We start from the raw sequence: 57671 nt of genomic DNA, 5'->3' as shown, positions 1-57671 counted from the left end.
TCCGGCCGCACGTTGACGCCGCCCGCGAGCGTGCGGGACACCGTCATCGGGCTGACCCCCGCGCGCGTGGCGACCTCTTTGATCGTCGGCTGGCGCGCGCCCCGCGATGTCGACATGCCCGCCCTCCTCTGCGTCGGCGCCAATCCTATGCGAACCCCCGTCCGCCCGCCGGTCTAGAGTCGGGCGCTCCCCTACCGGAAGGCCGAACACCGTGCGCACCCTGAGCTCCTGAGGCGAGGCCGAGGACGACACCTACCGCGGCCGCCTCGTCGTGCGGCTCGGCGACACCGCGCATCTGTCTTCAAGCACCGCAGTATGAAGGGGCACAGCGCTTCGGGAGGGGTCCCGGGGCGTCGCGGATATTTTCGGGCACCGGCCTGCCGATCGGGCAAGCCGTACCTTCACCCCGAAAGGATGCACAGTGGACAGAAAGCGGAAGCACCTCGTCCGCATCGGCGCGGGCGTCGCCGCGGGCCTCGGCGCCGTGGCGCTCGTCTGGACCGGCGTCGCCGCCAACGCCGAGGAACCGGCGGCGGACGACTTCGAGACCAAGATCGTCGGCGGCGAACCCGCCGAAGAAGGCCAGTACCCCTCGCTCGTGGCCCTCGGCCACGCGGGCGCGGGCACCCCGTTCGAGCGCCAGTTCTGCGGCGGCACGGTCATCACCGAGACCGTCGTCCTCACCGCCGCGCACTGCCTCGAGGTCGTCGACTCCCCCGACGACCTCGTGGTCTTCTCCGGCTCGGTGGACCTCGACTCCGAGGACCTCGTCGAGACGACCGTGGCGGACTTCCACCTCGCGCACGACTACAACGAACCGGTCGACCTGGCCAACGACTGGGGGCTCATCCTCCTCGACGAGCCCGTCGACGCCGAGCCGATCGACGTGGGCACCGAGCCCGAGGAGTTCGACGTCCTCGAGACCGCCGGCTGGGGCAACCTGGGCGACGACACCTACCCGTCCGTCGCGCAGCGCCTCGAGGTCCCGTTCGTCGGCGACGACGACTGCGAGGCGGCCTACGGCGACGAGTTCGACGCGCAGACCATGCTCTGCGCGGGCGACCTCGAGAACGGCGGGATCGACTCGTGCGACGGCGACTCCGGCGGCCCGATCATGGCCGACAAGGACGGCGAGCTGATCCTCGTCGGCATCGTCAGCTGGGGCCACGGCTGCGCCGAAGCGGGCAACCCGGGCGTCTACGCCGAGGTCGCCGACTTCAACGGCGCGATCGACGACGTCCTGGAGGACTGGTCCTAACCGCATAGCGCATCGGGGCCGGGAGGGGCGACCTTCCCGGCCTCCCTCGCGCTCAAGCGCTCTCGGGGGACACGGGCGCGACGCAGATGCCCACGATCGCGTCGATGAGCCGCGTGGCCATGCCGTCCCAGTCCGCGCTGGCGGTCGGTTCGCCTTCGGCGAGCTGGCGTTCGCGCTCGGCGGGCATGTGGACGAGGAGGAGGCGCATCATGAGGCTGCGCTCGGCGCGGACCTCGGCGGGCATGTGCGGCATGCAGCGGTCGATCTCGCGGACCGTGCGCTGCAGCGGGGCCCACTCGCGCGCGTCCTTCGAGAGCAGTTCCCGGAAGCCCGGATCGGTCGCGGCCTGCTCCCGGAAGCGCGCGTACCAGGTGGGGTTGCCCAGCGCGGCAAGGTGATCGGTCATGGGCCGGACGAGGCAGCCGATCCAGTCGCGGAAGTCGTCGGAGTCGCCGACGCGCTCGACCGCGGCCTGGCGGCGGCGCTCGACTTCCGCGGAGTGCCGCTGGATCACGGCTTTGACGAGGCCTTCCTTGGACCCGAAGTGGTAGGCGACGGCGGTGTTGTTGCCCTGCCCGGCGGCCTCGCTCACCTTGCGGGCGGAGACCTCCAGTCCGTGCTCGGCGAACAGCCGCTCGGCGGCGTCGAGGAGGGCCTCCCTCGTCGCCTGGAGCTGCTCAGCGCGTCTCGTGCCGGTGGGCATCGCGGCGTCCTCCCTCAAGGTCTGTCTGTTCAACCACTATTCCACCCTACCTCATTTCATAAGTCAGTCACTTGACTTACTATCGACGGCATCGTCAGTTCTACGCAAGGAAACCGATGAACGCTGTCCAAGAAACGCCAGTTGCAGGCGGAAAACCACCGAATCCGAACGCGGTCGTCGCGGTGCTGGCCTTCGCGGGCATCACGGTCGCGCTCATGCAGACGCTGATCATCCCGCTGCTGCCAAGCCTGCCCGGGCTGCTCGGCGCCTCGCCCTCGAACACCTCGTGGGCCGTGACCGCGACGCTCCTCGCGGCGTCCGTGGCCACGCCCGTCATGGGGCGCCTCGGCGACATGTACGGCAAGCGGAAGATGCTCTTGGTGAGCCTCGGCCTGCTGACCGTGGGCTCGGTGGTCGTGGCGATGAGCGAGAGCCTCACCCCGATGATCGTCGGCCGCGCCCTGCAGGGCCTCGCCGCGGGCGTCATCCCGCTCGGCATCAGCATCATGCGCGACGAGCTCCCGAAGGACCGCCTGCCCGGGGCGATGGCGCTCATGAGCGCGTCCCTCGGCGTCGGCGGCGCGCTCGGCCTCCCGGCCGCCGCGTTCATGGCCGACAAGGTCGACTGGCACCTGCTGTTCTGGGCCGCGGCCGGGATCGGCGTCGTGTGCGTCGCGCTCGTGTCGTTCCTCGTCCCCGAGTCGAAGGTCCGCAGCGGCGGGCGCTTCGACCTCGTCGGCGCGCTCGGCCTCTCGGCCGGGCTCGTCGCGCTGCTGCTGGGCGTCTCCAAGGGCGCCGACTGGGGCTGGACCGACCCGCTGGCGATCGGCATGTTCGCCGCCGCCGTCGTGATCCTCCTGGCCTGGGGCCGGTTCGAGCTCAAGACCCGCGAACCGCTCGTGGACCTGCGGACCACCGCGCGCCGCCAGGTGCTGCTCACCGACCTCGCCGGAGTCGTGTTCGGCTTCGCCACGCTCGCGATCTCGCTCCTGCTGCCGCAGCTGCTCCAGCTCCCGGAGGCCACCGGGTACGGCATGGGCCAGTCGATGGTCGTCGTCGGCCTCGTCATGGCGCCCTCGGGCGTCGCGATGATGATCGCCGCGCCGTTCTCAGCCCGGATCACGAAGGCCAAGGGCCCCAAGACGACCCTCATGATCGGCTCGGTCGTCGTGGCCGCCGCGTACGCCCTCGGCATGTTCTTCATGGCCGAGATCTGGCAGCTCGTCCTCGTCGCCGCCCTCATCGGCGTCGGCATCGGCCTCGCCTACGGCGCCATGCCGACCCTGATCATGGACGCGACGCCGCCGTCCGAGACCGCCTCGGCCAACAGCCTGAACACGCTGATGCGCTCGATCGGCACCTCCTTCGCCAGCGCCGTCTCCGGCGTGATCCTGGCGAACATGACGACCGACTTCCACGGCGTGGCGGTGCCTTCGGAGGGCAGCTTCCAGCTGATCTTCGGCATCGCGGCGGCCGCCGCCGTCGGCGCGATGGTCGTGGCCGCGTTCCTGCCGCGCCGCATGCGCGCCCCGGAACCCGAGCCTCTGGTCCCGGTGGGCGCCGCCGCGTAGAAGACGGCGAACCGGCCCGGTCGCTCCGCGCGGCCGGGCCGGTTCGCGCCCTAGCATTGGTCCTGACCGGTTGCCTATGCGCCGCAAGGAGGGCCATGCAGACTTCGGAGGACTCCCGCGCCCGGTACGACGGGATGGCGGGCTGGTACGAGGAGTACAACGCGGCGGCCGCCGAGGCGAACCGGGACGCGCTGGTCGCACTGCTGGGCCCGGGCGAAGGGTGGTGCCTCGACCTGGGCTGCGGGACCGGGCACTACTTCGACGCGATCCGCGCGACCGGCCGCTCCGTGGTCGGCCTGGACAGGTCGGGCGACCAGCTGCGGCTCGCCGCCGGACGCGACCGCCATGTGGTCCAAGGGGACGCGTCCCATCTGCCATTCGCGGACGGGGTGTTCCCAACCGTCGTCTCACTGTTCGCTTCGACCGATGTGGACGACTGGCCGGGCGCGGCACGGGAGGCGGCGCGGGTCCTCATGCCGGGCGGGCTGTTCGTGTTCTTCGGCGTCCACCCCTGCTTCAACGGCCCGCACGTCGAGAACCGCGAGGACGGCGCCCGGATCGTCCACCCGACCTATCGGAAGGCCGGGCGGCACGAGTCGGCGCCGTGGTGGAAACGGGGCGGGGTCCGCGAGCGCGTCGGCATGCGCCACTTGCCGTTGCCTGAGCTGCTCAACGGCGTGCTCGACGCCGGGCTGATCCTGGAGCGGGTCGGCGAACCGCGCGACGAGCCGGTCCCCCACGTCCTGGCGTTGCGGGCCCGGCGCCCGGTCTAGTCCTTGGGGGCCAGCTGGATCTTGAGTGTTCGGGTCCAGCCGATCGTGGCGAGGGCGGCGAACCCGCCGTAGATGAGCATCCCGAGGATCACCGGCAGCGCCGTCCAGGACGAGTTCGCTGCCGCGACCACGAGCGCGTAGCAGGTGAAGGCGATCAGTGCGGCGGCGATGCCGCCGAAGGCGAGCAGGATCTGGATCTTGAAGATCCGGTGCCTGCCGGTGAGCTCGCGGACCGTGACGGCCGCGCGGTGGCCGATCGCAGCGTGCTGTCCGGTGAGGCCCGCGCGGGCGACGACGTGCGTCTCCAGGAGGCTCACCGAGCGGGACCGGACGAGGGCGGCGGCGACGAGGATCTGGTGGTGGGCGTGCATGAACCACAGTGGAGCGGCGCTGAAGGCGGCGACCCATTCGCCGCCGATGGGGCGCTGGCCGCCGAGGGCGATGATGGCGAGGCCGAGGTAGGTGACCTGGACGGCCACGAGCGCGAGGCGTTCGCCCGCGAGCGTGGAGAGCTTGTCGCGGTCGGTGGTGTACAGCGCGAGGAGCGCGTCCAGGTCGGCTGGTGGTTTGGCCGCCATGGGAGGGCCTTTCGGTAGGGGGTCTTCGCACTGTACTGCGCCCCAGCGACTTCGCGGTCCGGCGCTAGTCGAGGACGAGCCACTGGCGGCCGTCTCGGTGTTCGCGGACGATGTCGAGTTGCCCTGCGTGGCAGGCGGTCTCGGTGATGACGTGGAGCATGACCTCGCGCAGGTCGCGGAGGCGCCAGGGGCCGTAGCGGTCAGGCCACCAGGCGGGTCCGCTGGCGAGGGGGCGCTCGGCGACGGCCGCGTCGCCGAGTGCCGCTTCGCGGCGGTAGAGGTCGAAGACCTCGGTCGCGGTGAGTCCGGGCGGGGTGGTCCATGCGCCGCCGTCGACGGCGAACGAGTCGACGGCGGCGGGTTCGCCGCCCATGACGGCGCGGAACCAGAAGCGCTCGACGTCGAGGGCGAGGTGGTGGACGAGGTCGAGGCAGCTCCAGCCGGAGGGCGCGGCGGGCGCGCGGAGCGCTTCCTCGTCGAGGCCTTCGAGGATGCCGAGGATGTGGGTGCGCTGGATCTGCAGGCGGCGGGCGAGGGCCGCGCGGTCGGGTTCGGTGTGCATGGTCGCTCCTGTCTGCTCATGGTGCTGACGAGGCGCGGGGCGCGGATTCATCGGCCGGGCGGGGCCGGACTCCTTTGTTAGTCTTCTAGGCCGAACATTCAGGAGGGGCCATGTCCGCCGCCCGGCTTACGTCACGCGACATCCGCAGCGAATCGCGGCTCGTGGTCATGCGCGCGCTGCTCGCGGCGGGCGAGTCGACCCGCTCGGAGCTCGCCGAGGCCACCGGTTTGAGCCTGGGGACGGTCTCGACGATCGTCCAGGACCTGCTCAAGTACGGGATCGTCGTCGAGACGGGCCTGCTGGCGAAGACCGTGGGGAGGCCGACGACCGGGCTGCGGCTCAACGCCGACCGTGGCCGCGTCGTCGGGTTCTACCTGGAGGACCGGTACCTGGAGACGACCGTGTTCGACGCGTCGCTTGGCAGGCTCGCCACGGTCGAGGTGACCTCGGAGGAGCCGGTCGAGGACGCCGACGCCGTGATCGAGTGGATCCTCGACGCGCTCGACGCCGCGCTCGGCGAGGCGCGGGCGAGCCGCGACGACATCCTCGGGATCGGCATCCTGCTGCCGGGCGGCATGCAGCGCCCGGTGAAGGCCGAGACGGTGCCGAGCGCGATCTGGCTGCACCTCGACCGCCTGCGCGACAGCCTCGGCCTGCCGATCGTGGTCGACAACCCGCTCAAGGCGATCGCGACGGCGGAGCTGTGGCTCGGCGCCGGACGGCGCTCGGCGAACGTGGTCGCCGTGAGCCTAGGCATCGGCGTGGGCGCGGGCATCATCCAGGACGGTGCGGTCGTGCGCGGCGCGACGGACGCGGCGGGCGAGTGGGGCCACAGCCTCCTCGCCTTCGAAGGGCGGCTGTGCCAGTGCGGCCGTAGGGGATGCGTCGAGGCATACGTCGGCGTCCCGGGGGTTCAGCAGACGCTCGCGGATACCGCGCCCGGCCATCCGCTCACCGCGATGCCCCCCGATTTCGACTTCATCGCCGCGCTCAGCGAGGCGTTCACGGCGGGCGACCCGGACGCCGTCGCGGCGGTCGAGCGCACCGCCGAATTCCTCGGCGCCGCGCTCACCGACCTGGTCGCGCTGCTCAACCCCGAGGTCATCGCCCTGACCGGGTGGGACTCGGCGGCGGCCTGGCGCGAACGCGTCCTGTCGATCGTGCGGCGCCGCGTGCTCGACGACGCCCCCGGCGACGCAGCGGTGGACCTCAGCATCGAAGGCTCCGGCACGTGCGGGATGGACGGCATCGCCGCCATCGCGTACGAACGGTTCATGCGCGACATCGGCCTGGTCACCACCCGGGTGCTCCCGGCGCTTTAGACAGTCCTCAGTGGAGGATGCGGTACACGACGTGCGTCACGCCCGTCGCGGCCCGCACACTCACCTGCTCCATGCGCAGCGGCGGAACGCCCTCGAACAGGCGCGTGCCCGCGCCGATCGTGATCGGGACGATGTGGAGCCGCAGCTCGTCGATGAGCCCGGCCGCGAGGTACTGATTCACCGTGGTCGCGCCGCCCATGACCGCGATCTCGCCGTCGCCCGCCGCCTCCCGGGCCTGGGCCAGCGCCGACTCGATCCCGTCGGTGACGAACGTGTAGGTCGTGCCGCCTTCCATCGGCTGCGGCTCGCGCGCGTGGTGGGTCAGGACGAAGACCGGCGCGTGGTAGGGCGGGTTGTCGCCCCACCAGCCGTTCCACTCGCGGTCCCATTCACCCCGGACCGGGCCGAACATGTTGCGGCCCATGATGAACGCCTTCGCTGCGGTCATCTGGGCGATCTCTTCGGGGTTCTCCTGGGGGGTCGCGAACATCCAGGCGTGCAGCCGCTCGCCGGTGCCTTCGCTGCCGTCGTCGCCGAACGGCCGCTCCTCGGTCTGGTTCAGTCCGGCCGAGTACCCGTCGGCGGAGATCGAGATCCCGCAGACCACCTTGCCCATGTGCGCCTCCTCGTCGAGTGCCGCTGTCGCGTGGAGGTCCAGCATCCCATTCAGCGGGGCAGGACGCCGCGCCCGTCGCGGACCTCGAAGACCAGCTGGGTCTCGGTCTGGCGGACCACGGCGTGTGCGGTGACGTGCTCGAGGATGAGGTCCCGCAGGGCCTCGGGACCGGCTACCGCCACGTGGAGCAGGAAGTCGTCGTCGCCGCCGACGTGGAAGACGGTCATCACCCCTGGCAGCTCCACGAGCCGGTCGTAGAGGTTGTGAACATGTTCGCGGCTGTGACTTCCCAAGCGCACCTTGATGATCGCGTGGAGCGGGCGGCCGAAGGCCTCGGGGTCGAGACGCGCGGCGATCCCGGTGAGCACGCCGGACTCGCGCAGTGCGCGGAGGCGGTAGGCGCAGGTGGACTCGGCGACGCCCGCGCGGGCCGCGAGCGCGGCGTTCGTCATGCGGCCGTCCTCGACGAGCGCCGCGAGGATCGCGAGGTCGGTGCCGTCGAGCGGCACCGGTTGCGTTTTCTTCGAACGGTCGTCCGTCATGCCTGCTCTTTTCGGAGAATCTTCACGGATATCCGCGATCGACGCGGGTTTCCGCAGCATGTATTGCTTGTTCTTGTGGTTCAGCCTACATTCTGGGCATGATCTCGTCACGGCTGCAATTCGAATCGCACTTCGACACGGTCGCGGTCCACGCGGGCCGCGAGGACCTGGCGGAGCTCGGGGTGCACGCGCTCCCCATCGACCTGTCCTCGACCAGCCCGCTGCCGGGCATCGAGGAGGGCGGGCTCTCCTACGAGGCCATGGCGAACGGCGGGAGGCCGACGCCCGAGGGCGGGTCGGTGTACGCGCGGCTGTGGAACCCGACTGTGGCACGGTTCGAATCGGCGCTGGCGCGGCTGGAGCACGCGGAGGCGGCGGTGGCGTTCTCCTCGGGCATGGCCGCGATGACCGCCGCGATCCTCGCGGGCGGGACCGGGCGGCACATCGTGGCGGTCCGGCCGCTGTACGGCGGCACCGACCATCTGCTCTCGTCGGGTCTGCTGGGCACGGAGACCACGTTCTGCGAGGCGGGTGCGGTCGCGGGCGCGATACGGTCCGACACGGCGATGGTGGTCCTGGAGACCCCGGCGAACCCGACGCTCGAACTGGTCGACATCCGCGCGGTCGTCGAAGCGGCCCAAGGGGTTCCGGTGCTCGTCGACAACACGTTCGCCACCCCGGTGCTGCAGAACCCGGTCGACTTCGGGGCCGCGATGGTCCTGCACAGCGCCACGAAGTACCTCGGCGGGCACGGCGACGTGGTCGCCGGGGTCATCGCCTGCAGCGAGGAGACGGCGGCCGCGCTGCGGCGGGTGCGGGCCGTGACGGGCGGGCTGCTCCACCCGCTCGGCGCCTACCTGCTCCACAGGGGACTGACCACGCTGCCGATCCGGGTGCGGGCGCAGCAGGAGGGCGCGCAGCGGGTCGCCGCCTGGCTCGAACGCCACCCGGGCGTCGCCCGCGTCCACTACCCAGGCGCGGACGGCGACCCGAAGGGCCTGCTCGGACGGCAGATGCGCGGCCCGGGCGCGATGATCGCGGTCGACCTGCGCGGCGGCTTCGCGCAGGCCGCGCACGTGACGTCCGCGGTGCGGCTGTTCACGCACGCGGTCTCGCTCGGCGGCGTGGACTCGCTCATCCAGCACCCGGCCGCGCTGACGCACCGGCCGGTGACGGCGGAGGCGAAACCGGCCGACAGCCTGGTGCGGCTCTCGATCGGCCTGGAGGCCCCGGAGGACCTGATCGCCGATCTCGACCAGGCCCTCGCCACTCGTTCGGGTGACAATTCCGCGGAGGACCCCCGATTGGCCGATTTCTTGTCGGACCCGGGCGGGACGGTTGCGGCGGCCCCTTCTTTCTTTCCCCTCTAGTGGTGGGTGGGGGTTTGTGGATGGCCGATTGCGGGACTCGTCCCAGCCGTCGGCCACCAGCGATCGGTCGCTGGTCGCCTGATCAGCTGAGGTCGTTCGCGCAGCGCAGCGCCGCCGCGTAGGCGGCCGGGTCGCCGGTGGACGCGTGGACTCGGATTTGCGCCGACTCCCCCGCCCTGAGCGTCAGCATCCCCTGCTCGGCGCGGGCGGCCGGGTCGACCTTGTCCGCGTGGCAGAACAGGTCCCGTACGAGCGAAGTCGCGGTCACGTGCAGCACGCAGCCGCCGTCGACCGCCTCTGCCTCCACGGTGAACGGGCGCGGGTCCAGCTCCTGATCGATCACCTCGGCCCCGAAGTAGAACGCGGCGGCGAAGCCGTCGCCTTCCGCGCGGACGAACTCGGCTGCCGGGTCGCCGAACGCCGCCACCTCGGCCGGGACCGCGACCGAAGCGCCGTCGCGCACGCCGGCCTCCAGCTCGACTACGCCCTTGGCGAGCACCGTCCCGTCGAAGGCCTCGCGCGTCACCGTGAACGAACCCGCGTAAGCCTCGCCGGTGTCGTTGACCAGGATCAGGTTCAGCTCGTCGAACTCGGGCTTCACGCCCTCCCAGGCGCTCTCGCGGCTCGCCGCTGAGGGCCGCTTCTGGAGCGTCGCCAGGCGCGGCGCGTACGCGTCGCGCAGCGCGTGCCACAGCGGCTTGCGGTGCCCCGCGAAGTCGACCGCCGCCCACGACACGACCGGCCAGTTGTCGTTGAGCTGCCACAGGATCGTGCCCGTGTTGTGCGGCGTCAGCGACCGGAAGTGCTCGACACCGAAACGGATCGCGTGCGCCTGGTTGAGCTGCGTCGTCCAGTGCCAGTCCTCGATGGACTGCGGGTCGGGCAGGTGGCCCTGCCAGCCGCGCTCCAGCTTCGCGTTGCCGAGGTTCGCCTTCTGGTGCACCAGCATCTCGTGCCCGAACGGGTCGAGCGGCTCGTCGTGCACGACCGACACGAGTGTCGACCACGCGGGCGGGGCCTGGAACCCGAACTCGGACACGAAGCGCGGCAGGTAGTCCGCGTAGACCTTGTAGTCCACCCGGTTCCACACGTCCCAGACGTGCATCGTCCCGTACCGCTCGTCGTTCGGGTGCCGGTAGTCGCCGTACGAGAACGGGCTCGCGGGCGAGTACGGGCGCGTCGGGTCCAGCTCGGCGCAGATCTCCGGCAGCAGCCCGGAGTAGTACGCGTCGCCCCAGCCGCGCCCGCCGAGGCGGTGCGCCCAGGACCAGTCGACCGACCCCCACGTGTTCTCGTTGTTGCCGTTCCACAGGACGAGCGAGGGGTGCGGGCTCAGCCTGGTCACGTTCTCGCGCACCTCGGCCTCGATCTCGGCCCGAAGCGGGTCCTCCTCGCTGTATGCGGCGCAGGCGAACAGGAAGTCCTGCCACATCAGCAGGCCGTGCTCGTCGGCGAGGTCGTACAGGTCGTCGGACTCGTAGATCCCGCCGCCCCACACCCGCAGCAGGTTGATGTTCGCCTCGAGCGCGTCGGCCACCCGCAGCGCGTACCGGTCGCGGTCGATCTCGGTGAGGAACGCGTGGTCGGGGATCCAGTTCGCGCCCCGCACGAGGACGCGTTCGCCGTTGACCTTCAACAGGAACGGCGCGCCCGCCGCGTCCGGCTCGGTGTCGAGCTCCACGGTGCGGAACCCGACCCGGCCGCTCCAGACCGCGTCGCCGGCGGTCACCTCGACGCCGTACAGCGACTGCCCGCCGTAGCCGACCGGCCACCAGAGTTCGACCTCCGGGACGCGCACTTCGATTGCGGCCGAGTCAGTCCCGACTACAGTGCTCTGCGTCCAGACCTCTCCCCCGGGCCCGAACACGTTGATGCGCACCTCGACCGGCTCGTCAGTGTCGCGCTCTAGGTCCACATGGGCCGTCAGCACGCCTTCATCTCCCGCCACGTCGACGAGCGGGCGCACGGCCGCCACGCGCACGCCCGACCAGGATTCGAGCCCGATCGGCTTCCAGATCCCGGCGCCCGCCACGTCGACGCCCCAGTCCCACCCGAAGGAGCAGGCCATCTTCCGCAGCTGGTTGTAGTCGTGGTGGTTCGTGCGCGGCAGCGCCCCGTCGCGCTCGGCGCGGGCCGCCGCCTCCAGAACCGGTGCCGCGAACTCCACAGTGAGCGTGTTCGTGCCCTCGCGCAGCGCCGACCGGACGTCCCAGCGGTAGGAGCGGTGCTGGTTCTCGGTGCGGCCGATCTCGATCCCGTTGAGCGACACGACCGCGACGGTGTCCAGGCCGTACGCGACCAGGTCGTGGCGATCCGAGCCGTCGTCGCTCCAGTCGAACTCGGTGCCGAACCGCCAGGAGGTGTCGCCGATCCACTGCTGCGCGGCCTCGTTGTCGCCGTCGAACGGGTCCTCGATCAGCCCGGCCCGGACCAGGTCAAGGTGGGCTTCACCGGGGACGACGGCCGGGATGCCCTCAGCGAGCGGCGCGGCCAGCGCCTCGGGTGCGCCGGGTGCGAGGCCGGCGGCGGTGAGCGTCCATCCCTCATGGAGGGCGCGGAAGCGGGGCGGGTGGGTCACGGGGACTCCTCATTGTCGATGGGTCAGGCGTGAGGGATGGGTTCGTCAGTGCGCGTTCGGGGTTCAGTCCACGGCGACGGCCTTCTCGGCCGGGACGCCCGCTTCGCGCCATTCGCCCGCGAAGTGGTCGTAGCAGGTGCTGTTGTCGATGGCGTCGCGGTCGGTCGGCGATTCCGCGGTCACGCGGCCGGGGCGTTCGGGGTCGGGGGCGGCCAGCGCGAGCAGTTTCGTGTAGTCGTGGTGGGGGTCGAGGATGACGGCGTCGGAGGGGCCGCGTTCGACGACGCGGCCGCGGTAGAGGACGACGATCTCGTCGGAGAAGTGGCGGGCGGTCGCGAGGTCGTGGGTGATGTAGAGGACGGCGAGCTGGTCTTCGCGCTGGAGGCGGCCGAGGAGGTTGAGGACGCCGAGGCGGATGGAGACGTCCAGCATGGACACCGGTTCGTCGGCGATGAGGACCTGGGCGCCGGGTGCGAGGGCGCGGGCGATGGCGACGCGCTGGCGCTGGCCGCCGGAGAGTTCGTGGGGGCGGCGGGGCGCGATGGCGTCGGCCGGGGTGAGGTTGACGCGTTCGAGCATGTCGCGGACGCGTTCGCGGGTCTCGTCCGGGGTCTTGGTGCGGCCGTGGATTTTCAGGGGCCGGGCGATGTGGTGCTCGATGGAGTGGAAGGGGTTGAGGGAGGCGAAGGGGTCTTGGAAGACCATCTGGACTTCGCGGCGGTAGTGGCCATTGGCGACGGGGATGCCGTCGTCGTGGCGGACTTCGACCGTGCCCGCGGTGGGGCGTTCCATGCGGGTGAGGATCTTGGCGATGGTGGACTTGCCGGAGCCGGACTCGCCGACGAGGGCGACGGTGCGGCCGGGGGCGAGTTCGAGGCTGACGTGGTCGACGGCGCGCAGGCGGGTGCGTTTGAGTCCTGACCGGAGTGTGTAGTCCTTGACGAGGTCGGTGACTTTGACGCTGGTCATGCCTGCTCCTTCGCCGCTGCTTCGGCGGTCTCGTCGATGCCGGTTCTGATGAACGCGCCGCGTTCTCCGGAGAGGCTCGGGAAGGAGCCGAGGAGTTTGCGCGTGTAGGGGTGGCGGGCTTCGCGGTAGAGGCGGTCGGCCGCTTCGAGTTCGACGATCTCGCCTTCGAGCATGACGGCGATGCGGTCGGAGATCTCGAGGAGGAGCGGCAGGTCGTGGGTGATGAAGACGACCGCGAAGTCGAGTTCGTCGCGGAGGCGGACGATCTCGCGGAGGATGTCGCGCTGCACGACGACGTCGAGGGCGGTGGTGGGCTCGTCCATGATCATGATCTGGGGTTCGAGGAGCATGGCCATGGCGATCATGACGCGCTGGCGCATGCCGCCGGAGAGTTCGTGCGGGTAGGAGCCGAGGCGGCTGGGGTCGACGCCGACGCGGGTGAGGACGTCTTCGGAGCGTTGGCGGATCTCCTTGCGGGACATGCGGGGGCGGTGGGCGAGGAGGGTGTCCTTGAGTTGGGCGCGGACGGTGAGGACGGGGTTGAGGGCGTTCATGGCGCCTTGGAAGACCATGGAGAGGCGTTCCCAGCGGAAGGCGCGGAGTTCGGTGTCGTCGAGGGCGAGGATGTCGGTGTCGCCGTCGTCGCCGTGGAAGGTGATGCGGCCGCCGGCGATGCGGGCGGGCGGGCGGTGGAGGCGGTTGACGGCGTAGGCGAGGGTGGTCTTGCCGCAGCCGGATTCGCCCGCGAGGCCGAGGATCTCTCCTTTGTGGAGTACGAGGTCGGCGTTCTTGACGGCGGTGACGGGCTTCTCGGTCTCGTAGACGACGGTGAGGTCTTCGACGGTGAGCACCGCCTGGCGCTGATCGGCGGTCATCGCTCGGTCTCCTTGGTCGGCTGGGCGGGCACGGCGGCGCGGCGGGTCGCCTGGGCGAGTTCGCGTTCGAGGCGGGCCGCGCGGCGGGCGCGTTTGCGGTGCAGGCGGAGGTTCTTGAGCTTGGGGTTGATGATCTCGTCGATGGAGAAGTTGACGAGGGAGAGCCCCATGCCGAACAGGGCGATGATGAGGCCCGGCGGGACGAACCACCACCACGCGCCCAGGGAGAGCGCGAACCCGTTCTGGGCGTAGAAGAGCATCGTGCCGAGCGTCGAGGAGTTAGAGGCGCCGAGGCCGATGAACGAGAGCCCGGCTTCGCCGAGGATCGCCGCGATGACGGCGAACACGAACTGGGAGGCGATGACGGGGAGCAGGTTGGGGAGGATCTCGACGACGATGACCCGCCAGGGCCGTTCGCCCGAGACCTGTGAGGCGGCCACGTAGTCGCGGTTGCGGACCGAGAGGGTCTGGGCGCGCAGGACGCGGGCGGAGCCGGCCCAGCTGGTGACGGCCAGGACGACGGCGATCGTCCACAGTCCGCGGCTCTCGGCCGGGACGAACCCGGAGATGACGATGACCAGCGGGAGGCCGGGGATCACCAGGAACACGTTGGTGAACAAGGAGAACGCCTCGTCGACGACGCGGCCGCGGTAGGCCCCGTAGATGCCGAAGAACGCCGAGAGCGCGGTGGCGAGGAGGCCGACGATGACGCCGATCTGGAGTGACCCGCGGGTGGCGTGGGCGAGCTGCGCGAGGACGTCCTGGCCGGTCTGGGTGGTGCCGAGCCAGAATTCGGCCGAGGGCGGGGTGAGGCCCATGTCGCGGATCGCGCGCGGGTCGCCGACGAGGAGCGGCCCGATGAGGCCGAACAGGGTGATGGCGGCGATGAGGCCGAGGCCGATCGCGAGCCAGGGGGTCATGGTGGGCAGGAGCATCCGCCAGCCCGCGCGGGGCTTGCGTCCGGCCTCGGCGGAGGTCTCGGCGAGCAGTTCGGCGCTGTCGGCGACCGAGGGCTCGCCGGTGGGTTTCAGGTTCGTCATGGTGCGTCTCCCGTCAGGACCGGGCGCGGGTGCGCGGGTCGATCAGGCCGTACAGCAGGTCGACCACGAGGTTGGCGCCGAGCACGGCGAGGGTGATGAAGAGGAAGAGGCCCTGCATGAGCGCGTAGTCGTTGTTGGACACCGCGCCGAGGAGGCGCCCGCCGATGCCGGGGTAGGAGAACACCTGCTCGGTGATGACCGAGCCGGAGACGACGAAGCCGAGCGAGATCGCGAAGCCCGCGACGGATGGCAGGACGGCGTTGCGGGAGGCGTAGGAGCGCAGGATCTTCTTCGGCGAGAGGCCCTTGGCCTCGGCGGTGAGGATGTAGTCCTCGGAGAGGGTGGAGACCATCATGTTGCGCATGCCCAGGAGCCAGCCGCCGATGGAGGCGAGCACGATGGTGAGCGCGGGCAGGAACCCGTACTGGATCGCTGATCCGATGAACTCCCAGTTCCAGCCGGGGGTGAGGACCACGTCGTAGCCGCCTTGCAGCGGGAACCAGCCGAGGACGCGGGCGAGCAGGTAGGTGAGCAGCAGCGCCAGCCAGAAGTACGGGACGGCGGCGAGCAGCGTGGTCGCGGGGATGAGCGAGTCGAGCCAGGTGCCCGGCTTCCAGCCGACGAGCGCGCCGAGCGCGACGCCGAGGACGGCGGCGATCACGGTCGCGAGCCCCACGAGGATCACCGTCCAGGGCAGGGACTGGCCGATCACCTCGCTCACGGGCGCCGGGTAGTAGCTGACCGAGACGCCCAGGTCGCCCTGGACGAGGTTGCCGAGGTAGTCGAGGTACTGCCGCCACAGCGGCTGGGTGTCGTCGCCCCCGAGGAGGAGCGCATACGCCTTCCTGGTCTCGGGCGTGATCTGGCCGCCGCGCTGCTGGAGCTTGGCCAGCAGGATGTCGACCGGGTTGCCCGGGAGCATGCGGGGGATCGCGAAGTTCAGCGTCAGCGCGGCCCACAGGGCGACGGCGTAGAAGCCGATTTTGCGCAGGAAGTAGCTCATGCGGTTCTCCTTCGGGGGCGACGGCCCCGCTACCCCTTCGGCTCGACGTGCTTGAAGATCTCGGCGGCGTCCATCGCCGACCAGACCGCCGGGAAGGCGTACAGGTCGTCGTCGGAGGGCCAGCCGGTGAACTTCGCGGTGTTCCAGACGCTCGTCGTGCCGCCGGTGAGGATCGGGATGTACGGCATGTCGCGCACGATCTCGGTCTGGATCGTGTCGAAGTACGGCTGCCTCGCGGCCGCGTCGTCGAGCGGCAGCTGCACCAGCGCCTGCATCGCCTCGTCGACGACCGGGTTGGCGTAGCGCGAGTAGTTGTTGCCCGCCGCTTCACCGACCTTCGCGCCCGAGGAGGAGTCGAAGAAGTAGTTGTAGAGGTAGTACGGGTCCGCGATCGGGCCCTGCCACAGCGAGTCGATGGCGAGCTGGAAGTTGCCCTTGCCCTTCTTGTCGGTCCACTCGTTCCAGGAGGACTGCGCGGCCTTGATCTCGATCCCGGCCGCGGCCGCCTGCGAGGTGATGGTGTCGACGGCGGTGATGTAGTCGGTCCAGCCGGTGACGACCTCGATGGTGAGCGAGAGGCGCTCGCCGTCCTTGGCGTAGACGCCGTCGTCGCCCTTGGCCCACCCGGCGGCCTCGAGGAGCTCGGCGGCCTTGGCGGTGTCGGGCTCCATCGGCACGGTCTTCTCGGCGACGGAGGACGCGACGAAGGAGTCCTGGCTCGGGGTGAGCGCGAACGTCGGCGACATGTCGCTGGCGGTGTCGGTGAACGCGAGGCTGTTGATCTGCCCGCGGTCCATGGCGTAGTAGAGCGCCTGGCGCACGGCCGGGTCGGTCTGCGGCCCTTCGCAGCCCATCTCGGCGCTCGAGCAGGTGGAGAGGACCATCTGGTTCTGCGCCTGCGTGTAGGCGTCGTAGTTCGGGAAGTTCTTGTTCGTGTTCTGGATGTCCGGGATCGGGCCGGTCTGCCAGTCGATGGTGCCCGCGGCGATCGCGTCGGCCCCGGCCTGGTTGCCCGAGAGCGCGAGGAACCGGATCTGCTTCACCTTCGGCTCGCCGCCCCAGTAGTCGGGGTTGGCCTTGTAGGTGAACGCCTGCGGCTTGAAGTCGCCGAGGAGCCACGCGCCGGTGCCGACGGGCTTCTCCATGACGTCCTCGGCCGGGTTGACGTCCTTCCACAGGTGCTCGGGGACGATCGGCGTGTTGAGGAGGTCGGGCCCGCGCACGAACGAGGGCTCGGCGAAGGTGAGCGTGACGTGCGTGTCGTCGACGGCCGCGACCTCGCCGTCGAAGCCGCCGGTGTTGATGGCGGGGTTCTCTTTGATCATGTTGAACGTGAACGCGACGTCGTCGGCGGTGAACGCCTCGCCGTCGCTCCACTGCACGTCCTCGCGGAGGGTCACCGAGAGCACAGTGCCGTCCTCGTTCCAGGACGACTCGGTGCCCAGCAGCGGGACCGGGTCGGAGACCTCGGCCTTGTTGTGGAAGAACAGGGGCTCGTAGATGGTGCCGAGCGCGCCGATCTTGGTGGGCGAGAACGGGTTGAAGTTGATCTGGTAGTCGCCGGCCTGGCCGGTGTAGGCAATGAGCGTCGTGGTGTCGCCGCCGCCGGAGGAGCCGCCCGAGGAGCAGCCGGTGGCGAGCAGGCCGAGCGCGGCGGCGCCCGCGAGCAGCGCCGCGGCACTTCGCCTTCTGAGGTTGAGAGACATCGTTGTCCTTTCAGGACCGTGGAGGGGGATCTCCACGGGACGGGAGGGGTGGCGTCCGCTCCGGGCGCCGCGATTATTATTAACGCGTTAAATTAAACGTGTCAAGAAGAAGTTTCGGGTCGCTGAACGGGTACTGAACTGGAGGACCGCATGGCCGACACCGCGAGTGGCGGCGCCGCCACCGCCGGGCGCGTGCTCGACCTGCTCCGGACCCAGGGCACGCTCAGCCGCGTCGAGCTCGCCGAGCGCACCGGCCTGACGCCCGCGACCATCACCCACACCGTGCGCCGCCTCATCGAAGGCGGCCTCGTCCACGAGATCGGGCGCGGCCACCAGCGCGGCCGCGGCCAGCCCCGGCGGCTTCTCGAACTCGACCCCGCCGCCTGGTACGCCGTCGGCATCCAGGTCGACCGCACCACCGCCACGATCGTCGTCCTCGACTTCGCCGGGACCCGCGTCGCCGACGCGGGCCTGCGCGGCTCCGGTGGCGACGGCCCCGAGGCGACCATCGCCGCGCTCGCAGACCACGTCGACGACCTGCTGCGGCGCAACGGGATCGACCGCGACCGGGTCCTCGGGGCCGGGCTCGTCACGCACGGCCCGCAGGACCGCGAGCGCGGCGTGCTGCTCACCGTCCAGCCCGACCCGGCCTGGCTCGAGTTCCCGCTCACGGCGACGCTCACCGCGCGGCTGGGCCTCCCGGTCCTGCTGGAGAACGACGCCACGGCGGCCGCGTTCGGCGAGCAGTGGGCCGGGGCCGTCCCCACCGACACGTTCGGGCTCGTCTACATGGGATCGGGCATCGGCGGCGGCGTCATCGTCGACGGCGAGAGCTACCGGGGCCGCGCCTCCAACGCCGTCGAGATCGGCCACATCGCCCTCGGCGACACGCCGTGCTTCTGCGGCAACCGGGGCTGCGCGCAGGCCGAGGCCGGGCCGCGCACCGTCGTCGAACAGGCGCTCGCGGATCCCGGTCTCGCCGCGCGCCTGGGCATCGGCGGCGACCCGGACGACACGCTCGCCGACTTCGAGCGGCTCGCCCGCGCCTGGCGGACCGGCGATCGGGACGCCGCCGCGCTCCTGGAGCGGTCCGCGCGCTGGATCGGCCGGGCCGCAGTCACCCTCGTGAACCTCTTCGACCTCGACACGGTCGTGCTCGCCGGCCCGGCCTTCGCGACGGCCGGGCCGCTCTACCGGCGGCACGTGGCCGCCGAACTCGAACGGCACGCGCTCGTCCGGACCCTCAGCAGGCCCGAAGTGCGCCTGTCCGCGAACGCCGCGACCGCGGCGGCGACCGGCGGCGCGCTCCACGTGCTGCGCGCCTGGGCCGGGCGCGCGAACGGGCAGGCCGGGTGACCGGCTCCGAAACCGGATCGGCGCCGTCACGCCCAGCCAGTATGGTGGTGCGGATCGATCGGGGCCCTTCACGGGACGGGCCCTCCACGGCGACAGGCTCAGGAGGCCGCTTTGAGGGCGTTCGGCTCGGACACGCGCATGTCCACGCTGGCCGTGGTGCTCGACCTCGTCCGCGAGCGCACCACCGTCAGCCGCGTGGAGCTCGCCGAGGCCACCGGCCTGACGCAGGCGACCATGACGCACGCCGTCCGGCGGCTCATCGCCCTCGGCATGGTCCACGAGGTCGGCACCGCCCGCTCGACCCGCGGCACCCCGCGGCGGCTGCTCGAACTCCAGCCCGACGCGCGGCACATGGTGGGCCTCCAGTTCGACCGGTACACGGCGGTCGGCGTCGTCGTCGACCTCGCCGGGCGCGTGGTCGCGCAGACGGCGATGCCCGGCTCCGGCGACCGCGACCCCGGCGCGGTCCTCCTCGACTACGCCGCCAGGATCGAAGCGCTGCTCGAGGAGTCGGGCGTCCCCCGCGACGGCGTGCTCGGCATCGGCCTCGCCACGCACGGCCCGCAGGACCGCGAAGCGGGCGTGCTCCTCGCCGACTACCCCGCCCCGGCCTGGCGCGGCTACCCGCTCGCGGCCGAGCTCTCGGCGGCCACCGGCCTGCCGGTGCGGATCGAGAACGACGCGACCGCCGCCGGGCTCGGCGTCCAGGCGCAGGGCAGCGCCTCGTCGAGCTTCGCGGTCGTGTTCATGTCCGGCGGCATCGGCTCCGGCGTCATCCTCGACGGGTTCCCGTACCGGGGCGTGACCTCGAACGGCGTCGAGCTCGGGCACATCTCCGTCGACGCGCTCGGCGACACCTGCGGCTGCGGCAACCGCGGCTGCCTGGAGATCGTGGGCGGCCCGAACGCGGTGCTGCGCCAGGCCAAGGAGAACGCCGGACTCGCGAAGCGGCTCGACCTCGAAGGCGACCAGCTCGACGCGTTCATGCGCGTCGGCCGGGCCGCCCTCGCGGGCGACCCCGAAGCGGCCGCGCTCATCGACGCCTCGGCCCAGATGCTCGCCGTCGGCACCGTCTCGCTGGTGAACATGTTCGACGTCGGCCGCGTCGTCCTCGCCGGGCGCGCCTTCGCCGACCTCGGCCCGCGCTACCGGGACGCGATCCAGGAGGCCCTCGACCGCTCCGTGTTCATGCGACAGGTCCACAGCGTCCGCGTCGAACTCGCCGACGACGTCTCCCAGGCCCCCGCCATCGGCGGCGCGGCCATGGTCCTGCGCAACTTCCTCGAGTCCTCGGGCCTGCGCGACCGCGACGCCGGATAGCGGCCCGGGACCGCAGCCGAGGCGGCGCGGCTGCGACCGGGGAGGGTGTACCGGTACACTTCGGCGCGTCGCGAAACCGAAGGGGGCACCACCATGAGAATCGTCGTCATCGGCGGCTCCGGCCACATCGGCACCTACCTCGTCCCCCGCCTCGTGCGCGGCGGCCACGAGGTCGTCAACATCAGCCGGGGCACCAGCAGCGCCTACACCGAAGCGCCCGAATGGGCAGAGGTCCGGCAGGTCGTCGCCGACCGCGAACGGCAGGACGCCGACGGGACCTTCGGCGACACCGTCCTCGCGCTCGAACCCGACGTGGTGATCGACCTCGTCTGCTTCACCCTCGCATCCGCGACCGCGCTCGTCGAGGCCCTGCGCGGCCGCGTCGCGCACCTCGTCCACTGCGGGTCCATCTGGCGCTACGGCAAGAGCCGCAAGCTGCCCATCGCCGAAGGCTCGGACTCGGCCGAAGCGCCGCTCGACGAGTACGGCGTCGAGAAGGACCGCATCGCGCGGATGATGAAGGCCGAGACCGCTTCCGGCGGCCTCGCCACCACCACGATCCACCCCGGCCACATCGTCGGCCCCGGCTGGCACCCCATCGGCCCGCTCGGCAACCTCGACCCCGCCGTGTGGGCGACCGTCGCGGCCGGGCGGCCGCTCCAGGTCCCCGGCAGCGGCGCGGAGATGATGCACCACGTCCACGCCGACGACCTCGCCCAGGCCTTCGAACTCGCCGTCGAGCACCGCGACGCGGCGGCGGGCGAGGACTTCAACATCGTCGCCCCCACCGCCCTCAGCGTGCGCGGCTACGCCGACATCGCCGCCGCCTGGTTCGGCCAGACCGCGATCCTCGAGACAGTGACCTGGGACGAGTTCCGCACGGCCGTCGGCGACGGCCACGCCGACGCCTCCTGGGGCCACCTCGACCGCAGCCAGTGCTTCACCATCGAGAAGGCCAAGACGCTCCTCGGCTACGCGCCCGCGTACGAACCCGAAGCGGCCGTGCTCGAATCCCTGCGCTGGCTCCTCGACAACGGCCAGCTCGAGACCCCGAACCCGCTGCAGGTCTAGCGGTAGCGGGCGGCGAGCGCGGCGGCCCGTTCGCGCAGCGCGTCGCGAAGCGACTGCGGCGCAAGGGCTTCGGCATCCGCCCCGAGCTGCCAGAGCGCCCACTCGGCGTGCTCGGCGTCCTGGTAGGTGACCTCCAGGCGCAGCCCGCCGCCCGGTTCCGAGGCCTCGGCGCGCACGGCCACCGCCGAGTCCAGGAGGGCTTCACGGCGGGCCGGGTCGACCCTGACGTGCACCGTGAGATGGCCCTCCGCGAGGAACCGCGCGCACCGCTCCTGCCAGATCCGGTCCAGGTCCACCTGGTCGGGCCGCTCGGCGGGCTCGGCCAGCGCCTCGGCGGCCAGGCAGCGCGACAGGCGGTAGGTGCGGTCCTCGTCTTCCTTCGTGGCGAGGAGATAGGCCTTGTCCCGCACGGTGACCAGGCCGATCGGCTCCACTGTGCGCCATGCCGGGTCCTCCCCCGCGGCCGCGTAGTGGAGGCGGATCCGGCGTCCGGCCAGGACCGCGCGGCGGACCTCGTGTATCACGGGCCCGGGGATCCGCTCTGCGCCTGAGCGCCGTGAGAGCAGGTCCGTCTCCGGTTCGACGAGGAACCGGCCGACCGCGTCCCCCACGGTGGCCTGGTGGCTCGCGGGCAGGGCGTCGATGACCTTCCGCATCGCCGAGGCGAGCGCCGATTCGAGGCCGAACGCCTGCTCGCCTCGGCCGGACCCGGCCGTCAGGAGGGCAAGGGCCTCTTCGTGGTTGAGGCCGGTGAGCTCGGTCCGGAAGCCGGGCAGGAGTTCGAAGCCGCCGTGGCGGCCGCGTTCGGCGTAGACCGGGACGCCCGCGGCCGAGAGCGCTTCGATGTCGCGCAGGACGGTGCGGGTGGAGACCTCCAGCTCGGCGGCCAGCGCGTCCGCGGTCATCCGGCCGCGCTGGCGCAGCAGGAGGACCAGGGAGACCAGTCGGTCGGCGCGCATGCGGAAACTCTACTGGAATACCTGACACAGGATGTCGTGATTCGTTGCGAGGCTGTTCCTCGCGGCGGCACCGTGCCGCCCGGTAGGCAAGGAATGGAACCGAAGTGACGATGGAACGTACCGCGGTGAACCCCGTGCAGTGGTCGGTCGAGCTGGGCTTCAACCAGGGCGAGCTGGTGACCAGGCAGGCCCGGACCCTGTACTGCTCGGGGCAGACGGCGATGGACGCCGACGGGAAGCCGCAGCACGAGGGCGACATGGCCGCGCAGCTCGCGCTGAGCCTCGACAATCTGGAGGCGGTGCTGGGCGCGGCCGGGATGTCGCTCGCGAACCTGGTGCGGCTCAACGTCTACACGACCGATGTCGATGCGCTCTTCCCGCATTACGGCGTCCTCGCGGCCCGCCTCGGCGCGGCCGGGGTCGCCCCGGCGACGACGATGCTGGGCGTCACCCGCCTGGCCGTGCCGTGCCAGATGGTCGAACTCGAAGGCACCGCCGTGGCGTAGGCGGATGCCCCGTGCAGGGTACGGAACGACGTACCCGGCACGGGGCGTCCCGTTCTAGGCGTGGCGCAGGAGGAACGCCTCGGTGAGTTCGAGGAGGTGCTCGCGGGCGGGGACGGTCTCGAAGCCGTGGCCGACGCCGTCGACCACGTGCTTCTCGAGCCGGTCGCCGTAGAGGCCGTCGTACCCGTCGAACACGTCCGCGCCGAACAGGTGGTCCTCGCTGCCGACGGCGAGGAGCACGGGCCCGTCGTGGCCCGCGGCGTCGGCGAACGCGTCGACGGTCTCGGCGTCGTCCACGAACCGCTGGAAGACCGGCGTGCCGCCGAAGTCGTCGTAGCCGTGCTCGTCGATCCGGGCCTGGCGCTCCCGGTTGGTCTCGTTCCCGACGGCGATCGCGGCTGGGGCCCACAGCGAGAGCGACCTGACCTGGCATTTCGCGGCGGCGAGTGAAGCGGTGAGGCCGCCGAGGCTCATGCCGAGGAGCGAGAGCCGCTCGGGGTCGACGCCGGGCTGCGCGCCGACCGCGTCGAGGGCGGCGAGGGCCTGCGAGACCTGGTCGGAGACGGTGATGTCGCCGTATTCGCCGTCGGAGTCGCCGCCTCCGGCGAAGTCGAACCGGTAGGCGGCGATGCCGCGCTCGGCGAGGCGGCGGCCGAGGCGCACGAAGGTGTGGCCGAACTCGGTGCGGTTGCCCGAGAAGCCGTGGCAGAGCACGACGGCGGGGGCGTCGTTCTGCTCCGGGAGGTGGACGGTGCCGCGAATGGTTCGGTCTTCGTGTCGAAAGTTCAGGGGTTCCATGCGGGGCAACCTAACACGTGGAAAACGTTTCGTCCTGTCGGAGGATTGTACTCCCGGAGTGTGGGCCGGGCCTGGACTGACGTTGGGGAGAAAACGTTTCGCACAGGCCCGGCGGGGAGGTTAGACGAAGCGCCAGAGGTGGTCGGCCGCGCCGGTGTCGTCCCACGTGACGACCTGGGCGCCTTGGGTCTTCGAGGCGTTCTGGACGCCGAGGACCTTGCCGCCGTTGGCGCACTGGATGCGGAACGCGCCGTTCGAGCCGTACCGCAGGCGCCAGCGGTGGTCGTTCGTGCCGTTGTCGTCCCACTGCATGACGCGGGCCCCGGCGGCGGTGGAGGCGTTCTCGACGCCGAGCACCTTGCCGCTGTTGCCGTTGCGCAGCTTGAAGTACCCGCCGGTGTCGAGCACGGCGGTCCAGAAGTGGTCGGGGGTGCCGGTGCTCCCCCACTGGACCGCGAGGCCGCCGTTGCCGGTCGACATGTTCTGGACGCCGATGACCATGCCGCTGTTGACGTTCTGGATCCGCCGTGCCCCGTCGGGGACGAAGCGCCAGAGGTTGTCGGCGGTCCCGTTGTCGGGGTCCTGCACCGCCTGGCCGCCCGCGGCGGTCGAGGCGTTGAGGATCGCCAGGAGCTTCCCGGTGTGGGCGTTGCGGATCTTGTGGCGGCCGTCCCCGGTGTCGACGAGGGTCCAGAGGTGGTCGGCGGTGCCGTTGTCGCCCCATTGGAGGACGCGGGCGTTGTCGGCGGTCGACATGTCCTGTACGCCGAGCACGAGCCCGGAGTTGCGGTTGCGGAGCTTGACGTTCGAACCGGAGGCGACGACCTCCCACTTGTGGTCGGCGGTCCCGGTGTCGTTCCACTGCAGCGCGAATCCGCCTGCGGCCGTCGACATGTCCTGCACGCCGAGGACGAGGTTCGAGTTGGCGTTGTAGAGCTTGAACGCTGGCGCGGCGCTCGATCCGCCCTCGCCGCCCGCGTTCCAGTAGACGGTGTAGTTGTGGCCGTGGGCGTCGTAGAACGGGCCGAGGTTCACTGCGGAGCCGTCGGCGGTCGCGGTGAACGCGAGCGACGAGGTGCTGGTCCGCTGGACCGAGTCGACGTCGAGCGAGGGCAGGGTGCCGAGCGCGGTGCTGCCGTAGTTCCCGGACAGGACCGTGGGGCCGTAGACGACCGCCGAGACGTTCTCGTCGTCGTTGGCCGCTTGCATGTGGAGGCGCATCGGGAGCTTCACGGTGACTGTGTCGCCGGAGGCCCACGTGCGGGTCAGCGCCGCGTAGGTGCCTGGCGTCGCGGTGACCGCCTGGGCCTGGCCGTTGACGCTGATGACCGCGCCCTCGGTCCAGGCGGGGATGCGCAGGCGCATCGTCCACGAGCCGGAGGCGCTGCCGCCCAAGGTGATCGTCGTAGTGTCGCTCACGGGGTACGAAGTGGACTGCGTGACCGTGATGCCGCGATCGGTCCAGTTCAGCCGCGAGGGCGTGTACAGGTTCACGTAGAGGGTCGTGCCGGCCCGGAAGTACACGGAGTCCATGAGCTTGGTGAACGTCTCGATGCCGGTGCCCTGGCAGCACCAGAACGAGTTGTAGTCGGTGCTCCAGGTGCCGCCGCCCCAGGCCGGGCCGACGCCGCGCCGCCCGCCGGGGTTCAGCGGCGTGAAGTAGGTGATGTGCCCGTGAGCGTCGGCGGGGTTCTGCCAGCCGATGAGGTGGTTGAGCAGGGCGCGCTCGTAGTAGTCGAAGTACGCGGCGTTGTCTGGGTCGAGCAGCCACAGCTCGCGCGTCAGCTTGAGCATGTTGTAGGTGTTGCAGCCCTCGCACGTGTCGGTGTCCAGGTAGGACGCGATGGCGTTCGGCGGACGGAAGTGCTCGGCCTCGGAGTTGCCGCCGATGACGTACGTGTGCGCGCCGGTGACGATGCTCCAGAAGTTGCGGGCGATGTCCCTGTACCTGGCGGTGCCGGTGGCCTTGTACTCGCGGGCGGCCCCGATCGCCTTGGGCACCTGGGTGTTCGCGTGCAGGCCGTTGAGCGCGTCGGTCCCGGCCGCGAGCGGGTCGAAGACGGCGGCGTGGTCGAACCGCTTCGCGGCCGTCATCCACCGCTCGGTGCCGGTCTGCTGGTAGAGGTCGGTGAGGACGGCGTTCATGCCGCCGAACTCGCGGCCGAGCACGGTCTGCATCTGGGATGAGGAGAGCCGCGCGGTGCGGGTGTCGACCCAGCCCGCGAAGGCGAGGAGCACGTCGCGGGCCTGCGTGGAGCCCATGAGCCGCCACACGTCGAGGAGCCCGGCGAGGGTCTTGTGGATGACGTAGTACGGGACGTTGCCGTTGGTGAGGGTGCCGTTCTCCAGGGCCGTGAAGTCGGATTCGGGGAAGCCGCAGAGGTACCCGGCGGCGAATCCGGCGGCCGCGTTGTTGGCCTGGCACTTGGCGAGTTCGGCGACCATGGTGTTCGCCTTGTCGCGGCAGACGGTGTCGCCGAGGACGGCCCAGGCCTGGGCCCACGCGGTGAGGAAGTGGCCCTGCATGTGGGTGCGGAACGGGAAGGTCGGGGCGTCCCAGCCGCCGTTGGCGGCCGCGCCCCCGGTGGAGAGCTTGTGGTTGGCGCGGAAGTTGTACATGAGCCGGTTGACGTCGACGAACCGCAGATAGGTCAGGGTGCGGTTCTGGTTGTCGAGCCAGCGGCCCGCGTTCAGGGTGACCTGGCCGAAGTCGAACTCGTATGCGGCCGCGCCGATGTCGGGCCTGGCGGGCGCGAGTGCGGCCTGCGCGTGGCCGCCGCCGACGCCGGGGGCGGTGGCGGCCACGGCCGCGACGCCCGCGGCTTGGAAGAGGCGGCGGCGGCTGAGAGGGGACGTTGGCATGTGTTCCTCCGTTGCATGTTACCGAGAACCACACTGTAGCGGAGATCGATAGCTTTGAATACGAACCGGTTCGACGAATCTCCCCGGTCCGTTCGCTCAGGGCGTCGCGACCTCGAATCGCCGCACGGTCACCGCCCCGCCGAGGGCGGTCGTGGCGTGGTTGAAGACCGCGAAGCGGTAGCCCATGAAGAACGTCCAGTTGCTGTTGAGCGTGAACGCGGGGCCGAGCGGGACGAAGGTCGTGCCGTCCTCGCTGTAGGAGAACTGGGCCTGGCGGCCGGAGCCGGGCCGGATGTCGGCCTTGGCGCGCAGCCAGACCTTGGTGCCGCACAGGTCGGCGCTCGCCCGCTGTGTGCCGGTGCCCGTGGTGTTCCAGCTGGAGTCCATGGTCAGGCCGTCCCACATGACCGCACGCAGGACGCCGTTGTCGCGGCGCACGCCGATCCAGGCCGAGGCGTCGCGCAGCATCGCCAGGCCGGTGCGGTCGCCGTCCCTCATGGACGCGAGGTCGAGTTCCACGGTGGCCGTGGAGCTCGGGCCCTGAATGCGGTGGGTGAGGGTGTTGCGGGCCGCGTAGAGGTCGCCTGTGACCGTCGCTGTCTGGAGCCGGAGGCCGTTTCCGGCGGTCCACTTCGTGTTGTCGGGGTTGTGGTTCCACTCCCATTTGGGTGCGAGAGCGGCGGTGGTGAACGTGTCGGCGCCCGTGAGCGGCGGCACCGGGCGCGGGGTGAGGTTCGGGAACGGGTAGGTCTGGCCCCAGGCGCCGTTCACGGTGGTGACCTGCGGCCAGCCGTCGGCGGTCCAGGTGATCGGCGCGAGGGCGGGCATGCGGCCGCCGGGGTAGGCGTCGACGAAGGCCATGTAGTACCAGGCCCCGCCGGGGGTGGAGACGAGGCCGCCCTGATGGGGGACGCCGCCGCCGGGGATCGGGCCGGGCATGTCGAGCAGGACCTGTCGCAGTGTGTAAGGGCCCCAAGGGGACGAGGCCTTGAGGATGTACTGGCCGTTGGCGGGGCGGGTGAGGAAGATGTAGTAGCTGCCGTTGATCTTGTAGAAGCGCGCGCCTTCGAGGGTGCCGATGTTCGCGGGCGTGGTGAAGACCTGCTGGTTGCGGACCTCGGTCTTGCCGTCGGCGGAGAGCTGGGCGACGGAGATCTGGGTGTTGCCGTACGCGACGTACATGGTGTTGTCGGTGTCGACGAGCATCCCGGCGTCGTAGTAGGCGCGCGGGAGCTGGGCGTGCTGCGTCCACGGCCCGGCGGGGTTCGTCGCGGTGTACATGTAGGAGCGGGCGAAGTCGATCTGTCCGAGCCAGTAGAAGCGGTTCTCGCTGGGGCGGTGGGCGAGTGTGGAGGCCCAGATGCCGCGCACGTAGCCGCGGCCCCCGTTGAGGTCGTACTTCGCGCCGAAGTCGAGGCGGGGCACGGAGTGGCCGATGAACTCCCAGTTGACGAGGTCCCAGGAGCGCAGGACGGGCGCGCCGGGCGAGTAGTGCATGGTCGAGGCGGTCATGTAGAAGGCGTCGCCGACGCGGATGACCTCCACGTCGGCGAAGTCCTGCCACACGACCGGGTTCGCGAAGGTGGTCTGCTGCGCTTCGGCGTCGCCGACGGCGTAGGGGGCGAACAAGGCGGCTCCGGCTGCGAGGCCCGCGCCCGTGACGAACAGGCGGCGGCGGTTGGCGGTGTACTGCAGGGCGTGGTCGATCCAGTTCATGGTGCTCCTCAGCCGAGGTCCGTCTCCCAGACGATGCCGCCGCCGGAGGCGTCGGCGGCGAGGCGGTCGAAGGCCCGCTCGTCGCCGTAGAGCGCCCAGCGCATCCAGTCGATGCTGGTGGCGACGGTCTGGGGGTAGGTGGGTCCGTTCCAGATGAATTCGTCGTGGCCCTGCCCGGTGTGGGTCATGAAGGCCTTCGGGGAGGTCAGTTCGCTGTAGGCCTGGCGTGCGAGCGGGTACTTGCAGATCGGGTCGAGGTCGCCGTGGACGAAGAGGGCCTTGGCGTCGACGGTGCCGTCGGGGTCGCCCATGTCGACGCAGGCGTACGGGATCGCGGTGGTGACGCGGGGGTCGGGCCAGGCGGTGAGGAGGCCGTGGGTGGTCATGCCGCCCAGGGAGTGTCCGGCGGCGCCGACGCCGCGGCGCAGGTCCATGCATCCCTCGAAGGGGTCGCCGGAGCCCTTCTCGTTGAGGGCGAGCGTGCGGGAGAGGACTTCGGAGACGTCCTTGGACTGGTTGCCGTTGTAGACGTCGCCGATGTTGCCTTCGGCGCCCGTGGTGGTCGTGGGGAACACGGGCGAGGGGACGATGAACCCGGCGGCGACGAGCGGCCAGCTCATGACGCCGTAGCTCTCGGGGTTGCCGCCGAGGCCGTGGCTGAACTCGCAGACGGGGAACTTCCCGGGGGCGAGCGGGGCGTCCTTGACCGGGTCTGCGCCGGGGGTTCCGGTGGCGGGGTAGAAGATCCGGGTGGTGAGGCGGCGGGTGCCGCGGCTCCACGCGAACTCGCGCCAGCCGACGGCGTACTGCTTGCTGGGCGCGTGCCGTGCGGTGGCCGGTACCGGCGCGATCGTGGCGGCCGCGACGCTCGCGGTCGCGGCGGCGGTGAGGCTCAGGACGGTTCTGCGCTGCATGGGTTTCCTTCTGTCGCGGTGATTGGGCGGGGCGGCCGGTTCGGTATCGCTCGATGGCGCCGGCCGCCCCGGGTCTATGCGCCGGCGAGGGCGGCGAACACGGTGTCGGCGCCGCACGTGGCGGCGACGGCGGTCAGCGTCCACTGCTGGTTGGCGGCGCCCGTGGGGGCGTACTGCACGATCTGGGAGCCGGGGGTGGTCGACCAGTTGTGGACGTCGAGGGCCTTCCCGGAGCGGCGGTTGACGATCGCGTAGTGGCCGCTGGAGTCGCGGGTGACCTTCCACTGCTGGTTCTCGCCGTCGTGGCGGGTCCACTGGATGACGTTCGCGCCGTCGGCGGTGCTGGCGCCGGAGACGTCGAGCACCAGCCCGGAGCCCCGGGCCTGGATGACGTGGTAGCCGTTGCCGAGGTCGATGAAGCGGAACTGCTGGTTGGTGCCTTCGAAGTTCGTGTACTGGGTCAGGAGCGCGCCGGTCGCGGTGGAGGCGTTCTGGATGTCGAGGACGAGGCCGGAGTGGCGCGACTGGACGGTGTACCAGTCGCTGGCGGTCGGCTGGGCCTCGGCGCGGTCGGGCGCGAGGCCGAGCAGCCCGGCCGTGGCGAGCACGGCCGCGGCGGCGAGGGCGGCCAGGGCGCGGGTCCACCTCGCCAGGACCGCGAGGTCGGGTGCCGGGTGCGGGGTCATCGGTGCTCCTGTTCGCTTGCAGGGCCTCGAATGCCGGGGTCGAGGCTTCCGAAAGTTTCGAATAGTGAATCGAAACTTCCGAATACAAGTTATCGATAACCCTCGATCTGTGTCAAGTGTGGAACCGGTATCGACCCGAAACTATCGACGCAACCGCAGCTAGACTCCACGGATGACCTCCTCCCCCGGCACCGCCGCCGACCCCGCCCCCCAGGCCGGTCCGTTCACGATCGCGCAGCTCGCAGAACACGCGGGCGTCTCCGTCGCCACCGTCTCCAAGGTCGTGAACGGGCGGCTCGACGTCGCGCCCGAGACCCGCGAACTCGTCGAGGGCCTCATCCGCCAGCACGGCTACCGCCGCCAGAAGCGGCCCTCCCGGCCCGCTCCGCTCATCGAGCTCGTCTTCCACGAGGTGCGCGGGCTCTACCCGGTCGAGGTCATCAACGGGGTCAGCTCCGTCGCCCGCGCGAACGGCCTCGGCGTGGTCGTCTCCGAACTCGGCGGGAGCCACGTGCCCGGCCGCGGCTGGGTGGAGGACGTCCTCGCCCGCCGCCCCGTCGGCGTCATCCCCGTCTTCTGCGGCGTCACCGAGGAGCAACGCGAACGCCTGCGCGCCAGGGACATCCCGATCGTCGCCGTCGACCCCACCGGCGAGCCCGGACACGACGACCCCTCCGTCGGCACCAGCAACTGGAACGGCGGCCTGGAGGCCACCCGGCACCTGCTCGAGCTCGGGCACCGCCGCATCGCCGTCATCACCGGCCCCGAACGCGTCCTCGCGGGCCGCGCCCGCCTCGACGGCTTCCGCGCCGCGATGGACCTCGCGGGCGTCCCCGTCGACCCGGCGCTGGTGTGCCTGGGCGACTTCCAGATCGAGGACGGCCGCGACCACGCGCGCACCCTCCTGCGCCTCCCCGACCCGCCCACGGCGATCTTCGCGTGCAACGACGGATCGGCGCTCGGCGTCTACCACGCGGCCGCCGAGCTCGGCCTGCGCGTGCCCCACGACCTCAGCGTCGTCGGCTTCGACGACCTGCCGAAGGCGAAGTGGATGATCCCGCCGCTCACCTCCGTGCGCCAGCCACTTCGCGACATGGCCGCCACCGCCGCCGCGACCCTCCTCGACCTCACGCAGGGCCGCACCCCGCCCAAACGCCGCGTCGAGATCGCCACCGAACTCGTCCTGCGCGAGAGCACCTCCCCGCCCGCCCGCTGAGGCGCGGACGGGCGGGGAGGCGGGTCAGCCCAGGGTCCACTGCTGGTTCGACCGGCCGTGGCAGGTCCACAGCACCGCCTGCGTGCCGTTCGCGGTCGCCGCGCCGTTCACGTCGAGGCACAGGCCCGACAGACCGTTCCTGACCGTGCCGTCCGCCTGGAGCGACCAGCGCTGGTTCGCGCCTCCGTGGCAGGACCAGATGATCACCGGCGTGCCCGCGGTCGTCTGGTTCTCGTAGGCGTCGAGGCAGCGCCGCGACCCTCCGCTGTAGACGGAGAGCTCGCCGGCGGCGTTCAGCGTCCACTGCTGGTTCGCGCCGCTGTGGCAGTCCCAGATCTGCACCCGGGTCCCGGCCGTGGTCGAGGAGTTCGGCACGTCGAGGCACCGGCTCGAGCCCGTCGAGCGCAGCTGCCCGGTCTCGTCGCCTCCGCCGCCGGTGGCCGGGGTCAGGTAGACCGAGTACGCGTCGCGGGCGCTCTGGATGTTGACGGGCACCGTGATCGAACCGCTCGCGGTGCTCACGTCCTGGCTGTACACGACCTGCGGCGCGCTCAGCGGGGCCGCTTCGGGGATGCGGTTGACCGTGACGTGGACGTTCCCGCCCTCGGTCAGCCACGGCACCGAGGCCAGGCCGTTGAACGTCACCGTCGTCGAACCGGTGGTGCCGTTGATGTTCCCGAGCACGGCCACCGCGCGCCGGGCCGCCTCGTCCTTCGACGCGGAGATCGCCGTGCCGTTCACCTGCCCGGAGGTCTGCACGAGCGTCCCGGTCATGTCCGCATAGGACTTCATGACCCACCAGTTGCCCGTGGTCTGCCAGGTGCCGCCGGACTGCGTCAGCAGCCCGGTCAGGTTCGGGGTGAGGCAGCAGACCCAGTTGCCGCGGATCGCGTTGTCGTAGTCGGACTGGGCGAACCGCGCCAGGTACCAGGCGGTGACGTTGGCGGTCTGCATGTTCTGCGGCTGGTACTCGTTGGCCGAGAGCGGCAGCGCCGGGATGCCGTTGCGCGCCAATGCGGCCAGCGTGGCATCGCCGACCGCCACAGGGTCGTCGACGTTGCCCAGGGTGTGGTTGGCGATCATGTCGGGCAGCGTGTTCGCGGCCTTGACGTGCGCGAGGAAGGTCTGCCACTGCTCGGGGCGGCGGTCGGGCGTGTACGCGAACGACGGGCCGACGATCTCGGCGTCGGGGTCGACGCGCTGGATGGTGCGCACGGCCGTGTCCCACATCTGGAAGTACTGCGGGCTGTTGACCCCGCGCGTCCAGAAGATGTCGATGTCCGGCTCGTTCCAGATGTCGTAGCTGATCGGCAGGCCGGTGTCGCGCAGCTGCCCGACCACGGTCTCCAGGAAGGTCACCCAGTTCGAGCAGTTCCCGTTGTCGCAGGGGTACATGGTGTTCGCACCCTGGCCGCCGTACGCGCCGTACATGTCGCTGAGGATCGCCTGGTACTGCGCGTTGTGCGGGGCGGCGGTGAAGCGCCGCGCCTGCGAGGTGATCGAGCCGAGCACGGCTTGGGTCGCCTGGCCGTTGCGGTAGCCGTCCTCGATCCAGCCGCGCGAGACGTGGCCGCCGCCGCGGAACGCGTTCATCCGCAGGGGGTCGAGCAACGAGGCGGGCGGCTGCGAGCCGTCCGCGTTGACGCCGTAGAGGAAGCCGAGCCCGACCCCTTCCGACGGGCCCGCGTCGGAGGCGAGGTTGACGGTCAGCCCCGTCTGCGCTTGCGCCGCCTGCGGTGCGAGCAGCTGCGCGGACAGGACCATGAGGAATGCCAGGAGGAGCGCGGCGGTGCCGCGACCTCGCGATGTGAGCGCTCTCAGTCTCATTCGTACTCCAGGTGTCGGGTGCTTCTCGGATGGGAGCGGCCGCAACGGAAGACGGCGGTGGACGCGGCACCGAGGGGGACCGGGCCGCTGCGAAACTTTCGCCTCACAGAGCGAACGTTTCGATCACACCACCATAGACAGTTGTCGATATCTGGTCAAGGCGCGCGGAACGTCGGCAGCCCCGGATAGGCTCCGGCCATGCCGAACTCCTCGTACCTCTGCACCACCGACCGGGAATCCCTCTACCCGTCGACCACGGACGACGGTTTCGAACCGGACACCGGCGTCGTCGCCTACGACGTCCGCTGCGTCCCGCTGCTGTGGCTCGCGCTCTTCCGCCCGGCGGACATCCGCACCGAGACCATCCTCATCGAGGCCGACCCCGACGCGACCTTCTACGAGTTCGACGAGGCCACCGGCGACTTCGTCGAGACCGACGAGGAGGACGAGGACGAAGAGGTCGAGGCCGTCGCGCCCCTCGTCGCCAAGGACCTAGCGCTCGCCCAGCTCGACGCCGCCCTCCCCGCGCTCAACCGGATCTTCGAAGCCGAAGGGCCCCTTGACGAACACGCGGCGATGCTCCGCGACGCCGTCGCCGCCGCGCCCGGGAAGTTCATCACCGTCGAGCTCGACGAGATCGAAGGCCTCTGGGAGGAGGGCGCCTTCCAGCCCGCGCTCCGCGCCGCACTGGCCGCGATGGACGGCGGAGCCGCAGGCCGGGACGAGCTCGTCGCCATCGCGCAGCTGCGGACCGGAAGGACGTTCCCTCCGGCCCGCCTGCTCCTCGCCGACCACGAACCCGTCGACGACGACTACTGGAACCTCTCGCGCCTCCTCGGCGCGAGCTTCAGCGCCCCCGTCCCCTGGGAACCGGTGGCCTGAACGACGAAGGCCGGGACGGCGCAGGAAGCGCCGCCCCGGCATGGTCAGGCCGAGGGTCTAGCAGGCCCCAATCTCCTCCCAAGGGCCGTAGGCGATCCCGGGCTCCTGGTTCCTGGTCCACCATTCGGCCCGCCAGAGCGATCCGTCGAAGACCGCCTGGCCGCCCTCCTCGTAGACCGTCGAGGGCGTCCACGCCGCCGCGACCGTCCCGTCGCACACGGACCTCGCGCCCGACTCCGCCCACGCACCGTACGCGGATCCGCCCGGCACCTGGTTGTTCGCGGTCCACTGCGCCGTCCACACACGGCCGTCGTAGACGACCCGCGCGCCTTCGGCGTAGCGCTCGCCCTCCTCCCAGTCCGGCACGTTCCACACCAGGCCATCGAGGGCGGTGTCGAGCGCGTCGGCGGCAGTGTCCACCGCAGACTGAGCGGCGGTCTCGTCAAGACCGTTCGCCTCCGCCGCAGCGGCTTCGAGGGCCGCCCAGGACTCGGCGGTCCAGTCCGCCTCGTTCAGGAGGACGGTCCGGTCGAGCAGCAGGTCGACCAGGGTCCGGTCGACCGTCCGCTCCAGGAACTCCAGCTCGGCGATGTTCGCGAAGCCGTTCGGCGTGTAGTAGCGCAGGTAGCGGTACTCGGTCGTGTCGGTGATCGCGACACTCCCCCACTCGGCCTTCGTCACCCCCGAGATCGTCGCGAGCGTGGTCCACGTCGAGCCGTCGTTCGAACCCTGGATCTGGGCCCCGTTGGCGCGCAAGTGGTTCCCGGTGCGCGGCAGGAAGTCCACGCCCGCCAGCGCGGTCGCGTTCCCCTCCCCCAGGTCGACCTTCACCCATCCGCTCCCGGTCTTCGTGTCCGGCGACGTGGCCGGGTCGCCGTCGAAGGCCCGCCAGCCGTTGGCGGCGGCGTCCACGGTGCCGTCCCAGGAGATGCTGGAGGCGGTGACGCCCGACTGCGGGACCTCGATCTCGGGGAACAGGGTCGTCTGCGGCACGATCAGCGCCGCCGCCGCGAGCAGGTCGCCCAGGAGGGCGGTGCGGTTGGCGCCTCCCTCTGCGAGGGCGGCCCTGATGCGGGCGACCTCTTCCTCGTACAGGTACGCGCTGGCGCGGGTGGCCGTGCTCGTGTCCTCGACGCGGGCGTCGAAGTAGGAGTCGTCGTAGGCGAAGTCGCCGTAGAGCTCGACTTCGGCGAGGTTGCCGTTCCAGACGTTGGCGTTGTTGATGCGGAAGTACCGGTAGTACTCGCCGATTGTGGCGTTCTGTCGTTTCCAGCTGCCTTGGGCCGCACCGGACACCGGCTGGGTGAGGTCGGTCCAGGTCTGGCCGTCGTTCGAGCCTTGGACGAAGGTGCCGTTCATGCGGGCGAAGCAGCAGGCTCGCGGCAGGAACATCGCCTCGTCGAGCTTCACCGAGGCTCCTGCCCCGAAGTCGACCGTGTAGTAGGCGTTGCCGCTGTTGAGGTCGCCTTCGGTGGCGGCGTCGCCGTCGAACAGGAGGTAGCCGATCTGTTCGGCGCTGAGGCCGTTGCCGGGCCACTGCTTGTCGGAGGCGAGGACCGTGGCGAGGTCGGCGACGTCGATGTACCGGTCGCGGTCGCCCGCGATGTACAGCTTCGTGCCGTCGGTGGTGCCGTGGAAGGTCGGTCCTTCCCAGCCTCCGGCGTCCACGTAGTCGACGGCGAGGGTGACGTTGCCGGGTTCGATGCCGTCGAGCGCGACGGAGGCGGTCCAGGTGACGCCGTCCTCCGATGCGGCTTCGGCTTCGATGCCGGAGACGTTCACGGTGAGCGCGTCGATCGGGGCCTTGGCCGTCACGGTCACGTCGACCGTGTCGCCCATCGCGATCTTGCCCGCGACCGCCTGTTCGGAGGCGATCGAGGCGGTCTTGACCTGGTTCCCGATCTCGCGGCGCTCGCCCCAGATGTGGAACTCGTTCATCTCGAACAGGTTCCGCACGACGCCGTAGAGGACGTCGGGCAGGGGTTCGAGCATCTGGACCTTGATGTACCGGAACTCGTCGTCGCGGAGGTCTTCGACGACGTCGAGAGTGTTGAAGTCCTGGGTGTAGGCGGTGACGCCCGGGGTCAGGCGGGTCCATGTCGTGCCGTCGTTGGAGCCGTAGACGGCGGAGTTGGCGAGGCGGTCGGCGAAGATGTTGCTCTGGAAGCCGAACTTCTCTGCCGAGACGCGGTAGTCGGGACCGAAGTCGAGCGTGTGGGAGAGGTTTTGGGCGAGCCCGTACCAGACGCCGGTCTGGTTGTCGTCGTCGGTCATGTTCCGGGCGGCGTCGCCGAGGGTCGAGGTGGCGAGCCGCGACGAATAGTCGAGGCTGCCGTCTTCGATGAGCGGCGAGGCGAGGCGCAGTCCGTCCACGGCGGTGACGAGGTCGGCCAGCGCCGCGAGGTATTCGCTGTCGGTGCCCTGCTTGCGCAGGGCTTCGGCGGCTTCGTGCGCGTCGGTGTAGGCCTGCTCCGAGGCGGTTTCGTAGACCGCTTCGGCGTCGTGGTCGGCGGCGATGAGGGCGAGGGCCCCGGCCCGGTCGCCGCCCGCGACGAGTTCGAGGCGGCGGGACGTGGCGGTCTCGCCGTCCGAGGCGGTGATGGTGACGACGGCCGAGTCGGCTTCGGCGGGCGTCCAGGTCAGGGCCCCGGTGTCGGCGTCGAGGTGTGCGCCGTCGGGGAGGCCGCTGGCGCTGTAGGCGATCGAGTCGGCGCCGGTCGCGGCCTGGTCCGCGGTGAGTTCGGTTCCGGCCCATCCGAAGACGCGCGCGGGCGCGTCGGCGAACGAGGGCGGGGTGAGCTCGGCGGCGACGTTCGTGTTGATGTGGTCGATCTCGACGGCCGCGCCTTCGGCTTCGATGAAGATGATGTCGCCCAGGGTCTTCGCGAGGACGACGTACCGCCATTCGCCTCCGGTGTCGGGGACGAGCACGGTGGTGTCGTAGCCGTATCCGAAGCGGAGTTCGGCCGCGCCTTCGGTGCGGACGCGGAAGGCCGTGGAGGGCTTGCCGTTGCCGCCGTTGAGGTAGGCGATCTCCGAGCCCGGCTCCATGCGGACGTACTCGTCGGCGGCGGTCACGTCCCCGGCGAGGTGCGTGTAGCGGTCTTCGACTTCGAGGATGGTGCCGCTCGGTTCGAGCGGCGGGACCGGCTCGCCCGCGGCTTCGGCCGGGGCGAAAAGCCACGAGTCGCCGCCGCCGTCGCCGTTGTCCCAGGCGTTGTTGACGCCGCCGCTGCGGTACGAGAGCGGCCCGGGGCGTTTGGCGTACGCCTCGGCGTAGTACGGGGCCATCGTCTCGATGTCCTGGCCGAGCGTGAACTTGTAGTGGTAGTAGATCTCCCAGAAGCTCGCGGTGGCGTACCGGCCGCGGTAGGAGTTCGAGATGTGGTTGTAGGTGTCGCGGATCGTGCCGTCGGGCGAGATCGCATACGCCACGGGCGTCCACTCGGTGTCGTAGCCCTGCATGAACTGCCAGAAGTAGTCGGCGGCGTCGAGGATGCGGTCGCCGAGGAACTCGTAGGGGCCGACGGCGTTCGCGGCGGTCGAGACGGTGCCCGTCTCGGGGTCCACTTCGGTGCCTTGGGCGAGGAGCATGCGGGCGAGGATCACGGCGTTGGTGATGTCGCCGCCGCCGTGGGCCTGGTCGCGGCCCATCTCGACGTGCTGCACGTGCGGGTCGACCGCTTCGCCGGTGGCGTCGTTGTGCGTGACCATACGGAACAGGCGCGAGATGGAGCCGTTGAAGCCCTGGTCCTTGGCGGTCGAGTTGACGGTGTACCACTCGACCTTCTCGTCGTAGAGGTCCTTGTCGTCCATGAAGATCGCCCCGGCCATGGAGCCCATGAGCGGGTAGTTGTGCTGGTTCATGAACCGGTCCGGCGAGGACATGAACGTGGCGATCGAGGGCTCGATGAGGTTCGCGGTGAGCGCCTGCGTGTCCGCCTCGGTCCACGGGTGGGCCTCGTCCGCGCCGCAGCTGGTGTAGCGCAGCAGCTCGGCGGCGGTGACCATGCGGTTGAGCGGGATGCCGGTGTGGATGTGGGAGTCGGTGAAGTACTGGTACTTCGCCGGGTCCATCTGCTCCCAGATGCGGATGATGTCGAGCGCGTTCTTGCGGTGGACCGGGTCGCCCGTCAGTGTCCACATGACGGCCTGCGTGTAGGCCTTGAGGCCGTCGGCGATGAACCGGGAGTTGAATCCCTGGCTGTTGAACGCGTCGGAGGCCGGTTTGGTCGGGTCGGCGCTGGAGCGGTTCGAGGAGGTCTCGTTCGTACCCGCCGCACCCGACTGCTTCATGGCTTCGAAGGAGGAGGTCCAGGGCTCGGCTCCGACGGCGATCTGGTCGCGCACGTTCTGGAGAACCGGTTCGGTGAGGCCGACGCCGGGGTGGGTGAAGCCCTGTTCGCTGACGGTGGAGTGGAACTGGACGTCGCAGGCGGTTGTCGACTGCGCCGACGCGGGCCGGGCGCCCATGGGCGCGAACAGGAGCGAGCCGACGGCGAGCGCCAGCGCGAGGGCGAGCACGGCGGCTCGGGCGAGGGGGCGGCGGTCGTCGTCGGCTGCCGTTGAGCGGTGCATGGCGGGTTCCTTCTTCAGGTAAACATCGAGTTCGATATATATCTCAACATCTGCGGAAGCTGCCGGGGTGGCGTCGGGTGCCGGGCGCGGGGTCCGGTGTCGTTCAGTCCGTGCGCGCCTCCTCGTCCGAGCCGGATCGGCTGACGCACAAGGTGATCGTCCCGGTGCGGGTGCCTGCGGCATTGGCGGCGGTGATCGAGACGGGGTACGTCCCGGTGGCGCGCGGCGCGCCGGTGATGCGGCCCGTGTCGGCGTCGATGGCCAGGCCTCGCGGGAGCCCGGTCGCCGTGAACGTCGCCGCGGTCGCGGTGGCGACGCGGTGGTCGAAGCGCTCGCGGGCCACGGCGCGCACGGTGGCGTCGGGGAACCACGGGGTGACCGTGACGTCCGCGAAGTCGGCCGTGGCGAGCGCCAGGGGGTTGCCGGAGACGACGGCCAGGCCCGCGTAGTAGGTGGCGGTGCCGAAGTTGACGATGCTCTGCGGCGCGCCGATCACGGTCCAGGTGTCGCCGTCGGTCGAGGCCGCGGCGGTGAAGGCGTCGCCTTCTCTGGTGAGCCGCAGCCAGGTCGGGGTGCCGGTGCCGTCGGTCGTGTCGGAGCGGAAGGCGACGCGGGTGCGCCGGAAGAACTGCGGGAGGCCGGCCGGGTTCACGACCGCCGCCGCGGCCTGGTCGAACGGGTTGAGCGACTTGGCGAGCAGCACCCCGGCCCGGCCCGCGCCGGACGCGCCCGCCCAGGCGGCGACGCGGGCGATCACGGTGGCGTTGCCTTCGAGCGGGACGTAGGCGTAGTGGACGGTCATGCCCTGGCCGATGAGGTTCATGTCAGTACCCGCTCCACGCACCGTGAACGTTCCCGACTCGGCGGCGTGGCCGGTGATGCCCGGCGCGCGCACGAGGACCACACCGCGCGAGCCCAGGTCGCGGTCATCGGTGACGGTGTCGCCGAGGTCCCGGTAGCGCCACGGCGCGGGCGGGGGCGTCCCTACCGTTAGGCCGAGGGTCGCCTTGGCCGTGCCGGAGGCGTTGGCGGCGCTGACTTCGACGGCGAATGTGCCTGTGGCCGTGGGCTTCCCGGTGATCAGGCCGGAGTCGGCGTCGATGGCGAGGCCGTCCGGGAGGCCGGTCGCGGTGAATCCGGTCGGGTGGCCTTCGGCGAGAACGAGGTGCGTGAAGGCTGTCCCGGTGTTCGCGACCGTCGTCGCGTCGGCGAGTTCCGGCGCGGGCGGGACGGGCATCTTGGCGGCGGCCGCCGGGGACGGCGGACCGTCCCCGGCGGCCTGCACGACCCTCACCCGGTAGTGGTATTCGGTGCCAGGCGTTCCGGTGGCGTCGTCGTAGCGGGCGCGGACGCCGTAGCCGACCGGGCCGATGCCGCTCGCGATCACCGTGAAGGGTCCGTCTGCGGCCGTGGCGCGTTCGAGCGAATAGCGGGCAGCGAGATCGCCGCCGCTCCAGGTGAGTTCGACCGCGCTCTCGCCGGACCGGGCTTCGAGCGAAACGGGGTTCCAGGCGGGGGCGGGCGTCGACCAGCCGGGCGCGGTCACGTGATCGAAGACGGCACTGGTGGTCTCGGCGTAGTCGGCGTCGACGCCGAGCACCGAGCAGGTCGCAAGCCCGACATGGAGGTCCCGGGGCAGTTCGAGTTCGGTGGAGCCGACCTTCTCCCAGACCTGGCCGTCGCGCGAGATCGAACCGGTGAACTTGCCGCCCTTGCGCTCGATGCGGACCCAGTAGGGCATGCGCCAGCGGTAGCCGTCGCTCGCTCCCTCCACATAGGGCGCGGGAAGCGGCGTGGCCGAGGCAGGGAGCGACCCGAGGTTCGCGATGGGGAACCCGGCGTCGGCCGTGATGGCCCGCTGCTGGGTCGGGGGCACCGGCAGCGACCCGGTGCCGCTCATGGCGTCCCCTGCTGCGGCGCGGGTGGCCCACACGCCGCTCCAGGTGTGCAGCGGGAGCCCTTGGACGAGCATGGCCGCGCAGGCGGCGTCCGCGTCGAGGGACGCGCGCATCATCACGCCGACCTTCGCGTACTGGGAGCTCACGGGGAACGCGATCCGGGCGGTGAGCACGCCGTCCCCGCGCAGCGGCAGGTGCGTGAAGTGGAAGCTGTCGGCGGTGCCCGCGATGTCGCTGCCGCCGCCTTCGATGCGGAACGCCTGGCCGTCGAAGTTCGAACGGCCGGACGGGCGCGCACCGCCCACGTCAGCGCCCGCCCAAGACGCCGGGAGTCCGGCGGTGACGGCGATGCCGAGTGAGTCGGGGCCTTCGCCCGCCTCGTTCGCAGCAGACACGGCGTACACGTAGGTCTGCCCGGAACGGGCCGAATTGTCAGTGAAACCGGTTTCTGTGACTCCGGCTGCGAGCGTGGCGAAATCGCCTTCGAGTCCCGCGCGCCGCACGGTGTACGACGCGGCCGGAATCATGCTCGCCGTCTCGACTGCGGCCGCCCAAGTGAGCGCGACCGCGCCGCTCGAGCCGTCCGCACCGAGCCCGGCGGGCGCGGGCGGCGGCGCTTGCGGTGCAGCGGGTTCGGCGAATTCGCGCGCGAAGGTCAAAGTGCCCCACGAAGGATGGTCGTCGCTGTAGCCCTCGATGTTCCGAGCGCCGCCGCGGTTGAGCACCCGCTCCAGGTAGGGCGCCTCCATGCCCATGCGGCCCGCGTAGTGCGCGTACGCGAGTTCGTGGATGGGCCGGAACTGGCCTCGGTTCCCGGCCGCGACAGCGGTTTTCAAGTACTTGCCGGTGCGGTCGAGGTCGGCGGAGAACGGCACGTCCTCGCCGAGGTTGTACTTCGCGGTGTACTCGAACCCGGCGAGAATGCGTTTGCTTTCGTGGCCGAAGAGATCGACCCCCTGGTTCCAGGCGATCTCGGCGGCGTCGCTGAGCAGGCCGAGGGCGAGCTGCGCGTACGCCTGGCTGCGGCCGCTCTCCTGGCCCTGGCCGGTCGCGTCCACGACGATCCCGGTGATCGAGCCGTTCCCGGAGCCGTTGAGGGCGTAGCGGACCGCGTCCTCGAACATGACCCGGTCGTCGCAGAACACCGCGATCGCGATGACGGTCTGGAACGCCGCGAGGTCCCAGTTGCCGTTGGCGAACAGGGCGTATCCCGAGACCGACGGGTACCAGACGGTCTTGAACGACGCCTCGCAGCGGGCGACCGACTCCTCCGGCCATCCGTCGTATCCGCTGTGGCGCAGCAGTTCTGCGGCGTTCACAAGCTTGAAGCCCTGCAGGCCCGCGCCGAGCTGGCCGTCCGCACCAGTGATCGCCGTCAGCGAGGACGACCAGGCGTCGAGGATGTCTCGGGCCTTGTCGGCGTGGCGCTCGTCGCCGGTGATCGCCCACATGAGCGCGTTCTGGTAGGCCGCGCCCGCGTCCTCGGCGGCCTCGGCCATGTAGTTGCCGGGACCGCGTCCCCACGTGGTGATCTGGCCGGTGTTGCGGATCCGGTAGTCGTGGGCTGAGCGGCCGTGGGCGGCCATGGCGGCGAAGCCGGAGTGGACCGGCTCCTCCCCCGCCGCGACCGCGGCCCGCATCCGCTCCAGGTCACCGGCCGTGTGGAGCAGGCCGGGGTGGTTGAAAGCGAATGCGGGCGCGGCGAATCCGGGGGCGGACGGCAGCGCCGCGCCGGCGCCGACGGCGATCATGGTTCCGGCGGCGCCGCGCAGGAACACGCGGCGGGTCGGGCGGTGCTGCTGCATCTCGACTCCCTGGGGGTTAGGCGACCGTGATGGTGGCGGTGTGCTGGACGGTGCCGTTCCCGTTCGTGGCGCCGAACGTCACGTCATAGGAACCGGTTTCTACCGCAGCACCGGACACTACACCGGTGAGGGCGTCCAGCACCAGACCCTCGGGCAGCCCTTCGGCCTCGAACTCTTCCGGGAACCGGTCACGCTCACGGAGTAGACCGTGTTGGCCCCCGCCGAAGTGACCTTCACGCCCGCCCGGAGGCGGGCGCCGGACGAACTAGTGGACGCGGATCTCCCGCACGTCCAGCGGCTGCTCAGGGAAGGAGACGCGCACGTACCTGGCGGGGTGGCGGTCGAACTCGACGTCCACCGACACCGCATCCGGCTCCGGCACGCCCTTGTACAGCAGCGAGAACTCGCGACCGTCCAGACTCGACTCCAGGACCCACGGCTGCGTCACCGGCTCGGCGAACGCGATCTCGACCTGCTTGATGTCGTACTCGAACTCCAGGTTCGCGGCGATCCACTCCTCGGGCCCGCGCCTCGCGGCCCGCCAGAACCCGTCGCCCTTGAGCGTCACATGGCCGCCCTCGTGCCCCGGCTCGGCGCTGCTCACAGCGACCGGGCGGTACGCGACCAGCGAACTCATGCCGCTCCCCTCCGGCGCGACCATGACCGACGGCGCGGGCTCGGCGTGGCGGAACGGCCGCGTCCGCGCGGGTTTCGGCTCGCCCTCGGCGATCACCGTGATCTCGGCGTCGCGCAGACCTTCAGAGCGGGCACGGATGCGTTGCACGCCAGGGACGTACGAGCGGAACTCGACCGCACCCTGACCGTCGGCGATGCTGTCGGTCTCCGGTGAGAGCGTGATCGAACGGCCCGAAGGGAACAGCCCCTCGCCCTCGACCACGGTCAACTGGACCGGCCGGTCGTCGAGCACGTGGTTCCCGTCCGCGTCGAGCATCTCCACGGTCAGCTGCACGTCGCCCGTGCCGTCCGTCGGCATCCGGTCGAAGTCCGAGCGCAGCCGCAGGGCGACCGCCGTGCCCGGCTCAGGGAACACCGGCGGCTCGATCCCGCGCAACTGCTTGCGGTACCACCAGTACGAGCGGCGCGGCACGCGCCAGTAGTTCACGATGCCCTGCAGGCCGGCGCCTTCGGCGATCGACTTGTAGTGGAAGCCGCACCACAGGATCTTGCCCGAGCGCCACGGGTAGTCGACCTCGACGCCGTGCTCCCACCGCACTTCGTACGTACCGGGGCCTCGCCCTTGCACGCCATGGTATTCCGAGACGAGGTTGGGAATACCGGGGTCGTGGAAGAGCTCGGCCCCGTCCCCGTTGTACCCGGCGATCTCGCCGAGCACATCGAAGCCTCCGCGCTGCACGCCGCCCACCGCGATCTGGCGGGTCGGGTCCAGCTCCTTCGCCAGCGCCACGAGTTCCACGGTGAGCGCCCGCGCCTTGTCCATCACGGGCTCGTCGCTGAAGAACGCCTCGTTGCCGATGCTCCAGGTGATGATCGACGGGTGGTTGCGCTGCGTGCGGATCATCTCGCGCAGGGCGCGTCGCAGGCTCTCCTCGAAGTCGGCCTCGTCGGCCTCGACCACGGGGTAGGCGCTGGCGAACCAGTAGCCTTCGACGCTCTCGCCGCCCATGCCCCAGAAGTGGAGTTCGGACCAGAACAGGAGGCCCTGGCGGTCGCACTCCTCGGCGAAGTAGGGGTGGTGGGGGTAGTGGGAGCCGCGGATGATGTTCATCCCGGTCTCCTTGATGAGGGTGATGTCGCGGCGGATGCCGGCGCGGGTGACGGCGTCGCCCCAGCCGCCGTGGTTCTGGTGGACGTTGGCGCCGTGGAGGTCCAGGTGTTCGCCGTTGAGGAAGAAGCCCTGGTCGGCGGTGAACTCGTACCAGCGGACGCCGAAATGCGTGGTCTGGGTGTCGCGGGCGATGCCGTCGACGGCTACCGAGGCGGTGAGGGTGTAGCGGTGGGGGTGGTCGGGGTGCCACAGGAGCGGCTTGTCGATCGCGCCCTCGATGTCCACAGTGGTTGTCGAACGGGCGGGGACCGTGCGGTAGACGGTGTCGATGGCGGCGACGGGGTGCCGGGCCGGGTCGGTGATGACGGCGGCGACGGCGACGGTGACCGGGTGGCGCTCGTCGTTGACGATGGTGACGGAGGCGTTGACGGCGGTGTGCTCGGCGCTTGCCTCGGGGGTGGTGACGCCGATGCCGTACCAGTCGATGCGGACCTGGTCGGCGACGACGAGACTCACGTCGCGGTGGATGCCGCCGTTGAAGCTGTAATCGCCCGCGCGGGGAGCGAGGCGCGGGTTCCAGATGTTGTCGACGCGGATGAACACGTCGTTCGCACCGGCTTTGACGAGGTTGGAGAGGTCGACGGTGAAGGGCGTGAAGCCGCCTTCGTGGCGGCCCGCCAGGCGGCCGTTGAGGTAGACCTCGCAGGTCTGGAAGACGCCCATGAATTCGAGGGCGACCCACCGGCCGATCCATTCAGGGTCGATGTGGACGGTGCGGCGGTAGCAGCCGTGGCCGACGTAGAAGTGCTGCTCGCGGAAGTCGGGGAGGTCGAAGGTGTGCGGCAGTCCGACATCGAACCAGGTGTCGTCGGCCGGAGCGGACTCCGCTCCGGGGTGCTCGCCGTACGCGAAGGTCCAGTCGTCGTTGATGAAGCGCTGTTCGCGGATCATGCGGTGGGTGCCTTTCTGGGCTGGTTGGGGTGGCGGGCCGCCCGTGTGGTGGCGCGGGCGGCCCGTAGTCGCGGGACCGGTTACTTCACTTCGTCCCAGGCGGTCTGGTAGATCGCGGTGTACTGCTCCGCGCCGAAGCCGTTGATCTCGTCCTGGAAGGACTGCCAGGCGGCGTCGTCGCGGATGTCGCGGATGCCGGTGATGAACTCGGCGTTGGCCTGCGAGAGGAAGGTCTCGAGGTTGGTCTGGACGGTGGAGAGCTCCTGCGCCTGGTCGCCGGTGACCGACACCTCCCAGTAGGGGAAGGCCTTGCTGGTGTCCGCCTCGGAGTATGGCAGCGTGGCCTCGAAGAGGCGGCGCTCGTAGCCTTCGCGGGTGTTGACATCGGTCGGGACGATCTGGCCGCCCCGGAACTCGGCGTCGCTGAAGTACTGGGTCATCGCGCCCCAGGCGGTGTTGACGCCTTGGCCTTCCGGCGCGGTGAGCGTCTTGAACAGCGGCGGCATGGTCTCGTCGAGGGGCACGTCGCCCGCTTCGGGCCGCGCCCAGTTGACGCCTTCCTCGCCGAACTCCCCGAGGAGGTGGCCTTCGTAGGTGTAGATGTAGTCCATGATCTCGATCAGCTTCTGCTGCTTGGCTTCGCTGGCGCGGTTGGTGATCACGAAGGAGGCGCTGAGCGGTCCGCCGCCGGCCCATGAGACGTTGTCGCCGTCGGGTCCGGTGAGGGGCGGCACGGCCTGGTACTGGAAGTTGCGGCCGTCTTCGAGGTCCATGTTGGACGCTGGCTGCTGCCCGGTGGTGGCGCCGACGATCACCGCGTCGGGGTTGTCGGTCTTGACGCCGAACGCTTCGCCGTTCTGGGTGAAGGCGCCGTCGTCGACGAGCCCGTCCTCCCAGAGTTCGCGGATGTAGGTGAGGCCTTCGCGCCAGCCGTCGGTGGTGGGCTGGAGGACGACCTGGTCGCCGTCGAGCGCGAGGGAGGCGGGCGTCGCGCCGGTGGTGTCGAAGCCGCCCGAGTAGGCGAAAGGGCTCATGAGGTAGGGCAGGATCGGGTTGCCGACGGCACCGGAGAGCGGGATCTCGTCGGCCTGGCCGTTCCCGTTGGGGTCCTGGGTCTTGAAGGCCTCGAGGACCGTCCGCAGCTCCTCAGGGGTGGTGGGCTGCACCAGGCCGAGGGTGTCGAGCCAGGCCTGGTTCATCCACAGCTTCGAGCTGTACTGGCAGTGGAAGCAGTCGTTCCACTGCGGCAGGCCCCAGAGGACCCCTTCGGAGTTGTAGGCCCGCTGCTCGTACTCGGGGACCTTCTCGAAGGCGGCCGTGATGTTCGGCGCGTGTTCGGCGACGAGGTCCTGCAGCGGGACGATCACGCCCTGACTGCCCAGCGTCTCGATCTCGTCGCGGCTGAACTGGGTCACCCACGGCACCAGCATGTAGGCGTCGGGGTAGTCGCCGCTGGCGAGGGAGATCTGCCGCTTCTCGGCCGCCGGTCCGGCGTCGTAGGTGGTGGTCTCGAACTGCAGGTCGACGTCGAACTTCGCTTCGATGTGCTTGGTGAAGGCGTTGTCGTCGAGCGGCTGGTCGGGCCACTGCGGGGCGAAGAGCGTGATGACGCCGTCCGGTGAGGTCTCGGGCTCGTCGGAGCACGCGGCGAGTGCGCTCGCCGCGACGGCGATGACCGCGAGGGCGGCCGTCGGGGCCGAAAGTCTGCGTCGCATTGGAGGAGTTCCTTTCATCATTGAGAGGTTGGACCAGTGCCGGTGTGTCCCTTGGGGATCAGCCCTTCACGGCGCCGATCATCACGCCCTTGGTGAAGTGGCGCGCGACGAACGGGTAGACGAGGAGGACGGGGACGGTCGAGACGACGATGAGGGCGTACTTCATGAGGTCGGCGACCTTCTGCATCTCCAGCTGCTCGGAGGCCGAGAGGCCGGAGACCTGGGTGTTGAGGATGAGGATGTTCCGCAGGACCAGTTGCAGCGGATAGAGATCGGGATCGCGCAGGTAGATGAGCGCGTCGAAGTAGGAGTTCCAGGTGCCGACCGCGTACATCAGGGCGATCACGGCCAGGAGGGGCTTCGAGAGCGGCAGGACCACCGACCACAGGATGCGGAAGTCGCTCGCGCCGTCGAGTTCGGCGGCCTCGTAGAGGCTGTCGGGGATCTGGCTCTGGAAGAAGGTCATCGCGATGAGGACCTGCCAGGCGCCGATCGCGCCGGGGACGATGAGTGCCCAGCGGGTGTTCAGCATCCCGAGCGACTGCACGACGAGGTACATGGGGATGAGGCCGCCCGCGAACAGCATCGTGAACAGGATGCCGGTGATGATCGCCTTGCGGCCCACCAGTTCGCGGCGTGAGAGCGGGTAGGCGATGGCGACGGTGAGGATGAGGCTCAGCAGCGTCCCGCCGACGGTGTACAGAAATGAGTTCATGAAGCCGCGCAGGATCTGCGGGTCGCTCAGCACGGTCTCGTAGCCGATGGTCGTGAACTCGACCGGCCACAGGAAGACCTCGCCGCTGTTCACCGCGTTCGGGCTGGAGAACGAGTTGGCGACGATGTTGACCAGCGGCACCAGGATCACGAGCATGAAGGTCGTGAGCAGGATGTAGACGCCGGTCATGAAGACGCGGTCGACCAAGGTGTCGTGCACCCGGGTGGAGGAGCGGCGCGGCGCGCGGCGGCCGGAGCGCGGGGCCTCTTCGGTCTCGGTCTCAGTCTCGGCGTTCGAGGTCAGTGCCATGTCGGGGTTCCCTTCACCAGAGTCCTGAGCCGGTGGCGCGCTTGGCCGTGAAGTGCACGGCCAGCAGCAGCACCAGGTTGATGACGGAGTTGAACATCCCGACCGCCGTCGACATGCTGAAGTCGGCGTTGAGCAGGCCGATTTTGTACACGTAGGTCGAGATGATCTCCGATTGCGAGAGGTTCAGCGGGTTCTGCAGCAGGAACGCCTTCTCGAAGCCGACGGCCATGATGCCGCCGACGCTGAGGATGAGGACCATGACGACGGTGGGCATGATGCCGGGCAGGTCGACGTGCCAGATCTTCTGCAGGCGGCTCGCCCCGTCGATGCGCGCGGCCTCGTAGAGGCTCGGGTCGATGCCCGCCAGCGCGGCCATGTAGATGATCGCCGCGTACCCGGCGGTCTGCCACACGTCGCTCCAGACGTAGACGTGCCGGAAGAAGCCGGGGTCGTTGAGGAAGTTGACCTCGGGGAGGCCGAAGAAGCCGGTCATCTTGCCGACCAGGCCGATCTGCGGGGAGAAGATCAGGATCGCCATCGACACCACGATCACCGTGGAGATGAAGTGCGGCGCGTACGTGACCATCTGGACCGTGCGTTTGAAGAAGCGGCGGCGTACCTCGTTGAGGGCGAGGGCGAGGATGACCGGGATCGGGAACCCGGCGAGGAACGCATAGAGGCTCAGGACGAGCGTGTTCTTGATGAGCGTCCAGAACAGCGGGTTGCCGAAGAACCGCTGGAAGTGCTCGAGCCCGACCCAGGGGCTGCCCCAGGCGCCCTGGATGACGTTGTAGTCCTTGAACGCGATGACCGAGTTCGCCATGGGGATGTACTTGAAGATCACGAAGTGCGCCACGGGGACCGCGAGCAGGACGTAGAGCTGCCAGTGGCGGCGGATGCGGCGGCCGAGGGACTTCTTGGGGCGCACCGGCTGCTGCGTCCGCTCAGCCGCGACCGGCGTTCCGACCTCTGCCACGGCGGTCATCGGACCCCCGCATTCGTCTTGCGTCCCTTGGCGGGACGCCTCGACTGCCTCGATTTCATGACCGCTCCTTCGCGACACTACCCGGACCGTGAACCTTCACGGGAATTCCCGTGAAGGTTCACGGTAAAGGACCGGATCAGCCCTGTCAATATCCTGTAGGATTTCGATTCGGTCGCGGTGGCCTACGGCCCTACCAGGGCCGCTATGCGGACTGGCGCCAGAGCATCTTCGACGGCACGACCCGGTTCACCGGGTCGATCCGCGCGAAGTCGGCCTTGGCCAGGATCTCCACGATGTCCAGGGTGTTCGAGGTCAACCCCTGCCGGTCGAGCGCGATCGTGCTCAGGGGCGGGTCCACCGCCTCCCCGAGGGCGAGTCCGTCGATCCCGACGATCTTGACGTCGCCGGGCACGTCGATGTCGAGCACGTGCGCGCTGTGCACCGCGCCCAGGGCCATGAGGTCGTTGAAGACCAGCACCGTGTCCGTGTCGGGGGCCAGGCTCATCAGGTCGGCGAAGGCCCGTCCGCCGCCGGAGATCGACTCCTCCCCCGGCACGACGCAGGTGAGCTGGTCGCCGACCTCTTCCTCGAACCAGCCGCGCCGCGGCGAGGGGCCGTAGACCCCGTTGTGGCGCAGCGAGTACGCGGACTCGACCATCCCGAACTTGCGCGAGCCCCGCTCGCGCAGCTCCCGGATCGCCTCCCGCAGACCGGATCTGAGGTCGATCTCGACCGAGTGGACCCCGGGGAGGGCGCTCGGCTCCTCCAGCCGGATCACGGGCACGCCGCGCGAGGTCTTCAGCAGCTCCTCGTCAGAGCGGCTGAAATGCCCGATCACGACGTCGACCTGCGTGGACAGGAGGGCGAGCGCTTCGAGGTCGGAGTCCCCGGAGGCCATGATGAGCTGCCAGCCGCGGGCGGCCGCCCCTTCGAGCATGTCTCCGGCGATGTCGGTGTAGTACGGGTTGCGGAACGAGGCCACGAACAGTCCGACCGCGTGGGTCTTCTGCCGGGTCACCAGGCTCCGCGCGTGCCTGCTCGGGCGGTAGCCGAGACGCTCTGCCGCTTCCAGGACCTTGCGGCGGGTCGCCTCGTTGATGTCGCCCATGTCGTTCATCGCCCGGGTCACGGTCTGCCGCGACACCCCGGCCTCCGCTGCGACGTCGAGGATCGTCACCCGTTTAGCCACTGGTCTTCCCTTCGCTGTTCCGCTCGTCCGCTATCGCCTTGCCGACCTGGACCGTATACGCCGCCCCGGCCGAGGCGGGCCAGCGCCAGCGCGCCCGGCCGCTCGGCGCGGGTTCGACCGACGCGGTCGCGACGAGGCCGCCGTCGTCGTCGGTGACGCGAAAGCGAAGGTCGGCTTCCAATTCGATCACGAGATCCAGGTCGGTCCCGCAGCGGATGCGGGCGTGTTCGAGTCGGCCTCCGGCCCAGGCGAGGTCGACGGCTGCGTCCCCTCGTGCGCGCAGTCCCGAGACGGTTCCGGCGCTCCAGGACTCGGGGAGCGTCGGCAGGAGCGAGAGCGCGCCGTCGTGGCTCTGGAGGAGCAGTTCGGCGAGCCCGGCGACCGCTCCGAGGTTCCCGTCTATCTGGAAGACGACCCCGGCGGGCCAGCCGCCGTGCGGGTGGAGGTCCATGAGGGACGGTGAGCTGAGTTCGTTCACGAGCACGCCGATCGAGCGTTCGGCGAGCGCGGGGTCGCGCAGGCGCGCGGCGAGGCAGAGGACCCAGGCCTGGCTCCACCCGGTGTAGCCGCTGCCGTGTTCGAGGCGGTACGCGAGGGCGCGCTTGGCGGCTTCGAATTCGGCGGGCGCGGCGGTCTCGGTGATCCACGTCCCGGGGTGGACGCCGTAGAGGTGTGAGAGGTGCCTGTGGTCGAGTTCGCTGGGCTGCAACGGGTTCGCCCATTCCATGAGCCGCCCGTCGGGGTCGATGCCGGGGAGCTTGAGGCAGGCCCGCGCAAGGCGGGCGCGGGTCGCGAGGTCGCCTTCGGGGTCGAGCCGGAGGTACTGGTCGAGGACTTGGGCGGTGAGTTCCTGGTCGAGGGTGGACCCGGCGGTGACGCAGCCGGTCGCGTCGCCGTCCAGGAAGCGGTGCTCAGGCGAGGTCGAGGGACTGGCGACGAGCGTGCCGCCGGCGTCTTCCACGAGCTGGTCGAGCACGAACGCGGTGACGGCGCGCAGGACCGGCAGGGCGGTCTTCTCGGCGAACTCGTCGGACCAGGCGTAGTCGAGGCGGTCGCCGAGGTGCGCGGCGATCCAGGCGAGGCCGAACTGCCAGTTGGCCCACTGTGGTTCGCCGTGCACCGCTTCGGTGAAGCGCCAGATGTCGGTGTTGTGGTGGGTGGTCGCCCCGGCCGCGCCGTAGACCCCGGCAGCGGCTGCGGCGCCCGTCTCGGCGAGGTCGCGGGCGAGGTCGAAGAGCGGTTCGGCGAGTTCGGGCAGGGCGGCGGCCTCGGCGCCCCAGTAGTTCATCTCCACGTTGATGTTCGCGGTGTAGTTGCAGCTCCAGCCGGGCCGCACGTCGGTGTTCCAGATGCCTTGGAGGTTCGCGGCCTGGGTCTCGGGGCGGCTGGATGAGATGAGGAGGTAGCGGCCGAAGTCGAAGTAGCGCTGCGCGGCGGTCGCGGCCGGGTTGCCGGAGGCGGCGAGGTCGAGTCGGGCGCGGTCGAAGTAGGAGGCGTAGTCGTCGATGTGCCGCTGCAGCAAGGTGTCCGGGTCGATCTCGAGCGCGTTGCGGACGAGCGCCGTGGCTTCGGCCGCGAGTGCGGCGAGGTCGGCGCTGGGGCGTCTGCGGTGGCCCCGGAAGCCGCTCGCGGCGGAGGCGACGAGGCGGCGGGAGCCGGGCGGGCCGGTCACGGCGGCGACGACGGCCCAGCCCATCCCGGCCGCGACGGTGCCGTCCGGTGCGGGCGGTTCGGGGTCGTAGCGGACGGGGTCGGGGTCGTCGACGTAGTTCGGCAGCGCCGTGCTCGGGGCGCGGCCGGTGGCGACGAGCCAGTCGACCCCGTCCTCGGAGAACCGGGAGATGTGGGCCCCCGGGTGCGGGGAGCGGAAGTCGAGGCGCCCCGATCCGGCGCCGCAGGCTCGGGCGGCGAGCACCCCGTCAGGGGCGCTCACGAACGCCGACATGGATTCGGAGCCGACATCGACGCGGGCGGTGGCGGCGGCGAGGTCGAGGGAGCGGCGGTAGGCGCCGAACGCGTCCGGGCTCTCGCTTGTCCCCCATGCCCACCGGAGCCGTCCGAGTGGCTGGTAGGACTCGGTCCACCCGGGGCCCTGCAGTTCGCGGGAGAGGGCGTCGGCCTCCTCGTGCGCACCCGTCGCGATCGCCTGCCGCAGCCGCTCCAGCGTCCCGGGCGGTGCCGTGTGCCCGGTGCCGCGCCCGGGCCCGCCGGACCAGACGGTGTCGAGGTTGAGGTCGAACTCCTCGGTTCCCGGACGACCGTGGACCGTGGCGCCGAAGGCCCCGTTGCCCAGCAGGAACGTCTCGTGGAAGCCTTCGGCGGGACGGTCGAGCGCGACAGTCCGCGCCGCGTTCTGATGCGCCTCTTCGCGCATGGCGACTCCTTATGACACCGTTTCCGTGAACCTTCACGGTAGCGGTTAAGGATCCCGCTGGCAACCGGCGATCTCCCGCTCCGTCGTGGAGTGTGAGGCCCCGGCGGTGTTCGCGGTAGTGGGCAGTTGCTGGGCGCTCGGGGGTCCCTCGTCCACAAAATCGAACTGAGGGTAGTCGCGTCCCAACCCGCCTGCCCGCCGACCGCATCGCCGCTATGCCCGTTCGGCGCCGAATCCGATCGTGAAAGCGGCCGGGGCCGCCTCCAGGCGGTACTCCGGCAGGACGCCAGGGCCGCAGGACGAAGAGCCCGTGCCGTGGACGGCCGCGTCGAGGCTGACGTAGAGCCGGTCGCGCTCCACCAGCTCGTGCGGGTGCGCCGCCGCGTCCAGATCCTCGGACGTCCACGGCCGCACCGCGAACGCGAGGTGCGGACCGCCGCGGAAAGTCAGCGCGTCCCCGTCCGGGTTCGCGAGACGGGCCCAGCGCACGTCGATGCGCGAGCCGTTCTCCTGCGGCATGGCGTATGGGGTCTGCATCCGGGCGACGGACGCCTCGTAGCGGCCGAGGCGCGCGGCGGCGCGGGTGTCGGCGTAGGCCTCCCCTGGGCCGCCGCCGTACCAGGCGACGGCGTCGAACGACTTCGGCACGGATAGCCGCACCCCCAGGCGCGGCAGCGGGAAGTCCCACTCCCCCACGGGGTTCACGGCCACGTCGAGCCACAGCGTGCCCGACTTGAGCTCGCAGGTCCACGCGTACTCGGCGTCCATTGCGCGGACGCCTCCGGCTGCGGCGACGCGGGTGGCGACCACGAGCCTCCTGTCGTCGGCGGTGATGCCGGTGACCCTGTGCTCCAGCCGGTCGAGACCGACGCCCCGCCACCGATCCGCTTGCGACGGACCACCCCAGGCGACCCTGTCGTTGTCCATGGGCGCCCGCCACAGGTCGAGCTGGGGCCCTTCGACGTCGATCCCGCCGAGCGAGCGCAGGCGGCCGAGCGCGTCGAACTCGGCCCCGCCGAGGCGGTACCGGCCGGACGCCTCGACCGGGCTCGCGGACGGGCCGACCGGAGCCGGAGCCGTGAACGGCAGCACCGCCTGGCCCCAGGCGATCTCGTGACCGGCTGCGGCCCAAGCGGTATCGGCCGCCAATAGGGCCCGCACGGTCACCGCGCCCTCGCCGTCCACTGCAGCCGAGGCCTTGCGCAGCGCCTCAGGCCAGACCACCCGGACCGACTCGCCCGCCGGGACGACGGGCACCTCGAGGTCGCCCTGCGCGAGCGGCACCCCTTCGTCGTCCATGCACCAGGTGAAGCGGAGGTGCCCAGTGCAGGCGAAGTCGTGGCCATTGGCCACGGTGAACGTCTGGTCGCCCAGGTCGACGCCGATGGCGACCGGCTCGACGACCTTCTTGAACTCGACCAGGCCCGGCGACGGCGTGCGGTCGGAGAACACCAGCCCGTCCATGATGAAGTTGCCGTCGTGCACGGGCTCTTCGAAGTCGCCGCCGTAGGCGTACCACTCCCGGCCGTCCACAGTGCGGCGGCGCACGCCCTGGTCGATCCACTCCCACACGAAGCCGCCCGCGAGGCGCTCGTGCCGCTCGAACAGGCGCTGGTACTCGGAGAGGCCGCCGGGGCCGTTGCCCATGGCGTGCGCGTATTCGCAGAGGATGAACGGGAGCCCTCGGCGGTGCTCGTCGAGCGCGGGGTCCTTGGTCGGCTCCTCTTCGCGCCGCCCGATGGCGTCGAGTTCGTCGTGCGGGACGTACATGCGGCTGTAGACGTCGACGTAGCCGGAGTCGTAGTCGCTCTCGGAGTGCACGAGGCGGTCGGGGTCGCGCCGCTTCGCCCACGCGGCCATGGCTTCCAGATTCTCGCCGCCGTCGCATTCGTTGCCCAGCGACCACATGACGACCGACGTGTGGTTCTTGTCGCGTTCGACCATGCGCGCCATGCGGTCCAGGCAGGCCTCCTGCCAGCGCGGATCCGCGGCGGGGTTGCCGCGCCATTCGTGGTACCCGAAGCCGTGGGTCTCGAGGTCGCATTCGTCGATGACCCACATGCCGAGTTCGTCGCAGAGGTCGAGGAAGCGGCGGTCCGGCGGGTAGTGGCTGGTGCGCACCGCGTTCACGTTGTGCCGCTTCATGAGCTCGAGGTCGCGGCGCATCGTGTCGACAGTGAGGGTGCCGCCGGTGTCGGGGTCCCATTCATGGCGGTTGACGCCGCGGAGCAGGACCGGCCGCCCGTTGACGGTGAGGACGCCGTCTCCGACTGCGATCGTTCGGAAGCCCACCCGCAGGCTGACGCGCTCGGTCGCGGTGGCGACGATGGCGTCGTAGAGGCGCGGGGTCTCGGCCGTCCACGGTTCGACCGGGATCTGCGCGGTCTCGCCTGCGGCGATGTCGATGCCGAGTTCGGGCACGGTCACACGCGCGGTCGCGGAGGCCTCGACCAGGAAGGCGCCCAGGCCGGTGGCGTGGTCGTAACCGGCGTGCACGAACACGTCGTCGAGTCCGCCTTCGGGGCGGTGCACCAGGGACACCGGCCGGAAGATCCCTGCGACGCGCCAGGTGTCCTGGTCCTCCAGATAGGATCCCGCCGACCACTGGTGGACACGGACGGCGACGGTGTTCTCGCCCGGCACAAGGTGTTCAGTGGCGTCGAACTCGGAGGGCAGGCGCGAGCCTTTGCCGTCGCCGAGAAGGGTGCCGTTGACCCACACGGCGAAGCACGAGTCGACGCCTTCGAAGCGCAGGAGCGTGCGGCCGGTGGCGGGCCAGTCGGCGGGGAGGGTGAAGGTGCGGCGGTACTCGCCGGTGGGGTTGGCGTCGGGGACGTGCGGCGGGTCGACAGGGAACGGGTAGGTGATGTTGAGGTACTGCGGTCTGCCGTAGGGCGCCGCGCCGTCGAGGTCGTGCATCTGCCAGATGGACGGGACGGTGAGATCGTCCCAGTCCCCGGCGTCGAATCCGGGCGCTTCGAAGCCCTCGGTGGTGTCGTGGAGGCCGGCGGCCAGGTTGAAGCGCCATGCGCCGTCGAGGCTGAGCGCGGCGGCGTCGGAGTCCAGCGCCGCTCGCGGCGCGGACCGCCCGCTCCCGGGGCTCATGCTTTCGACGTAGAGGAAATCGGTTCGGCTCATCGCTGGGCAGACCTCGTCATGCGTTCGGTGGAACAGGAAGCCCCAAACCTAGACGCTCGATTGCCGAAGCGAAACCCTGAATCATCTGATTTATTTGGCTTCTCAGGCTGATTTGTCGTGATATTTACTGAATTGGAGCGCTGATTCATCGGATTTTTTGCTCCCGATGTCTTGCGGTTGCGACGGCGTCCTTATAGATTCTCCTGTTGATTCATGCGATTCCTTCGATCCCCTGGAACCTTGGAACCGACCGCTGCGGCAAGGAGCGTCCGACGCCATGACCACCCCAGCCACCTTCGAATGGTCTCGGCCCGGGCTGCATCTCGAGTTCGAGTCCGGCGACGACCGTCCGGTGCGGATGACCCGCCTGGCGACAGGCCCTGACGCGGTCTCTGCGGTCGGGCCCTGGGCGATCGTGGACGTCATCACCTCCGGCGGCGAGCACCGCGCCCGCAACAACCAGACCCTCCTGCACTCGGGCGTCGGAACGCGCCTGCGCTACACCGGGCACGAGGCCGACGACCGTGAACTGCGCGTCAGCCAGCGCGAGCCGGAGTCCGGGGTCGAGGTCCAGAGCGCCTTCCGGGCCGCCGGGCCGGGGCTGCAGATCCGGCATACCGTCCGCAATGGATCGGAGCGCGAGGTCGTGCTGCTCTCGGTGAGCTCCGCGCTCGCGGCCGTCCCCGACGACGGCTCGCACGAACTGCTGTGGGGCGAGAGCGAATGGCTCGCCGAGGGCCGCTGGCACCAGCGGCCGCTGTCCGAGCTGCTGCCCGACATCAGTCCGGCGGTGCACGGCGGCCAGACCTCGCGCGGGCTGTTCGCGCTGACCAGCCACGGGAGCTGGTCGAGCGGGTCGGTGCTGCCGACCGGCGTGCTCGCGAGCGAGACGAGACCGTCCCTCGCGTGGCAGGTCGAGACCAGCGCGGGCTGGCACTGGGAGGTGTCCCAGACCGGTGAGACGGCGACGGTGGGCGTGCACGGCGCGACCGACCTGCACCACCAGTTCGCCGTCCGGCTCGCGCCTGGCAAGTCGTTCACGAGCGTGCCCGCCGGACTGTGCATCGCGGACGGCGGGCGGGACGCGGCCTTCGCGGCGCTCACCGGGTACCGGCGCGCGATCCGCGAGACGCGGCCGGTCGACGCGCGGCTTCCGGTGGTCTACAACGACTTCATGAACACGCTCATGGGCTGGCCGACGACCGAGCGGCTCATGCCGCTCATCGCGTCGGCGGCCGAGGCCGGGGCGGAGTACTTCTGCATCGACGCGGGGTGGTTCGCCGCGCTCGAAGGCAACTGGTGGACCAACGCGGGCGAGTGGCGCGAGGCCGAGGAGCGGTTCGCCGGGGGCCTGCTCTCGGTCGTCGACGCCGTCCGCGCCAACGGGATGCGGCCGGGGCTGTGGCTGGAGCCCGAGGCCGTGGGGGTCGAGTCCCCGGTGGCGAAGCGGCTGCCGGACGAGGCGTTCTTCCAGCGGTTCGGCGGGCGGGTCAACGAGGCCGGGCACTTCCAGCTCGACCTGCGGCACCCGGCGGCGCGAGCGCATCTGGACGAGACGGTGGACCGGCTGGTCGACGAGTTCGGGCTCGGGTTCTTCAAGCTGGACTACAACACGAACTCCGGTGTGGGGACCGATGTGGACGCCGCCGGTGCGGGCGCGGGGCTGCTGGGGCACACCCGGGCGTACGCGGACTGGCTGCGCGGCGCGCAGGAGCGGCATCCGAACGTGCTGTTCGAGAACTGCGGTTCGGGCGCGATGCGCATGGACTACAACCTCCTGTCGGTGGCGCACCTGCAGTCGACGAGCGACCAGCAGGACTTCCGGCTGTACGCGCCGATAGCCGCGTCCGCGCCCGCGAGCGTCCTGCCGGAGCAGGCCGGGAACTGGGCGTACCCGGCGGCGTCAATGAGCCTGGAGGAGACGGCGTTCGCGATGACGGCGGGCGTCATGGGCCGCCTCTACCTCTCCGGGTTCCTCAATGAGCTCAGTGCGGAGCAGTCCGCGCTGGTGCGCGAAGCCGTCGCGCTCCATAAGGACTGGCGGCAGCTGATCGCCGCTTCGGTCCCGGTCTGGCCGCTCGGTCTGCCCGGGTGGGACGACGAGGTCGTGGCGCTCCGGCTCGACGTCGACGCCCGCTCGCTGCTGGCCGTGTGGTCGCGCGGCGAGGCGGCCGAGGTCGAGCTTCCGGCTCTGCGCGGGCGTGAGGTGCGGCAGGCGTACCCGGTGGCGATGCCGGAGTGGAAGGTCCGGGCCGATGCGGCGGTGGTCGAGGTCCCGGCGGGACCGGCCGCCCGGATCTTCGAGATCCGGTGAGGATGCATCCGATGACTGCGATGCCGGATCGAAGCCAGCCGTACTGAATGCCAGCGCTTTCCAGGCCATGGCGAGGCACCGTTCCGATAATGTTACCGATTCGTCTGATCTTTCTGGCCGCTAAGGGTTGCCCCGAGGGCGCTTCGTCTCCTAGTTTGTTTGTTGGCATATCCCAATTTAGATCCCTCACTGTCGAGCCCCTTCTCGCGGCAGTACTACCGAAAGGCCGATGACGTGTCCGATTCCTCTCCTTCGCAGATGCGACGCCGCTCCCTGTTCAAGGTCGCCGGACTCGGCGCGGTCGGGGCCGCCGGCCTGCCGTTCGCGGCCGCCTGCTCCGACCTCAAGACCGGCGAGGGCTCGACGCAGAAGAC

At 70.5% G+C, this 57671-nt stretch carries 42 protein-coding genes (2 of these 42 only partly in view); 13 read left to right on the top strand and 29 right to left on the bottom strand.

The window, feature by feature from the left end; genetic code table 11:
* A protein-coding gene (locus ACGGCP_RS14365; RefSeq protein ID WP_392965926.1) for a LacI family DNA-binding transcriptional regulator crosses the window boundary here: on the bottom strand, window positions 1–116 show its beginning. It extends 901 nt beyond the left edge of the window; 116 of the gene's 1017 nt are visible here — the first part of the coding sequence; it begins with the start codon at window positions 114–116; its stop codon lies beyond the left edge, outside the window.
* 305 nt (window positions 117–421) lie between these two features.
* Here ACGGCP_RS14365 and ACGGCP_RS14360 point away from each other — a divergent pair, with 305 nt between their 5' ends.
* Window positions 422–1258, top strand: a complete 837-nt coding sequence (locus tag ACGGCP_RS14360) for a S1 family peptidase (RefSeq protein ID WP_392965924.1) — start codon at window positions 422–424, stop codon at window positions 1256–1258.
* A 52-nt stretch (window positions 1259–1310) separates the two neighbouring features.
* Here ACGGCP_RS14360 and ACGGCP_RS14355 read toward each other — a convergent pair whose 3' ends face one another.
* Window positions 1311–1994, bottom strand: coding sequence for a TetR/AcrR family transcriptional regulator (locus ACGGCP_RS14355; protein ID WP_392965921.1), 684 nt, complete (start codon window positions 1992–1994; stop codon window positions 1311–1313).
* 83 nt (window positions 1995–2077) lie between these two features.
* On the opposite strand from ACGGCP_RS14355, the gene ACGGCP_RS14350 reads away from it, so the two are divergent.
* Both ACGGCP_RS14350 and ACGGCP_RS14345 read left to right on the top strand, forming a co-directional pair.
* The gene (locus ACGGCP_RS14350) at window positions 2078–3532 is read left to right on the top strand and encodes an MFS transporter (RefSeq protein ID WP_392965919.1); all 1455 of its coding nucleotides are present in this window, start codon (window positions 2078–2080) and stop codon (window positions 3530–3532) included.
* Window positions 3533–3627: 95 nt separating this feature from the next.
* The gene (locus ACGGCP_RS14345) at window positions 3628–4305 is read left to right on the top strand and encodes a class I SAM-dependent methyltransferase (protein ID WP_392965917.1); all 678 of its coding nucleotides are present in this window, start codon (window positions 3628–3630) and stop codon (window positions 4303–4305) included.
* Here ACGGCP_RS14345 and ACGGCP_RS14340 read toward each other — a convergent pair.
* Window positions 4302–4883, bottom strand: a complete 582-nt coding sequence (locus ACGGCP_RS14340) for a hypothetical protein (RefSeq protein ID WP_392965915.1) — start codon at window positions 4881–4883, stop codon at window positions 4302–4304. The two genes, ACGGCP_RS14345 and ACGGCP_RS14340, sit on opposite strands and share 4 nt — an antisense overlap.
* A gap of 64 nt (window positions 4884–4947) precedes the next feature.
* Entirely contained in the window at window positions 4948–5445 is a 498-nt protein-coding gene (locus ACGGCP_RS14335) for a DUF664 domain-containing protein (RefSeq protein ID WP_392965913.1), read from the bottom strand.
* A gap of 110 nt (window positions 5446–5555) precedes the next feature.
* Between ACGGCP_RS14335 and ACGGCP_RS14330 the strand changes: the two genes are divergently transcribed.
* Window positions 5556–6767, top strand: coding sequence for an ROK family transcriptional regulator (locus tag ACGGCP_RS14330; protein ID WP_392965910.1), 1212 nt, complete (start codon window positions 5556–5558; stop codon window positions 6765–6767).
* A gap of 7 nt (window positions 6768–6774) precedes the next feature.
* Here the strand turns inward: ACGGCP_RS14330 and ACGGCP_RS14325 are convergent, their stop codons facing one another.
* The gene (locus tag ACGGCP_RS14325) at window positions 6775–7383 is read right to left on the bottom strand and encodes a dihydrofolate reductase family protein (protein ID WP_392966322.1); all 609 of its coding nucleotides are present in this window, start codon (window positions 7381–7383) and stop codon (window positions 6775–6777) included.
* Window positions 7384–7433: 50 nt separating this feature from the next.
* On the bottom strand, window positions 7434–7925 hold the full coding sequence (locus tag ACGGCP_RS14320) for an Lrp/AsnC family transcriptional regulator (protein ID WP_392965907.1): 492 nt from the start codon (window positions 7923–7925) through the stop codon (window positions 7434–7436).
* 98 nt (window positions 7926–8023) lie between these two features.
* On the opposite strand from ACGGCP_RS14320, the gene ACGGCP_RS14315 reads away from it, so the two are divergent.
* Window positions 8024–9295: a trans-sulfuration enzyme family protein gene (locus tag ACGGCP_RS14315; RefSeq protein WP_392965904.1), complete on the top strand. Its 1272-nt coding sequence runs from the start codon at window positions 8024–8026 to the stop codon at window positions 9293–9295.
* A gap of 82 nt (window positions 9296–9377) precedes the next feature.
* Here ACGGCP_RS14315 and ACGGCP_RS14310 read toward each other — a convergent pair whose 3' ends face one another.
* The 6 genes from ACGGCP_RS14310 to ACGGCP_RS14285 all read right to left on the bottom strand — a co-directional run bounded on the left by ACGGCP_RS14310 (window position 9378) and on the right by ACGGCP_RS14285 (window position 17466).
* Window positions 9378–11873: a glycoside hydrolase family 2 protein gene (locus tag ACGGCP_RS14310; protein WP_392965901.1), complete on the bottom strand. Its 2496-nt coding sequence runs from the start codon at window positions 11871–11873 to the stop codon at window positions 9378–9380.
* 63 nt (window positions 11874–11936) lie between these two features.
* The gene (locus ACGGCP_RS14305) at window positions 11937–12842 is read right to left on the bottom strand and encodes an ABC transporter ATP-binding protein (RefSeq protein WP_392965898.1); all 906 of its coding nucleotides are present in this window, start codon (window positions 12840–12842) and stop codon (window positions 11937–11939) included.
* Complete coding sequence (locus tag ACGGCP_RS14300; RefSeq protein ID WP_392965895.1) at window positions 12839–13717, bottom strand: ABC transporter ATP-binding protein; 879 nt, start codon at window positions 13715–13717, stop codon at window positions 12839–12841. Before ACGGCP_RS14300 ends, ACGGCP_RS14305 begins: the two co-directional genes overlap by 4 nt.
* On the bottom strand, window positions 13714–14757 hold the full coding sequence (locus ACGGCP_RS14295; protein ID WP_392965892.1) for an ABC transporter permease: 1044 nt from the start codon (window positions 14755–14757) through the stop codon (window positions 13714–13716). The genes ACGGCP_RS14300 and ACGGCP_RS14295 overlap by 4 nt, the downstream gene beginning before the upstream one ends.
* 13 nt (window positions 14758–14770) lie before the next feature.
* Window positions 14771–15760 carry an ABC transporter permease gene (locus tag ACGGCP_RS14290; protein ID WP_392965889.1) on the bottom strand — a complete coding sequence of 330 codons (990 nt, stop codon included), beginning with the start codon at window positions 15758–15760 and terminating at the stop codon, window positions 14771–14773.
* A 29-nt stretch (window positions 15761–15789) separates the two neighbouring features.
* Window positions 15790–17466 (bottom strand): ABC transporter substrate-binding protein, encoded by a 1677-nt coding sequence (locus ACGGCP_RS14285; RefSeq protein ID WP_392965886.1) that lies wholly within the window; start codon window positions 17464–17466, stop codon window positions 15790–15792.
* 150 nt (window positions 17467–17616) lie between these two features.
* On the opposite strand from ACGGCP_RS14285, the gene ACGGCP_RS14280 reads away from it, so the two are divergent.
* The 3 genes from ACGGCP_RS14280 to ACGGCP_RS14270 all read left to right on the top strand — a co-directional run bounded on the left by ACGGCP_RS14280 (window position 17617) and on the right by ACGGCP_RS14270 (window position 21213).
* A complete protein-coding gene (locus ACGGCP_RS14280; RefSeq protein ID WP_392965884.1) occupies window positions 17617–18822 on the top strand; it encodes an ROK family protein in 1206 nt (401 codons plus the stop codon).
* A 138-nt stretch (window positions 18823–18960) separates the two neighbouring features.
* Window positions 18961–20142: an ROK family protein gene (locus ACGGCP_RS14275; RefSeq protein WP_392965881.1), complete on the top strand. Its 1182-nt coding sequence runs from the start codon at window positions 18961–18963 to the stop codon at window positions 20140–20142.
* Window positions 20143–20235: 93 nt separating this feature from the next.
* Entirely contained in the window at window positions 20236–21213 is a 978-nt protein-coding gene (locus ACGGCP_RS14270) for an NAD-dependent epimerase/dehydratase family protein (RefSeq protein ID WP_392965879.1), read from the top strand.
* Here the strand turns inward: ACGGCP_RS14270 and ACGGCP_RS14265 are convergent.
* A complete protein-coding gene (locus tag ACGGCP_RS14265; protein WP_392965876.1) occupies window positions 21210–22172 on the bottom strand; it encodes a helix-turn-helix transcriptional regulator in 963 nt (320 codons plus the stop codon). The two genes, ACGGCP_RS14270 and ACGGCP_RS14265, sit on opposite strands and share 4 nt — an antisense overlap.
* A 110-nt stretch (window positions 22173–22282) precedes the next feature.
* Here ACGGCP_RS14265 and ACGGCP_RS14260 point away from each other — a divergent pair, with 110 nt between their 5' ends.
* Window positions 22283–22678: a RidA family protein gene (locus tag ACGGCP_RS14260; RefSeq protein ID WP_392966319.1), complete on the top strand. Its 396-nt coding sequence runs from the start codon at window positions 22283–22285 to the stop codon at window positions 22676–22678.
* A 54-nt stretch (window positions 22679–22732) separates the two neighbouring features.
* On the opposite strand, the gene ACGGCP_RS14255 is transcribed toward ACGGCP_RS14260, so the two are convergent.
* The 5 genes from ACGGCP_RS14255 to ACGGCP_RS14235 all read right to left on the bottom strand — a co-directional run bounded on the left by ACGGCP_RS14255 (window position 22733) and on the right by ACGGCP_RS14235 (window position 29654).
* On the bottom strand, window positions 22733–23476 hold the full coding sequence (locus tag ACGGCP_RS14255; protein WP_392965873.1) for an alpha/beta hydrolase: 744 nt from the start codon (window positions 23474–23476) through the stop codon (window positions 22733–22735).
* A 120-nt stretch (window positions 23477–23596) separates the two neighbouring features.
* A complete protein-coding gene (locus tag ACGGCP_RS14250) occupies window positions 23597–26338 on the bottom strand; it encodes a beta-L-arabinofuranosidase domain-containing protein (RefSeq protein WP_392965870.1) in 2742 nt (913 codons plus the stop codon).
* Between the two features lie 96 nt (window positions 26339–26434).
* Window positions 26435–28054, bottom strand: coding sequence for a family 43 glycosylhydrolase (locus ACGGCP_RS14245; RefSeq protein WP_392965867.1), 1620 nt, complete (start codon window positions 28052–28054; stop codon window positions 26435–26437).
* An 8-nt stretch (window positions 28055–28062) separates the two neighbouring features.
* Window positions 28063–28968, bottom strand: a complete 906-nt coding sequence (locus ACGGCP_RS14240) for an alpha/beta hydrolase family protein (RefSeq protein WP_392965864.1) — start codon at window positions 28966–28968, stop codon at window positions 28063–28065.
* 74 nt (window positions 28969–29042) lie between these two features.
* A complete protein-coding gene (locus ACGGCP_RS14235; RefSeq protein ID WP_392965861.1) occupies window positions 29043–29654 on the bottom strand; it encodes an RICIN domain-containing protein in 612 nt (203 codons plus the stop codon).
* A gap of 172 nt (window positions 29655–29826) precedes the next feature.
* Here ACGGCP_RS14235 and ACGGCP_RS14230 point away from each other — a divergent pair, with 172 nt between their 5' ends.
* Window positions 29827–30870, top strand: a complete 1044-nt coding sequence (locus ACGGCP_RS14230; protein WP_392965858.1) for a LacI family DNA-binding transcriptional regulator — start codon at window positions 29827–29829, stop codon at window positions 30868–30870.
* A 24-nt stretch (window positions 30871–30894) separates the two neighbouring features.
* Here the strand turns inward: ACGGCP_RS14230 and ACGGCP_RS14225 are convergent, their stop codons facing one another.
* Window positions 30895–32697, bottom strand: a complete 1803-nt coding sequence (locus ACGGCP_RS14225; protein ID WP_392965856.1) for a ricin-type beta-trefoil lectin domain protein — start codon at window positions 32695–32697, stop codon at window positions 30895–30897.
* A 198-nt stretch (window positions 32698–32895) separates the two neighbouring features.
* Here ACGGCP_RS14225 and ACGGCP_RS14220 point away from each other — a divergent pair, with 198 nt between their 5' ends.
* Window positions 32896–33579: a hypothetical protein gene (locus ACGGCP_RS14220; RefSeq protein WP_392965853.1), complete on the top strand. Its 684-nt coding sequence runs from the start codon at window positions 32896–32898 to the stop codon at window positions 33577–33579.
* Between the two features lie 57 nt (window positions 33580–33636).
* On the opposite strand, the gene ACGGCP_RS14215 is transcribed toward ACGGCP_RS14220, so the two are convergent.
* The 10 genes from ACGGCP_RS14215 to ACGGCP_RS14170 all read right to left on the bottom strand — a co-directional run bounded on the left by ACGGCP_RS14215 (window position 33637) and on the right by ACGGCP_RS14170 (window position 54983).
* On the bottom strand, window positions 33637–38157 hold the full coding sequence (locus ACGGCP_RS14215) for a discoidin domain-containing protein (protein WP_392965850.1): 4521 nt from the start codon (window positions 38155–38157) through the stop codon (window positions 33637–33639).
* A 103-nt stretch (window positions 38158–38260) separates the two neighbouring features.
* Window positions 38261–41860, bottom strand: a complete 3600-nt coding sequence (locus ACGGCP_RS14210) for an alginate lyase family protein (RefSeq protein ID WP_392965847.1) — start codon at window positions 41858–41860, stop codon at window positions 38261–38263.
* Window positions 41861–41876: 16 nt separating this feature from the next.
* Entirely contained in the window at window positions 41877–42017 is a 141-nt protein-coding gene (locus ACGGCP_RS14205) for a putative Ig domain-containing protein (RefSeq protein ID WP_392966317.1), read from the bottom strand.
* 108 nt (window positions 42018–42125) lie between these two features.
* Window positions 42126–44558 carry a glycoside hydrolase family 2 TIM barrel-domain containing protein gene (locus ACGGCP_RS14200; RefSeq protein WP_392965845.1) on the bottom strand — a complete coding sequence of 811 codons (2433 nt, stop codon included), beginning with the start codon at window positions 44556–44558 and terminating at the stop codon, window positions 42126–42128.
* An 80-nt stretch (window positions 44559–44638) separates the two neighbouring features.
* Window positions 44639–46273, bottom strand: coding sequence for an ABC transporter substrate-binding protein (locus ACGGCP_RS14195; protein WP_392965842.1), 1635 nt, complete (start codon window positions 46271–46273; stop codon window positions 44639–44641).
* 58 nt (window positions 46274–46331) lie between these two features.
* The gene (locus tag ACGGCP_RS14190; protein ID WP_392965839.1) at window positions 46332–47297 is read right to left on the bottom strand and encodes a carbohydrate ABC transporter permease; all 966 of its coding nucleotides are present in this window, start codon (window positions 47295–47297) and stop codon (window positions 46332–46334) included.
* Window positions 47298–47310: 13 nt separating this feature from the next.
* On the bottom strand, window positions 47311–48282 hold the full coding sequence (locus ACGGCP_RS14185) for an ABC transporter permease (protein ID WP_392965836.1): 972 nt from the start codon (window positions 48280–48282) through the stop codon (window positions 47311–47313).
* A 202-nt stretch (window positions 48283–48484) separates the two neighbouring features.
* Window positions 48485–49471: a LacI family DNA-binding transcriptional regulator gene (locus ACGGCP_RS14180; protein ID WP_392965833.1), complete on the bottom strand. Its 987-nt coding sequence runs from the start codon at window positions 49469–49471 to the stop codon at window positions 48485–48487.
* Window positions 49464–51845, bottom strand: coding sequence for a glycoside hydrolase N-terminal domain-containing protein (locus tag ACGGCP_RS14175; RefSeq protein ID WP_392965830.1), 2382 nt, complete (start codon window positions 51843–51845; stop codon window positions 49464–49466). The genes ACGGCP_RS14180 and ACGGCP_RS14175 overlap by 8 nt, the downstream gene beginning before the upstream one ends.
* Before the next feature lie 213 nt (window positions 51846–52058).
* Entirely contained in the window at window positions 52059–54983 is a 2925-nt protein-coding gene (locus ACGGCP_RS14170) for a glycoside hydrolase family 2 TIM barrel-domain containing protein (RefSeq protein ID WP_392965827.1), read from the bottom strand.
* A 277-nt stretch (window positions 54984–55260) separates the two neighbouring features.
* Here ACGGCP_RS14170 and ACGGCP_RS14165 point away from each other — a divergent pair, with 277 nt between their 5' ends.
* Together ACGGCP_RS14165 and ACGGCP_RS14160 are read left to right on the top strand one after the other, a co-directional pair.
* On the top strand, window positions 55261–57297 hold the full coding sequence (locus tag ACGGCP_RS14165) for a glycoside hydrolase family 36 protein (RefSeq protein WP_392965824.1): 2037 nt from the start codon (window positions 55261–55263) through the stop codon (window positions 57295–57297).
* A gap of 258 nt (window positions 57298–57555) precedes the next feature.
* Window positions 57556–57671, top strand: the start of a protein-coding gene (locus ACGGCP_RS14160) for a hypothetical protein (RefSeq protein ID WP_392965821.1). It continues 1549 nt past the right edge of the window; 116 of the gene's 1665 nt are visible here — the first part of the coding sequence; the start codon lies at window positions 57556–57558; the stop codon falls past the right edge of the window.

Source organism: Glycomyces sp. NPDC048151, from assembly GCF_043202775.1.
Taxonomy (GTDB): domain Bacteria; phylum Actinomycetota; class Actinomycetes; order Mycobacteriales; family Micromonosporaceae; genus Glycomyces.
The sequence above is the reverse complement of the archived record's forward strand: the minus strand, read 5'-3'. Positions and strand labels throughout refer to the sequence as shown.

What these genes read in the sequence shown, in the direction of transcription:
- ACGGCP_RS14350 (WP_392965919.1), top strand. Translation starts at nt 2,078, where the DNA reads ATGAACGCTGTCCAAGAAACGCCAGTTGCAGGCGGAAAACCACCGAAT.
- ACGGCP_RS14345 (WP_392965917.1), top strand. Translation starts at nt 3,628, where the DNA reads ATGCAGACTTCGGAGGACTCCCGCGCCCGGTACGACGGGATGGCGGGC.
- ACGGCP_RS14340 (WP_392965915.1), bottom strand. Translation starts at nt 4,883, where the DNA reads ATGGCGGCCAAACCACCAGCCGACCTGGACGCGCTCCTCGCGCTGTAC.
- ACGGCP_RS14335 (WP_392965913.1), bottom strand. Translation starts at nt 5,445, where the DNA reads ATGCACACCGAACCCGACCGCGCGGCCCTCGCCCGCCGCCTGCAGATC.
- ACGGCP_RS14330 (WP_392965910.1), top strand. Translation starts at nt 5,556, where the DNA reads ATGTCCGCCGCCCGGCTTACGTCACGCGACATCCGCAGCGAATCGCGG.
- ACGGCP_RS14325 (WP_392966322.1), bottom strand. Translation starts at nt 7,383, where the DNA reads ATGGGCAAGGTGGTCTGCGGGATCTCGATCTCCGCCGACGGGTACTCG.
- ACGGCP_RS14320 (WP_392965907.1), bottom strand. Translation starts at nt 7,925, where the DNA reads ATGACGGACGACCGTTCGAAGAAAACGCAACCGGTGCCGCTCGACGGC.
- ACGGCP_RS14315 (WP_392965904.1), top strand. Translation starts at nt 8,024, where the DNA reads ATGATCTCGTCACGGCTGCAATTCGAATCGCACTTCGACACGGTCGCG.
- ACGGCP_RS14305 (WP_392965898.1), bottom strand. Translation starts at nt 12,842, where the DNA reads ATGACCAGCGTCAAAGTCACCGACCTCGTCAAGGACTACACACTCCGG.
- ACGGCP_RS14300 (WP_392965895.1), bottom strand. Translation starts at nt 13,717, where the DNA reads ATGACCGCCGATCAGCGCCAGGCGGTGCTCACCGTCGAAGACCTCACC.
- ACGGCP_RS14295 (WP_392965892.1), bottom strand. Translation starts at nt 14,757, where the DNA reads ATGACGAACCTGAAACCCACCGGCGAGCCCTCGGTCGCCGACAGCGCC.
- ACGGCP_RS14290 (WP_392965889.1), bottom strand. Translation starts at nt 15,760, where the DNA reads ATGAGCTACTTCCTGCGCAAAATCGGCTTCTACGCCGTCGCCCTGTGG.
- ACGGCP_RS14285 (WP_392965886.1), bottom strand. Translation starts at nt 17,466, where the DNA reads ATGTCTCTCAACCTCAGAAGGCGAAGTGCCGCGGCGCTGCTCGCGGGC.
- ACGGCP_RS14280 (WP_392965884.1), top strand. Translation starts at nt 17,617, where the DNA reads ATGGCCGACACCGCGAGTGGCGGCGCCGCCACCGCCGGGCGCGTGCTC.
- ACGGCP_RS14275 (WP_392965881.1), top strand. Translation starts at nt 18,961, where the DNA reads ATGTCCACGCTGGCCGTGGTGCTCGACCTCGTCCGCGAGCGCACCACC.
- ACGGCP_RS14270 (WP_392965879.1), top strand. Translation starts at nt 20,236, where the DNA reads ATGAGAATCGTCGTCATCGGCGGCTCCGGCCACATCGGCACCTACCTC.
- ACGGCP_RS14265 (WP_392965876.1), bottom strand. Translation starts at nt 22,172, where the DNA reads ATGCGCGCCGACCGACTGGTCTCCCTGGTCCTCCTGCTGCGCCAGCGC.
- ACGGCP_RS14260 (WP_392966319.1), top strand. Translation starts at nt 22,283, where the DNA reads ATGGAACGTACCGCGGTGAACCCCGTGCAGTGGTCGGTCGAGCTGGGC.
- ACGGCP_RS14255 (WP_392965873.1), bottom strand. Translation starts at nt 23,476, where the DNA reads ATGGAACCCCTGAACTTTCGACACGAAGACCGAACCATTCGCGGCACC.
- ACGGCP_RS14250 (WP_392965870.1), bottom strand. Translation starts at nt 26,338, where the DNA reads ATGCCAACGTCCCCTCTCAGCCGCCGCCGCCTCTTCCAAGCCGCGGGC.
- ACGGCP_RS14245 (WP_392965867.1), bottom strand. Translation starts at nt 28,054, where the DNA reads ATGAACTGGATCGACCACGCCCTGCAGTACACCGCCAACCGCCGCCGC.
- ACGGCP_RS14240 (WP_392965864.1), bottom strand. Translation starts at nt 28,968, where the DNA reads ATGCAGCGCAGAACCGTCCTGAGCCTCACCGCCGCCGCGACCGCGAGC.
- ACGGCP_RS14235 (WP_392965861.1), bottom strand. Translation starts at nt 29,654, where the DNA reads ATGACCCCGCACCCGGCACCCGACCTCGCGGTCCTGGCGAGGTGGACC.
- ACGGCP_RS14230 (WP_392965858.1), top strand. Translation starts at nt 29,827, where the DNA reads ATGACCTCCTCCCCCGGCACCGCCGCCGACCCCGCCCCCCAGGCCGGT.
- ACGGCP_RS14225 (WP_392965856.1), bottom strand. Translation starts at nt 32,697, where the DNA reads ATGAGACTGAGAGCGCTCACATCGCGAGGTCGCGGCACCGCCGCGCTC.
- ACGGCP_RS14220 (WP_392965853.1), top strand. Translation starts at nt 32,896, where the DNA reads ATGCCGAACTCCTCGTACCTCTGCACCACCGACCGGGAATCCCTCTAC.
- ACGGCP_RS14215 (WP_392965850.1), bottom strand. Translation starts at nt 38,157, where the DNA reads ATGCACCGCTCAACGGCAGCCGACGACGACCGCCGCCCCCTCGCCCGA.
- ACGGCP_RS14210 (WP_392965847.1), bottom strand. Translation starts at nt 41,860, where the DNA reads ATGCAGCAGCACCGCCCGACCCGCCGCGTGTTCCTGCGCGGCGCCGCC.
- ACGGCP_RS14200 (WP_392965845.1), bottom strand. Translation starts at nt 44,558, where the DNA reads ATGATCCGCGAACAGCGCTTCATCAACGACGACTGGACCTTCGCGTAC.
- ACGGCP_RS14195 (WP_392965842.1), bottom strand. Translation starts at nt 46,273, where the DNA reads ATGCGACGCAGACTTTCGGCCCCGACGGCCGCCCTCGCGGTCATCGCC.
- ACGGCP_RS14190 (WP_392965839.1), bottom strand. Translation starts at nt 47,297, where the DNA reads ATGGCACTGACCTCGAACGCCGAGACTGAGACCGAGACCGAAGAGGCC.
- ACGGCP_RS14185 (WP_392965836.1), bottom strand. Translation starts at nt 48,282, where the DNA reads ATGACCGCCGTGGCAGAGGTCGGAACGCCGGTCGCGGCTGAGCGGACG.
- ACGGCP_RS14175 (WP_392965830.1), bottom strand. Translation starts at nt 51,845, where the DNA reads ATGCGCGAAGAGGCGCATCAGAACGCGGCGCGGACTGTCGCGCTCGAC.
- ACGGCP_RS14170 (WP_392965827.1), bottom strand. Translation starts at nt 54,983, where the DNA reads ATGAGCCGAACCGATTTCCTCTACGTCGAAAGCATGAGCCCCGGGAGC.
- ACGGCP_RS14165 (WP_392965824.1), top strand. Translation starts at nt 55,261, where the DNA reads ATGACCACCCCAGCCACCTTCGAATGGTCTCGGCCCGGGCTGCATCTC.